Source organism: Vibrio sp. Vb1755 (genome assembly GCF_033338635.1).
GTDB classification, from domain to species: Bacteria; Pseudomonadota; Gammaproteobacteria; order Enterobacterales; family Vibrionaceae; genus Vibrio; species Vibrio alginolyticus.
Map to the genome: position 1 here is coordinate 57672 of NZ_JAWOTA010000001.1, position 57671 is coordinate 115342.

General features: G+C 45.5%; 52 protein-coding genes and 1 tRNA gene (2 of these 53 cut by a window edge). 27 read left to right on the top strand and 26 right to left on the bottom strand.

Annotated elements, in window-relative coordinates; genetic code table 11:
• Positions 1-554: the 3' portion of an NADH:ubiquinone reductase (Na(+)-transporting) subunit B gene (locus tag R7E00_RS00260; RefSeq protein ID WP_047102825.1), read on the top strand. It extends 691 nt beyond the left edge of the window; only the last 554 of its 1245 coding nucleotides appear in the window; its start codon lies off the left edge, out of view; its stop codon occupies positions 552-554.
• A gap of 298 nt (positions 555-852) precedes the next feature.
• The gene (locus tag R7E00_RS00265) at positions 853-2253 is read left to right on the top strand and encodes a tryptophanase (RefSeq protein ID WP_053307136.1); all 1401 of its coding nucleotides are present in this window, start codon (positions 853-855) and stop codon (positions 2251-2253) included.
• Positions 2254-2331: 78 nt separating this feature from the next.
• On the opposite strand, the gene R7E00_RS00270 is transcribed toward R7E00_RS00265, so the two are convergent.
• The gene (locus R7E00_RS00270; RefSeq protein ID WP_005374167.1) at positions 2332-2943 is read right to left on the bottom strand and encodes a DUF2913 family protein; all 612 of its coding nucleotides are present in this window, start codon (positions 2941-2943) and stop codon (positions 2332-2334) included.
• A 32-nt stretch (positions 2944-2975) separates the two neighbouring features.
• Positions 2976-3059: transfer RNA gene (locus tag R7E00_RS00275), tRNA-Leu, on the bottom strand.
• 561 nt (positions 3060-3620) lie between these two features.
• Between R7E00_RS00275 and R7E00_RS00280 the strand changes: the two genes are divergently transcribed.
• Positions 3621-4829 (top strand): NupC/NupG family nucleoside CNT transporter, encoded by a 1209-nt coding sequence (locus R7E00_RS00280; RefSeq protein ID WP_017635515.1) that lies wholly within the window; start codon positions 3621-3623, stop codon positions 4827-4829.
• Between the two features lie 54 nt (positions 4830-4883).
• On the opposite strand, the gene R7E00_RS00285 is transcribed toward R7E00_RS00280, so the two are convergent.
• Together R7E00_RS00285 and R7E00_RS00290 are read right to left on the bottom strand one after the other, a co-directional pair.
• Positions 4884-5972: a DUF3541 domain-containing protein gene (locus R7E00_RS00285; protein ID WP_170890229.1), complete on the bottom strand. Its 1089-nt coding sequence runs from the start codon at positions 5970-5972 to the stop codon at positions 4884-4886.
• Positions 5973-6041: 69 nt separating this feature from the next.
• A complete protein-coding gene (locus R7E00_RS00290) occupies positions 6042-6647 on the bottom strand; it encodes an alpha-ketoglutarate-dependent dioxygenase AlkB family protein (protein ID WP_005374161.1) in 606 nt (201 codons plus the stop codon).
• Between the two features lie 132 nt (positions 6648-6779).
• On the opposite strand from R7E00_RS00290, the gene R7E00_RS00295 reads away from it, so the two are divergent.
• On the top strand, positions 6780-8135 hold the full coding sequence (locus R7E00_RS00295; RefSeq protein ID WP_262606177.1) for a sensor domain-containing diguanylate cyclase: 1356 nt from the start codon (positions 6780-6782) through the stop codon (positions 8133-8135).
• A gap of 386 nt (positions 8136-8521) precedes the next feature.
• Here R7E00_RS00295 and R7E00_RS00300 read toward each other — a convergent pair whose 3' ends face one another.
• On the bottom strand, positions 8522-10078 hold the full coding sequence (locus tag R7E00_RS00300; protein WP_005384164.1) for a DUF3612 domain-containing protein: 1557 nt from the start codon (positions 10076-10078) through the stop codon (positions 8522-8524).
• 174 nt (positions 10079-10252) lie between these two features.
• Between R7E00_RS00300 and R7E00_RS00305 the strand changes: the two genes are divergently transcribed.
• Positions 10253-10831 (top strand): malate synthase, encoded by a 579-nt coding sequence (locus tag R7E00_RS00305; RefSeq protein WP_005374156.1) that lies wholly within the window; start codon positions 10253-10255, stop codon positions 10829-10831.
• A gap of 90 nt (positions 10832-10921) precedes the next feature.
• Here the strand turns inward: R7E00_RS00305 and R7E00_RS00310 are convergent, their stop codons facing one another.
• Positions 10922-11935: a GGDEF domain-containing protein gene (locus tag R7E00_RS00310; protein WP_005374150.1), complete on the bottom strand. Its 1014-nt coding sequence runs from the start codon at positions 11933-11935 to the stop codon at positions 10922-10924.
• Between the two features lie 347 nt (positions 11936-12282).
• Between R7E00_RS00310 and R7E00_RS00315 the strand changes: the two genes are divergently transcribed.
• The 3 genes from R7E00_RS00315 to R7E00_RS00325 are packed head-to-tail and all read left to right on the top strand — an operon-like array spanning position 12283 to position 15886.
• The gene (locus R7E00_RS00315) at positions 12283-13635 is read left to right on the top strand and encodes a DASH family cryptochrome (protein ID WP_262595770.1); all 1353 of its coding nucleotides are present in this window, start codon (positions 12283-12285) and stop codon (positions 13633-13635) included.
• On the top strand, positions 13635-15179 hold the full coding sequence (locus R7E00_RS00320) for a cryptochrome/photolyase family protein (protein WP_262606176.1): 1545 nt from the start codon (positions 13635-13637) through the stop codon (positions 15177-15179). The genes R7E00_RS00315 and R7E00_RS00320 overlap by 1 nt, the downstream gene beginning before the upstream one ends.
• Complete coding sequence (locus R7E00_RS00325) at positions 15179-15886, top strand: SDR family oxidoreductase (RefSeq protein ID WP_017819732.1); 708 nt, start codon at positions 15179-15181, stop codon at positions 15884-15886. Before R7E00_RS00320 ends, R7E00_RS00325 begins: the two co-directional genes overlap by 1 nt.
• A 61-nt stretch (positions 15887-15947) precedes the next feature.
• Here the strand turns inward: R7E00_RS00325 and R7E00_RS00330 are convergent, their stop codons facing one another.
• Both R7E00_RS00330 and msrB read right to left on the bottom strand, forming a co-directional pair.
• Positions 15948-16094: a DUF2256 domain-containing protein gene (locus R7E00_RS00330; protein ID WP_005374142.1), complete on the bottom strand. Its 147-nt coding sequence runs from the start codon at positions 16092-16094 to the stop codon at positions 15948-15950.
• A gap of 33 nt (positions 16095-16127) precedes the next feature.
• The gene (msrB, locus tag R7E00_RS00335; protein ID WP_167415760.1) at positions 16128-17270 is read right to left on the bottom strand and encodes a peptide-methionine (R)-S-oxide reductase MsrB; all 1143 of its coding nucleotides are present in this window, start codon (positions 17268-17270) and stop codon (positions 16128-16130) included.
• 202 nt (positions 17271-17472) lie between these two features.
• Between msrB and R7E00_RS00340 the strand changes: the two genes are divergently transcribed.
• From R7E00_RS00340 to R7E00_RS00360, 5 genes are all read left to right on the top strand, one after another.
• Positions 17473-17871: an OsmC family protein gene (locus R7E00_RS00340; RefSeq protein ID WP_172563698.1), complete on the top strand. Its 399-nt coding sequence runs from the start codon at positions 17473-17475 to the stop codon at positions 17869-17871.
• A 129-nt stretch (positions 17872-18000) separates the two neighbouring features.
• Positions 18001-18555, top strand: a complete 555-nt coding sequence (locus R7E00_RS00345) for a sugar O-acetyltransferase (RefSeq protein WP_031780875.1) — start codon at positions 18001-18003, stop codon at positions 18553-18555.
• A gap of 87 nt (positions 18556-18642) precedes the next feature.
• On the top strand, positions 18643-18873 hold the full coding sequence (locus R7E00_RS00350; protein ID WP_085569221.1) for a hypothetical protein: 231 nt from the start codon (positions 18643-18645) through the stop codon (positions 18871-18873).
• Between the two features lie 1035 nt (positions 18874-19908).
• Positions 19909-20778, top strand: coding sequence for a hypothetical protein (locus tag R7E00_RS00355; RefSeq protein ID WP_005384146.1), 870 nt, complete (start codon positions 19909-19911; stop codon positions 20776-20778).
• Positions 20779-20809: 31 nt separating this feature from the next.
• Positions 20810-24928, top strand: a complete 4119-nt coding sequence (locus tag R7E00_RS00360) for a M66 family metalloprotease (RefSeq protein WP_262606175.1) — start codon at positions 20810-20812, stop codon at positions 24926-24928.
• A 70-nt stretch (positions 24929-24998) separates the two neighbouring features.
• Here the strand turns inward: R7E00_RS00360 and R7E00_RS00365 are convergent, their stop codons facing one another.
• The 4 genes from R7E00_RS00365 to R7E00_RS00380 form a co-directional block, all read right to left on the bottom strand.
• Positions 24999-25181, bottom strand: a complete 183-nt coding sequence (locus R7E00_RS00365) for a hypothetical protein (protein ID WP_042523437.1) — start codon at positions 25179-25181, stop codon at positions 24999-25001.
• Between the two features lie 164 nt (positions 25182-25345).
• On the bottom strand, positions 25346-26032 hold the full coding sequence (locus R7E00_RS00370; RefSeq protein WP_191115954.1) for a helix-turn-helix transcriptional regulator: 687 nt from the start codon (positions 26030-26032) through the stop codon (positions 25346-25348).
• A 47-nt stretch (positions 26033-26079) separates the two neighbouring features.
• The gene (locus R7E00_RS00375) at positions 26080-26394 is read right to left on the bottom strand and encodes a hypothetical protein (RefSeq protein ID WP_167415756.1); all 315 of its coding nucleotides are present in this window, start codon (positions 26392-26394) and stop codon (positions 26080-26082) included.
• Positions 26395-26509: 115 nt separating this feature from the next.
• Entirely contained in the window at positions 26510-27433 is a 924-nt protein-coding gene (locus tag R7E00_RS00380) for a LysR family transcriptional regulator (RefSeq protein ID WP_053307145.1), read from the bottom strand.
• Between the two features lie 138 nt (positions 27434-27571).
• Between R7E00_RS00380 and yjjG the strand changes: the two genes are divergently transcribed.
• The gene (gene yjjG, locus R7E00_RS00385; protein ID WP_005374109.1) at positions 27572-28246 is read left to right on the top strand and encodes a pyrimidine 5'-nucleotidase; all 675 of its coding nucleotides are present in this window, start codon (positions 27572-27574) and stop codon (positions 28244-28246) included.
• Positions 28247-28297: 51 nt separating this feature from the next.
• On the top strand, positions 28298-28837 hold the full coding sequence (locus R7E00_RS00390; RefSeq protein WP_005374107.1) for an NUDIX domain-containing protein: 540 nt from the start codon (positions 28298-28300) through the stop codon (positions 28835-28837).
• Between the two features lie 79 nt (positions 28838-28916).
• On the opposite strand, the gene R7E00_RS00395 is transcribed toward R7E00_RS00390, so the two are convergent.
• The 4 genes from R7E00_RS00395 to R7E00_RS00410 all read right to left on the bottom strand — a co-directional run bounded on the left by R7E00_RS00395 (position 28917) and on the right by R7E00_RS00410 (position 32144).
• The gene (locus R7E00_RS00395; RefSeq protein WP_005480927.1) at positions 28917-29351 is read right to left on the bottom strand and encodes a hypothetical protein; all 435 of its coding nucleotides are present in this window, start codon (positions 29349-29351) and stop codon (positions 28917-28919) included.
• Between the two features lie 20 nt (positions 29352-29371).
• A complete protein-coding gene (locus R7E00_RS00400; protein ID WP_154204166.1) occupies positions 29372-29923 on the bottom strand; it encodes a YtfJ family protein in 552 nt (183 codons plus the stop codon).
• Positions 29924-30002: 79 nt separating this feature from the next.
• Positions 30003-30722 carry a carbonic anhydrase gene (locus tag R7E00_RS00405; RefSeq protein ID WP_053349369.1) on the bottom strand — a complete coding sequence of 240 codons (720 nt, stop codon included), beginning with the start codon at positions 30720-30722 and terminating at the stop codon, positions 30003-30005.
• A 78-nt stretch (positions 30723-30800) separates the two neighbouring features.
• The gene (locus R7E00_RS00410; RefSeq protein WP_213916598.1) at positions 30801-32144 is read right to left on the bottom strand and encodes an OmpP1/FadL family transporter; all 1344 of its coding nucleotides are present in this window, start codon (positions 32142-32144) and stop codon (positions 30801-30803) included.
• 769 nt (positions 32145-32913) lie between these two features.
• Here R7E00_RS00410 and R7E00_RS00415 point away from each other — a divergent pair.
• Genes R7E00_RS00415 through R7E00_RS00425 form a run of 3 tightly spaced genes read left to right on the top strand, consistent with a single transcriptional unit; the run spans position 32914 to position 37446 of the window.
• A complete protein-coding gene (locus R7E00_RS00415) occupies positions 32914-34089 on the top strand; it encodes an efflux RND transporter periplasmic adaptor subunit (RefSeq protein ID WP_132936967.1) in 1176 nt (391 codons plus the stop codon).
• Between the two features lies 1 nt (position 34090).
• Entirely contained in the window at positions 34091-36055 is a 1965-nt protein-coding gene (locus R7E00_RS00420; RefSeq protein WP_104976301.1) for a MacB family efflux pump subunit, read from the top strand.
• A gap of 14 nt (positions 36056-36069) precedes the next feature.
• On the top strand, positions 36070-37446 hold the full coding sequence (locus R7E00_RS00425; protein WP_169644383.1) for an efflux transporter outer membrane subunit: 1377 nt from the start codon (positions 36070-36072) through the stop codon (positions 37444-37446).
• 96 nt (positions 37447-37542) lie between these two features.
• Here the strand turns inward: R7E00_RS00425 and R7E00_RS00430 are convergent, their stop codons facing one another.
• On the bottom strand, positions 37543-38085 hold the full coding sequence (locus tag R7E00_RS00430) for a carboxymuconolactone decarboxylase family protein (RefSeq protein WP_262606174.1): 543 nt from the start codon (positions 38083-38085) through the stop codon (positions 37543-37545).
• Between the two features lie 111 nt (positions 38086-38196).
• Here R7E00_RS00430 and R7E00_RS00435 point away from each other — a divergent pair, with 111 nt between their 5' ends.
• Entirely contained in the window at positions 38197-38796 is a 600-nt protein-coding gene (locus R7E00_RS00435) for a TetR/AcrR family transcriptional regulator (RefSeq protein ID WP_213968640.1), read from the top strand.
• A 154-nt stretch (positions 38797-38950) separates the two neighbouring features.
• Here R7E00_RS00435 and R7E00_RS00440 read toward each other — a convergent pair whose 3' ends face one another.
• The gene (locus R7E00_RS00440) at positions 38951-40207 is read right to left on the bottom strand and encodes a type 2 secretion system lipase (protein WP_017819748.1); all 1257 of its coding nucleotides are present in this window, start codon (positions 40205-40207) and stop codon (positions 38951-38953) included.
• 466 nt (positions 40208-40673) lie between these two features.
• On the opposite strand from R7E00_RS00440, the gene R7E00_RS00445 reads away from it, so the two are divergent.
• Positions 40674-42704, top strand: coding sequence for a S8 family serine peptidase (locus R7E00_RS00445; protein WP_005374094.1), 2031 nt, complete (start codon positions 40674-40676; stop codon positions 42702-42704).
• A gap of 9 nt (positions 42705-42713) precedes the next feature.
• Positions 42714-43076, top strand: a complete 363-nt coding sequence (locus R7E00_RS00450; protein WP_213987145.1) for an ATPase — start codon at positions 42714-42716, stop codon at positions 43074-43076.
• A 191-nt stretch (positions 43077-43267) separates the two neighbouring features.
• Here the strand turns inward: R7E00_RS00450 and R7E00_RS00455 are convergent, their stop codons facing one another.
• The 3 genes from R7E00_RS00455 to R7E00_RS00465 are packed head-to-tail and all read right to left on the bottom strand — an operon-like array spanning position 43268 to position 45323.
• Complete coding sequence (locus R7E00_RS00455; RefSeq protein ID WP_005384349.1) at positions 43268-44524, bottom strand: PTS ascorbate transporter subunit IIC; 1257 nt, start codon at positions 44522-44524, stop codon at positions 43268-43270.
• A 9-nt stretch (positions 44525-44533) separates the two neighbouring features.
• Positions 44534-44821: a PTS sugar transporter subunit IIB gene (locus tag R7E00_RS00460; protein ID WP_258481930.1), complete on the bottom strand. Its 288-nt coding sequence runs from the start codon at positions 44819-44821 to the stop codon at positions 44534-44536.
• Between the two features lie 58 nt (positions 44822-44879).
• Positions 44880-45323, bottom strand: coding sequence for a PTS sugar transporter subunit IIA (locus R7E00_RS00465; RefSeq protein WP_025768034.1), 444 nt, complete (start codon positions 45321-45323; stop codon positions 44880-44882).
• Positions 45324-45571: 248 nt separating this feature from the next.
• On the opposite strand from R7E00_RS00465, the gene R7E00_RS00470 reads away from it, so the two are divergent.
• Positions 45572-46600 carry a LacI family DNA-binding transcriptional regulator gene (locus tag R7E00_RS00470; protein ID WP_005442357.1) on the top strand — a complete coding sequence of 343 codons (1029 nt, stop codon included), beginning with the start codon at positions 45572-45574 and terminating at the stop codon, positions 46598-46600.
• Between the two features lie 85 nt (positions 46601-46685).
• Here the strand turns inward: R7E00_RS00470 and phnX are convergent, their stop codons facing one another.
• From phnX to phnW, 3 genes are all read right to left on the bottom strand, one after another.
• Positions 46686-47501, bottom strand: coding sequence for a phosphonoacetaldehyde hydrolase (gene phnX / locus R7E00_RS00475; RefSeq protein WP_042523361.1), 816 nt, complete (start codon positions 47499-47501; stop codon positions 46686-46688).
• A 90-nt stretch (positions 47502-47591) separates the two neighbouring features.
• Positions 47592-48971: an aspartate aminotransferase family protein gene (locus R7E00_RS00480; protein WP_042523359.1), complete on the bottom strand. Its 1380-nt coding sequence runs from the start codon at positions 48969-48971 to the stop codon at positions 47592-47594.
• A gap of 26 nt (positions 48972-48997) precedes the next feature.
• Positions 48998-50101: a 2-aminoethylphosphonate--pyruvate transaminase gene (gene phnW / locus R7E00_RS00485; protein ID WP_005432490.1), complete on the bottom strand. Its 1104-nt coding sequence runs from the start codon at positions 50099-50101 to the stop codon at positions 48998-49000.
• Between the two features lie 266 nt (positions 50102-50367).
• Here phnW and R7E00_RS00490 point away from each other — a divergent pair, with 266 nt between their 5' ends.
• The 5 genes from R7E00_RS00490 to R7E00_RS00510 all read left to right on the top strand — a co-directional run bounded on the left by R7E00_RS00490 (position 50368) and on the right by R7E00_RS00510 (position 56229).
• Entirely contained in the window at positions 50368-51378 is a 1011-nt protein-coding gene (locus tag R7E00_RS00490; protein ID WP_005384363.1) for a putative 2-aminoethylphosphonate ABC transporter substrate-binding protein, read from the top strand.
• Between the two features lie 325 nt (positions 51379-51703).
• Positions 51704-52810 (top strand): putative 2-aminoethylphosphonate ABC transporter ATP-binding protein, encoded by a 1107-nt coding sequence (locus R7E00_RS00495; protein WP_009705055.1) that lies wholly within the window; start codon positions 51704-51706, stop codon positions 52808-52810.
• A gap of 8 nt (positions 52811-52818) precedes the next feature.
• A complete protein-coding gene (locus R7E00_RS00500; protein WP_042523354.1) occupies positions 52819-54543 on the top strand; it encodes a putative 2-aminoethylphosphonate ABC transporter permease subunit in 1725 nt (574 codons plus the stop codon).
• A 9-nt stretch (positions 54544-54552) separates the two neighbouring features.
• Entirely contained in the window at positions 54553-55257 is a 705-nt protein-coding gene (gene phnR / locus R7E00_RS00505; RefSeq protein ID WP_262606173.1) for a phosphonate utilization transcriptional regulator PhnR, read from the top strand.
• A 66-nt stretch (positions 55258-55323) separates the two neighbouring features.
• The gene (locus R7E00_RS00510) at positions 55324-56229 is read left to right on the top strand and encodes an EamA family transporter (RefSeq protein WP_047102800.1); all 906 of its coding nucleotides are present in this window, start codon (positions 55324-55326) and stop codon (positions 56227-56229) included.
• A 68-nt stretch (positions 56230-56297) separates the two neighbouring features.
• Here R7E00_RS00510 and R7E00_RS00515 read toward each other — a convergent pair whose 3' ends face one another.
• Positions 56298-56849, bottom strand: coding sequence for a porin family protein (locus R7E00_RS00515; protein ID WP_262606172.1), 552 nt, complete (start codon positions 56847-56849; stop codon positions 56298-56300).
• Positions 56850-56861: 12 nt separating this feature from the next.
• Positions 56862-57671, bottom strand: the 3' portion of a protein-coding gene (locus R7E00_RS00520; RefSeq protein WP_262606171.1) for a VirK/YbjX family protein. Its footprint extends 117 nt past the window's final position; 810 of the gene's 927 nt are visible here — the last part of the coding sequence; its start codon lies beyond the right edge, outside the window — the gene reads right to left on this strand; its stop codon occupies positions 56862-56864.

The window sequence follows — 57671 nt, forward strand, 5'->3', positions numbered from 1 at the left end:
ACTCTGGCGCTACTCCACTCAGCCAATGGTATGAAGGAGGGCAAAGTGCTTTGATAAATAATATGACGGGAGAGCCAATTTCATGGGGAGATGCTTTTGTTGGTAATTTACCAGGCTCGATGGGTGAAGTCTCCACGTTGTTGATCGCACTAACAGGCTTGGTTCTCATCTTTATGAAGATTGCATCGTGGAGAATTGTTGCGGGCGTGTTGGTCGGTTTAATCGGAGCTTCATTACTATTGAATGCGATCGGTTCAGACTCTAACCCCATGTTCTCCATGCCGTTCTACTGGCACTTCGTGATTGGTGGGGTTGCGTTTGGTACCTTCTTCATGGCGACAGACCCTGTCTCGGCAGCTTTTACCAATAACGGGAAATGGGCATACGGACTATTAATCGGCGTGATGACGATTTTTATCCGAGTGCTGAACCCGGCTTATCCAGAAGGCATCATGTTAGCTATTCTATTTGCTAACTTATTCGCGCCACTTTTCGATTACCTAGTCAAAGAAAGTAATATCAAACGCAGAATGAAAAGGGCGAGACCTTCTTAAAATGAGGGTGACCTCACTGAAAATTGATTGAAAACTGCACTATATTGAAAAGGTCAGAGACATGGGGTTTCTGACTTTTTATTTTTATCAGGAGGACGAAGACGATGAGAATAAAGGATATTCTCGATAGCCGTTTGGTGCTGTCGTTCTGGTATAACCTAGACTACTGCTTGTCTCTTCTTAGTAAAATCTCTTCTCGTTGATTTCCTCAATGCAATCGCATTGAAAAGCATTCTATCTATTTGTTTTTTAGTCTTACGTGAAACTGCGTAGGGCAATGCGTATAAGGAAATTAACAATGAAACGTATTCCAGAACCTTTCCGTATCAAAATGGTTGAGCCAATCAAAATGACGACTTTGGCAGACCGTGAAGTCGCGTTAAAAGAAGCGGGCTATAATCCATTTCTTCTTCGTAGTGATGATGTTTATATCGATTTGCTGACTGACTCTGGCACTGGTGCCATGAGTGATAATCAGTGGGCTGGCATCATGATGGGGGATGAATCCTATGCGGGGAGTCGAAATTACTACAACCTGTGTGATGCAGTGGAGCACTTCTTCGGTTATAAGCTCACCGTGCCTGCACACCAAGGGCGTGGTGCCGAGCAAATTTTGTTCCCAGCTTTGATTGAGCGTATGCGTCAGGTGCGTGGTGGCGAAACGCCAGTATTTATCTCGAACTACCATTTTGATACCACAGCGGGTCACATTGAACTCAATGGCGGTAAAGCGATTAACGTGGTAACGGAAGAAGCATTCGACACCACTACGCCTTATGATTGGAAGGGCAATTTTGATATCGATAAGCTGGTGGCAACAATTGAAGCGCACGGTTCGCATAACATTTGTGCAATTATCACCACGATTACTTGTAATAGCTCCGGTGGTCAGCCTGTGTCGATGGAAAACATGCGCAGTGTGTACGAGATTGCAACCAAGTACGATATTCCAGTGGTGATTGACTCGGCTCGTTACTGTGAGAACGCCTACTTTATCAAGCAGCGTGAAGCGGGTTACGAGAATAAATCGATTCTGGAAATCATCCGTGAGATGTACCAGTACGGTGATATGCTCACCATGTCAGCTAAGAAAGACCCGATGGTAAACATTGGTGGCATGTGTTGTATTCGTGATCATAAGGAGTTGTTCCAGGCGGTGCAGACGCGCTGCGTACCCATGGAAGGATTTGTAACATACGGCGGCATGGCTGGGCGTGATATGGAAGCGCTCGCTCGCGGTTTGTATGAAGCCGCGGATGAGGATTTTCTTCACTATAGAATTAGCCAAGTTCAATACTTAGGTGAGCGCTTACGTGAAGGCGGTATTCCGATTCAATACCCAACGGGTGGTCATGCGGTGTTTGTGGATGCCGCTAAGATTTTGCCACATATTCCAGCGGATCAGTTTCCTGCGCAGGTATTGTGTAATGCTTTGTACTTGGAAGCGGGTATTCGAGCAGTAGAGATAGGATCGTTGCTGCTTGGTCGAGATCCGGAAACGGGTAAACAAAAAGTGTCAGAGCTTGAGTTGATGCGTTTGACCATTCCACGTCGTGTCTACACAAACGATCATATGGATTACATTGCGGATGCGATTATCGAACTGAAAAATCGTGCACATGAGTTAAAAGGGCTCACTTTCGAGTACGAGCCACCAGTGCTGCGCCACTTTACTGCTCGATTTAAAGAGATCGATTAACTCAAGTTTAAATCTAGATAAGCAAAAGGCCGCGAGTTTCGCGGCCTTTTTCGATTCGTTTATTTCTTAGCGTTACACTTACGCCAACTCTAATGTGATGCGAACGAACTGGTCGTCTTGATACTGCACTTCATAATTGAAGGTACCACTGGCGTAAATGCTGCCAAGAAAAAGTGAACGTTGACTCATTGGTCCGCGGAACAGCATCGAAATAGGAGCGATTAGGGCGTTATTATCATCGAAGTGCTGATTTAAGTTCTCAGAAAGCACACACAGCAAACAGCCGTGTTGGTCGTGAGATAAGTCGACGTCTTCCGGTCGAGATAATAACACGGTAGTCCCCAGTTTCTTCTCAATCTCGTTGATCAGCAGCAAGTAGCTATCTAGATCGGGTTGAGGGTTGCTGGGTTTGTCTGCACCGACGCAGCGCTCGAGTAATGCTTCCAGATTTCCGTTCTCACCTTTTGCCTGCTGAGTCAAAGATTTTAACGGCTTTTTAATCAGCTTATAGCGATTACTCTTCAGTTTTGGTTTCAGCCATTTCTGAAGTAAGTCATTACGTTCTTTAAGGGAGAGGCCATGCGAGGACGCGTGAATTTTAAAGTGCAGGTGTAATAAAGCGTGAACCGCAAGCTCACTCAGAAGTTGATTAGCATCTGTAGACTGTCTTGCCTGCTTAGAACTTTGCATTACACTCGAACAAAATTAGGGAAGAAGGATAATGGTGCCGAGAGAGGGACTCGAACCCTCACACCAAAGGCACTAGCACCTCATGCTAGCGTGTCTACCAATTTCACCATCTCGGCATCATGATGCTCTGAATACTCAGAGGCCTCGAAAGAAGCAACGCGAATTGTATAACCAAAATCCACCTGTTGGCGAGAGCAAAATGACGAATTTTGGCTCTTTCGAGTTTGATTGCATATTTATTGGTCACTTTTATGTTTTTTACCATCAACGCCTATCCTTATGCCCTTACTTTTATTAATAGTATGACGACAAAAGAGTACTTTTGCCTAAATTTTGAACGCTTGAACGTTTGCGTAAATAAATGTGATGAATATCTCTTTTTGTTGGCTATACTTGCGTCCCGTTTAAGCGGGAATTAGGGTTTAGTTGTTCAGGACCCTTACCCATACAAGCCGTCACATGGAGCAGGCCAAGCAACATGCTCGCCAGCAGTGAATGACCCCACGGACCGGACCAGCTACGTTCAATTGCTTGTATAAGGTAAAAATAAGATGTCGAACTATTCGTTCTGTCTACATTCTGGATCTAAAAGTGAGTTATCACTCGCTGCGTTGTCCCTTTCTTCTGCCAATTCCTTTGGCTCTTTTTTCTTTTTCAACGTTTAGTAGGTCCAGCTCATGAGTGTTCTATTTAGTCTATTTGGTATTGTTGCACTGCTAGGTTGTGCTTTCCTACTTTCTGAGGGTCGTTCTTCCATTAATTGGAAAACTGTATCTCGCGCCTTGATGCTACAAATGGGGTTTGCTGCTTTGGTGCTCTATTTCCCGTTGGGTCAAGCAGCGCTGGCGAGTTTAAGTAATGGTGTCGCGGGGCTACTCAGCTTTGCTGATGAAGGGATTAAATTCCTCTTTGGTGACCTCGCTTCTTCTGGCTTTATCTTCGCTATCCGTGTCCTTCCTATCATCATCTTCTTCAGTGCTCTTATCTCCGCCCTTTACTATTTGGGCATTATGCAAAAAGTGATTCAATTTATTGGCGGCGCTATCCAGAAGTTCTTAGGTACGAGTAAAGCAGAGTCTTTGGTTGCAACAGGGAACATTTTCTTATCTCAAGGCGAGTCACCACTTCTTATTCGTCCATTTCTTTCTAACATGACTCGCTCAGAACTGTTTGCCGTGATGGCTGGTGGTATGGCTTCAGTGGCGGGCAGTGTGCTTGGTGGTTATGCTGGTTTGGGTGTCGACCTCAAATACTTGATCGCGGCAAGCTTTATGGCAGCGCCAGGTAGTTTGATGATGGCAAAAATTATCGTTCCTGAGCGTCAAACGCCAAGCGATTACAACAATATTGAGCTAGATAAATCAGAAGAAAGCAACGTAATTGATGCGCTAGCAAGCGGTGCTATGGGCGGTATGAAAGTTGCTGTTGCTGTTGGTACCATGCTTATCGCTTTCGTGAGTGTTATCGCGATGGTGAACACGGGGCTAGAAAACTTGGGTGAGATACTTGGTTTCTCTGGCGTAACGCTACAAGCGATTTTTGGTTATTTGTTTGCACCTCTCGCATGGTTGATTGGTGTGCCAAGCCACGAAATCCTAGCTGCGGGTTCATACATTGGTCAGAAAGTGGTGATGAATGAGTTTGTTGCGTTTATCGATTTTGTGCAGCACAAAGCGACACTGTCTGAGCATACTCAAATTATTATCACTTTTGCGTTGTGTGGTTTTGCGAACATTGGCTCAATTGCGATTCAGTTGGGTTCTATCGGCGTGATGGCACCTGAGCGCCGCAAAGATGTTGCAAGTCTAGGCCTAAAAGCGGTTGCTGCTGGTACACTCGCTAACCTGATGAGTGCGTGCTTAGCGGGCATTTTTATCTCTCTCTAATTTAGATTGAAGATACACACTAAAAACCCGCCTAAATGGCGGGTTTTGTTATTTCTAAGGCTTGGGCATTAAGCCGTAAGGTATCGATTTAAAAGCCTCTGGGTGCTCTTGATAAGTTGGCGCTTTATGTACCCCTTTCCAATCGAGCAGCATGATGGCTAGCACGTTACGGTGTTCGCCGTACTTGAGATCAAAGTTACCGTCGACCGACGGAATCATCCCTTTTTCTGCGTTGATTGCGTGACGAATGGCTTGGCGGGTTTTCTTTACGACCGGATCATGGTCCAAGCCTGCTAACAAAAACGAAATGCCGACTTCCGCAATCACGTCTTCTTTGGCGCGCAGTAGGATAGTGTCGATATTGTTGCGAAAGTAATCATAAATCCACTGGTGTTTCTTCTCGCTTACTCGCTCCTGATAATACTGTGAATCGGCAAAGATGATGTGCGTCATCCCATAGAGTTTGTTCCAATACTGCTGAGCTGAAAGCATCTTATCTTTATCGTCGGGGTAGGTGTCACGGAAGGTTTGAGTGAATTCCTCGACCACATCTTGCTCTCCTAACTGACGAAGCCAGTAGACTTGGTTTGCAAGCTGAGCTGCCCATGCTTCTATCATCTCTTTGTCCGTAACGTAACGCGAGAAATCGTAGCGCCTAATAATTTTTCTCAGCGTTTTGTCTTGTTTATGCTTTAGGCCGTATTCGTTTGCTCTTGCCATTGCGCCAAGCAAATCCACACCAAGATAAAGGTACTCAGGATGGTGTTTAGTCACGGTATAGCGTCGCTGCCCTCGTTCGGTTTCTTTCTCTTGATACGTGGTCAGCCTTTGAGATGAATAGAGAATGATGTCTTCTGGTTCAACAACTTCATTAGCAAATTGGTTTAACCGGCTGGCTACTTGTGCCATGTCGGTCCAAATGGCAGCGTGATATTTCTCATCTAATGTTTGGCGGTACATGCGTAAGCCAAAATGGCCCTCTTTAAACGCCGGGAAAGTGAACAGTTCTTGTTCGTAGGTACTACGAATCAACTGCGCTGATTGAGTATTATCGAGAAGCGGTACGTCTTCCTGTGATGCCTGAGCAGCAAAGGTAAGTGAGTAAAAGAGTAAGACCGCTAAGCTAAGAGGTTTAATACGCATAAATCCATTCCCTATGAAGTCCTGAACCTAAACCTACCATCAATATTAATTGAGAATGTAAAAGCTGAGTCAATAGTTGAAAATTTGCCTAAAAGTCAGGTTGATACGTTCATCTTTGGTTTTCGCGGTTTTTGGTACGCAGTGCTTCCAGTGATGCTGGAGCTCGCCAGCCATAATCAGTAAGGAGCCGTGAGAAAGCTCATATTCAATCTCAGTTTTACAATGTAAATTTCTAAGCAAAAATCGACGTGTTTCACCTAAGTTCAAAGATGCGATAACAGGGTTTCTACCTAACTCTGGTTCATTATCTTGGTGCCAGCCCATTGAGTCTTGCCCGTGTCGATATAAGTTAGCGAGAACAGAATTAAAAGTGACATCAGCAACTGATTCACAACGCACTTTGAGCTGAGTTAACTCAGGAGTCCAAGGGTGAGGCTGCATGGTTAAGCCTGAGTAAGTATATGCTGCATCACCGTGCCACGCTTGTAAGCGAGGTTGAAGTACTGACTTGCCGAACATAGTAATGTGTTCTTGGTGCCATGGCAGTGTCTTTCGAAGTTGGTCAAAGTAATTATCCGCCTCAAGATGGCTAAGAAAATGAGGATCATAATAAAGTTTTCCTCTTTCTACTTCTTGCCATAGATCGCCGCCAAATAAATCGCCTTGTTGATGCATCATCTCACACCTAAAACATAAAAGTTGTCAATCACTGTTACCTTTCTGATTATGATTGGTTATTCTTGTGATAATAAGAATTTTAACAATAAATAAAAAATCTCGTAGTTGTATACGAGTTGTGGGGAGAAAATGCGTTATTTACCCAGAAAGCGATGCTATTTTGCATTGTTCTTCCTCACCTTTTTCGCTTTGTGTATTGGGGTTATTGAGCTGTTAAATCGAAACCAGCAAGAGCTTCACAAAGAGCGAGTTCAAGTTGAGGCCAAAGAACAACTTTCCATTCTCCGTTCCAATTTGGAAGCGGTACTTATGGCGGATATCTACAAAGCCAGTACTTTAGCGACACTCATTACTTTACTTCCTAAAAACCAAGAAGAAGAATTGAGTATCGCCGCTCACCGAATCCTAAATAAAAGTAAACATATTACAATCATCGGTATCGCGAAAAATGATGTAATTAGTCATGTATTTCCACGCCAAGGTAATGAGCGCCTAATCGGCCTTGATTACCGCGCAGTGCCACAGCAGTGGGTACAGGTGCAAAAAGCCAAGGATGTACAAGAAATTTTCATCGCAGGGCCAGTGACTTTGATTCAAGGTGGCCGAGGTTTGATCGTGCGTGTGCCTGTTTTTCTTGATCCTCCAATGAATCAGGACTACTGGGGAGTGATCAGTGCGGTGATTGATTTCGATGCTCTGATGAGAGAAACCGGCGTAATTGATTTCTCGTATCGTTACCCTTTAATGATCCGTGGTTACGATAGCGGTGGCTCATTTGGTGATGCTTTCTTTGGCGCGCAAAGTTTAAATAGCATGGCATATGCAAAAGAGATGGTTCATTTTCCTTATGGTGGGTGGAGTATGGTGGTTTTCTCTGGAGGCAAAGCTGATCGCCAAATCTCTTGGCATCAGTTGCATTTAGCTAGAGTAATCGGCTATCCCATTATATTCGCACTTAGCCTCGCGCTGTTCGCCATTTATCGACTGTATACCATTGCAGATGACAGAGCTTTACACGATGAACTCACGCATTTACCAAACCGTCGCTATTTTATGAAGTTTTACAAGCAGCAGTTCGAAATAGCGAAACGTTATAAAAAGCGTTATAGCTTCGCCTTAATTAATATTGACCTAGATAGGTTTAAACACATTAACGATACCTATGGTCACGACGCAGGTGACAAAGTTTTAATCGCTACGGCTGAAAGGGTAAAAAGCTCTCTGCGTAAATCAGACATCGTGGCCAGAATGGGCGGTGATGAGTTTTTAGTTGTAGTCCATCACCCTGGAACGGAAGAAAATGTTCAGTCCCTTCTACAAAAACTTCGATTAGCGCTATGCTCGACGCCCGTCATTTACGATGAAACGCTTATCTATTTGAAAGCCAGTATTGGGTACGCGATATTTGACCCGCAAATGTCATCTCCTGAGCAAATGATGAAAATAGCCGATGAGAGAATGTATCAACAAAAGCATGGCGGATGAGCCTGAACCCAGTTTCAATAAGGGGTAGAGGAATGGTAAAGTTGGGAGCCCGAAATCTCATCATCATTGAGGTGCAAGAATATGTGACTTCATATGTTCACAGACACTTTGCTGAGAGAGTCGTTATTAGCAGTGCATTTAGTGGCATATTTGCATAATGTTGCATTTTGCAAATGCAGTTTGCGAAATTAATGGTTAATAAAGCAACGATATGCATCTGGATCTACTAAAAAACGGCTTTTTTAAAGTTGGCACGCATCGTGCTTTACTTAGAGTGACCCTTATTAAGCCGAGGGTCACCTAGCCAACTGACGTTGTTAGTGAATACAAATTGTTCACAAGTATATACCGCCAATCACGTTTATTGTGATTGGCGTTTTTTCTTTCTAAAGTCCGATGATATTCACATCGTTGCCCGTCTCATCAGCTTCTCCGCACTTGCTGTAACAACTAGGTTGTCTTGGACAAACCGCCCCTCTGGAGCAGATCAACCTTGCTTGGGTTTGAATCCCGCGCTCTATCCAATTGATGTTTAATATCTTAGCGATAGTCGTTAAGTCTTTTTTGATGTGGGGAGGAATAACACTACTTCCGCCGGAAGCAACACAAAGGGACTTAAGTTCTTCCGCTATGGAAACCGCATCGCCACCTTGTGCAGAAATGGCAGGGTTAAGATCAATACCGGCACATAGCACGCGATTATTCCCTGCAGGGTCAAATACGTTGACCGATTCGCAGCAGTAGATACGTGGCTCGTCGCCAACATTTAAAATCGAAATTTGCGCTGAACTGGTATCCAAAGGCTGGGAAAGGCGTCGGAATACCGCCCAGTGCTGGCAAGGGTCGTTTACTTTGCGCATGTTGCCCCAAGGCAATGGAATACCATTTCCTCGATACACTGCTTTTAACTTGCCGGGGCCATAGGCATCAAAATAGTGCCAATGAGGGTAAGGCGAGACCACCGTCATGCGACGCATTGCAACGGAAGGAGAAACGCCGGCCTTTTTGTGAACATCAATTTCGTAACCGGAGCGGTCAAGCAACTGACGAAATGGTACTTTGGGGCAAAGCAAGGCACCAGCAAAAAAGCTAGACTCAAAATCACGCCAAGCTTGCAGGATATCTTGCGAATTGAGTTCAGAGTTCGACACAGGGCTGTCCATTTGCTCCCAATTGTTTTGATGCCCGATAGATAAAACGTTATTCATTGCATCGCTGCTATGGAGCACTCGATGGCCGATATATACCGCCAAGTCATACTTCAATCGGGTTGGATAGTCACGCATTCGTTTATTGAGATAAATAGTCCCAGGTGGCTCCATGAAAGACGTAATCAACTGTTTGGCGCTGACGCCCAGTTCATCAATCACATCTTGTGGCGCTCGATCAACCCAGCGGATATCCAATCCCATACTCTTTGCAATGTCTACGAGATCCTCTACAGATAGATTCAACCGCTTCAAGCCGACCTCTTCGGCGGCGCGCTCTAAATCAGGAAAATGGTTTTGATGGTTTTCTTGGTGTGCTCGAATCAAGAGATGAGCAAACTGACGCCCCGTGATACCTGTTTGGGAGAGCATTTCTGGTATCGCGATTTGAAGAATATCATTGGAGAACAGGAAGCTCGGCTCCAACGCCATGCCACTAATCCCGCCACGATTTCCTTTGTTGGGTGTGATGGCTTCTAATTCGGGTTCATCATCTAAAAACCACGCCGGATCTTTTTGAAAAACTTCCGCGATCACTTCGAGCATATCGATACTCGGTACGCGTTTTCCGCGCTCAATCATCGAAAGGTAAGAAACCGACGGAGCGTATTCAGGATTAATTCTTACACAACGGGCAGATAAATCTTCCATCGTTAAATGGTTGTTTTTTCTTAGGTTACGAATTTTCGTACCAAGAAAATGAGACTGACGAATAAGGCTTTTTGACACAGACATTTTGTAAAATTCACATTGTAAAATTTTTGTTGTGAAATTGTAGTCAATATTTCGCTAGTCTACATAATGAGCAGGCAAGGAAATTAACCATCCACTTCACAGAATTGCCTGAAACTTAAATAAAGGATTTAAGTTTTTACTCTAGGACGAGTTTTTAAGTGCGAGGATATGACGATGAATATGCTGAACTTCGATAAAAAAGAGATGCAACAACAACAACGCCCATTTATCGCTGAAGCCGTATTTGCCGTCGAAGCGGTAAGTGCTGAGCAGCAGAGTGAGAAACAAGTAAAAGCGAAGCAACTGCTTGACCGCATGTTCCCATTGGAGAACGGGTCGCACCAAGATGTATCAAGTTACGTGATTGATTACCGCCATGTTTTGGCTTATTTCAAAGACGGTACACACAGCGGCCTGAAAAGCCCAAAACACTTCGTGGCGTACACTGGTGAAAAGGAAGATCCAAAGTCGATTTTGTTTAAAGATGATTCGGGCAATCATGTCGAAGTGCTGTTTGGCTGTCACAAAGGCACTGGTTGCGTGGAATTAGTGGACATTGACGATATTCAATTGGAAACTCGCACGACGTTTCATCCTGAACTAACTGGCAATGCACCAACTGCGATGCGCCATTGGATAAGCCTAATCAAAGGCGACAAAAAAGGTAAGCCGATGGCATGCAGTGAAGATAAAGAATATACCGCAAAAAATGGTGACGACTACATTCTAAGTTACTGCTACAGCGTCGATTAAGATACTCATGATTGGATATAAAAACCCCGCACTTTACGTCGCGGGGTTTTCTTTTTCATCGTAAAAGTCGTTTTCGCTTAGTCAGTTTATTTAAATTGGCATCACGCGGTTACGACCGAGTTGTTTTGCTTCATAAAGCTGTTTATCGGCTTTATTGATTAAGGCTTCAGGCGTATCACCCGGCTCAAATTCTGCTACCCCAAAAGAAGCTGTAATGCTGTGAACTTGTGTGCCTGAGCGCTTATCTCTGATACGCAGTTTTTCTATCATCCGGCGTAGTGTGTCTGCATATTGGCGAGCAATTCGCAGAGATTTGTTAGGTACAATTAACGCGAATTCTTCACCACCAAAACGGTACGCACATATCCCATCTCGACAGCTTTGTTGTAGCCGGCGGGCAATGGCTTTTAATACTGTATCGCCAAAAAGGTGCCCGTAATTGTCGTTAAATGATTTGAAATGATCGATATCAAGCATGATCAAGGTCATTGCCTGATTTGATGCAATAAGTGAAGAGAGATCTTTGTCAAATGCTCGGCGGTTGTATAGGTTTGACAAACCATCGAACAACGCATCTTGCTGTACTTCAGCCAGTTGGTTTTTGAGGCGAGAAATTTCTTCACTCGCGTTAGTCAATTGGCTATTCAAAAACTTTGTTGAGTGACGAATTTCATGTGACTCTGCGACAAGTTGACGAATCACCACCATCACTTCTTCAATGCTTAGGCTATTGTCCTCAACTTTTTCCAGTTTATTAAAGCTTTTGTCTACCATCTCAGAAAAGGAGGAAGTATCTGAAATCGTATCGCTCATTGAACTGGATACTTCATGTAGCAGAACTTCTACATTGGTTCTAAGATCTTCAAGGCTGGTTTCTGCTTTGCTGGCCACATAGTTGTTGTAAAGCTGTTTATTGGTTGCTGGCGGGCAAATACCGTAGTTTTCTAACACCGTGTCTAACTCAAAGTTGAGTTCTGGAATGGTCTTGTCAACGTAGGTATACCAAAGCGCGTAGTTGGCTGGCGTGGCAGCAACATGGTTTTTGATCATCAGTGGGACCGCTTTTTTTAAATTAGCGGTTGATTTCTTAAACTCGTCGGTCATTTCTGCGATGGTACTAGCAAAATGGGATTGGGCTTAGATTAACGGATATTAACTAATGTCGCTTTAATTTTTATCACTTTTGCATGGTTTATATAGAAAATGAGTGATTAAGATCGTGATCAATACCGTTGGATTCAAATTTTATAAAATATCAGTATGAAACATGTACAGGAATTTGGTGGTATTGCGTGTTTTGAGATATCCAGCAAATGGATTCCGTGTAAACGTTAGTAACCTAATGATCGTCAAACTCTCGTTTTCGTATAAAAGCAAAAAATTAAAAGGCTTAACGTCAGGGTCTCCGTGAAAGAACTCGTAGACGAAGAATTAACATCTGAGGGTGCGAATTGAAAAAGAAAATAGGACTTTATTGGTTCACGAACGACTTGCGATTGCACGACAACCCACTGTTGAAAAGCGCCAGTGTAGAAATGGACGAGTTAATTTGCTTGTATTGCTACCCTTCAATGACGCCTTACTTGCATCACTTTGCGCAGGAAGCCTCTTTCGGGCGTGCGAAATTGCAGTTTCTCGATTCATCGCTTAGTGAACTCAATCAATCTTTGAATCACCTTGGTCAGCGATTATGGGCAGTTGAACTGACGCCCGATCAAGCAATCAAGTATGCTGTTAATCGCTTCGGCGTCACACATATATATGCTGACGCTTTTCCCGGTTCGGATGAGCAACAAGCGTTAGGTCGCGTAGCTGAAGGCGCTTCTCATGTAAAAATAAAACAGCAAGCAATCCGGACCCTGTTAAGGGAAGAACAACTGCCATTTGGCTTGAGCAAACTGCCTACCACTTTCACGCAGTTTAGAAAGCAAGTTGAAAGTTTAGACATCTCTCGGCCCCACGAGAGTATCCGTTCGTTACCTCCAATTCCTTTAGGTGTGAATCTTCCTTCCGTTACTGCATATTACTTTGACGCAAAAGCTGCGTTTCATGGTGGAGAAAGCCGCGGGCTTGAACATTGTCGCCAGTATTTTGCTTCCACACTAGCCAGTGAATACAAACAAACACGCAACGGTTTAGATGGCATGGATTACTCCACCAAGTTCTCTCCTTGGTTAGCTCATGGGTGCGTTTCTCCGAAAACTATTTATGCCATGTTGAAACGTTATGAAGCGGAGAATGGTGCAAATGATTCAACCTACTGGATTTACTTCGAACTGCTTTGGCGTGAATACTTTTATTGGTATGCCCGTCGACACAAGCGACAGCTCTTCCGATTCGGTGGCATCCAAAATCGAGCACCACTCACCAGCTTTTACGCGCACCGTTTTCAACAATGGAAGAAAGGTGAAACGCCATTTCCTATCGTCAATGCGTGTATGCACCAACTTAATGAAACGGGTTATATGTCGAATCGTGGCAGACAGTTAGTTGCCAGTTGTTTGGTGCATGAACTTGGCCTCGATTGGCGTTATGGCGCGGCGTACTTTGAGTCACAACTGGTTGATTACGATGTGGCATCAAACTGGGGAAATTGGCAATACCTAGCGGGCGTTGGTGCTGATCCGCGTGGTTCACGACAATTCAACCTCGAAAAGCAAACCGAAATGTACGATCCGCACATGGAGTTCATCGATAGGTGGCAAGGTCGTTGTCCTGGCGCGCATTTGGATAGTGTAGACATGGTCGATTGGCCGATTGTGATGGGCAGCAGTGACAAAGCTTCGTCATCGGAGAAACCGTAATGCAATTTGAAACCGTACGATTGATCTTGGGCGATCAACTTAACAGTGAGCACTCTTGGTTTCAGCAACCTGATGAGCAAGTGCTTTACCTGATTGCGGAGCTCAAGCAAGAGAATACTTACGTCACGCATCATATTCAGAAAGTGTGTGCGTTCTTTTCTGCAATGGAACAGTTTGCAAAAGAGCGTCAGAGTGAAGGTCACCAAGTTCTGCACCTCACATTGGATGACACACAATCCTTCGACGATCTTGAGCAAGTCTTGCAACACTACGCGAGTGAAGTTGGTGCAAGTAAGTTTGAATATCAACGCCCGGATGAATACCGTCTGCTAGAGCAGTTAGCCAAATTAAAGCTTGATGGGGTCGTGACGCGTTGTGTCGATTCGGAACACTTTTTGTTACCGTTTGAGGAAATAGAATCGCAGTTTCCTCAAGGCAAACACATCATGATGGAGCACTTTTACCGCCGTATGCGCAAGCGCTTCGACATCTTGATGCAAGACGGAAAACCCGTCGGCGGAAAATGGAATTACGATGCCAATAACCGTAATAAGCTCAAAGCCCAAGACATTGAACAACTGCCACAACCTTTGATGTTCAGTACCGACGTACGTGGCATCGTTGAGCGGTTGGCAAAACATGACATCGAAACCATCGGAAATCTTGAAGGAGACTTGTTGTGGCCGATCAATCGCGCGCAGAGCTTGTCTTTACTCGCGCATTTCTGCCAAGTCTGTCTGCCGTTATTTGGACGTTTTCAAGATGCCATGACAGGCCAGCACGATGCTAAGTGGAGCTTGTATCACAGCCGAATTTCATTCTCGCTTAACAGCAAATTACTGCACCCGAGAGAAGTCATTGATGCTTCACTCAAGGCATTTCATTCCAACGCGGACATCGACATTTCTCAAGTTGAAGGGTTTATTCGCCAAATCTTAGGATGGCGAGAGTACATTCGAGGGGTCTATTGGGCGAACATGCCTCATTACCCGAAAAACAACGAATTGGTCGCAGAAAGAAAGCTGCCAGATTTCTTCTGGAATGGTGAAACTAAAATGGCTTGTATGCGCAATGCGATTGAGCAGTCCCTCGATTATGCCTACGCACACCACATCCAACGATTGATGGTCACTGGTAACTTTTGCTTGCTAACCGAGATCGACCCAGATCAAGTGGATGAGTGGTATCTCGGTATCTATGTTGATGCGATTGAATGGGTCGAAATGCCGAACACACGTGGCATGGCATTGTTTGCGGATGGCGGCATTGTTGGCACCAAACCTTACGCGGCGAGTGGTTCTTACATCAACAAAATGAGCGACTACTGTAAGGGTTGCTATTACGACAATAAGGCGAGGAGTGGGGAAGGATCGTGTCCGTTTAACAGCCTTTATTGGCGCTTTATGAACAAACACGACAAGCGCCTCGCAGCCAATCCACGAATCGGGATGATTTTCCGCTCTTGGGACAACATGGAAGAACAACAACGCCAAGCGATTCTTGATACCGCAGAGCACTACATAGAAAACGTGGAGAACTTGTGATGGAAATACTCATCGTCGGTGGCAATGGTGGAATTGGTTTGGCGATGGTGAGAGAAGCCGCAGCTCGGTTTCCTCAAGCTCGCGTGCATGCCACTTATCGTAAGCAGCAACCAGATTGGCAACACCCAAATGTCGTTTGGCATCAAGTGGATGTATCGCAAGACGAGCAGGTAAAAGCGTTCAGTGAGCAGATTGAACACGTCGATTGGTTGGTGAACTGTGTTGGTATGTTGCACACCCAAGAGAAAGGTCCTGAGAAGAATCTTAGCTCGCTCGACGCAGACTTCTTTCAGCAAACCATCACGGTTAATACTTTGCCAAGTTTGCTGTTGGCGAAATACTTCACGCCCAAGCTAAAGCGCAGTACTGCACCCAAGTTTGCGACCATTTCGGCCAAAGTTGGCAGCATTAGCGATAATCAGTTAGGTGGTTGGTACAGCTATCGAGCATCGAAAGCCGCATTAAACATGTTCCTAAAAACCATGTCGATCGAATGGCAAAGAGTGGTCAAACATGGCACGGTGCTTTCACTTCACCCTGGCACCACAGATACCGCTTTGTCGGCACCTTTTCAAACCAATGTCCCAGAGGGAAAGTTGTTCACGCCAGAGCGAGTTGCTAAGGATTTATTAGGCTTGATAGAAAAAGCAACCCCGCAAGATAGCGGGGCGTTTTGGGCTTATGATGGGACGTTATTACCTTGGTAAGAGAACGCGTACAAACGTTAATACAAATGAAATAACATACTCCAGAGAGGGTCGGAGTGACCTACGTTTTCGTTGATTTATTTCTTCGGCAACGCTCAGAACAATAAACGATTTCCTCCCAATTTCGCGCCCACTTCTTTCTCCAAGAAAATGGGCGCTGACAGACCGGACAGACTTTCATGGGAAGGTTGGATTTAAAACCTTTCATCGCGCTGAATGTTCACTCCTAATTTGGTTAAAACTACTTATCAAATAGGTACAGGTAATCGCCGTAGCCTAAACTCGCCATCTTGTTCACAGGTACAAATTTCATCGCAGCAGAGTTCATGCAATAGCGTAATCCCGTCGGCTTCGGACCATCTTTAAACACATGACCTAGGTGTGAATCACCAAACTTACTGCGGATCTCCGTTCTAGGGTAGAGTAGTTTATAATCGGTTTTCTCCACGATGTAACCCGGGTTAATTGGTCGAGTAAAGCTTGGCCAACCTGTGCCAGATTTGTATTTATCAGTAGAAGAAAATAGCGGTTCACCGGTCACAATATCAACATAAATTCCCGCTTCTTTGTTGTCCCAGTATTCATTATCAAACGGACGCTCCGTGCCTTCTTCTTGCGTCACGTAATACTGTAGCTCTGTTAAGTTTGATTTGATTTCAGACTGAGCAGGCTTACTGTACACTTTCACTTTCGAAAGCAGCTTTTTTTCTTCAATCAACTGTCGAAGTGTTTTAGGGCTTTCTTTTCGATCTTCACCAAATACTTCGTCGAGATATTTATCGCGACCTGATGCGTAGCGGTAGTATTTGTACTTCAGGCTACTCTTCTTGTAGTAATCCTGATGATACGACTCCGCAGGGTAAAACTTTTCAAACTCGATCAGCTCTGTTTTCAACGGTTTTGGATAGATCATCGCCTTGTCGATTTCCATCATAAACTGCTTAGCAATCTGCTTTTGCTCCGCATTATGATAGAAGATCGCCGGACGGTATTGAGGACCACGGTCAACAAATGAACCTTTATCGTCGGTAGGGTCGATATGACGGAAGAAGTAATCCAGCACTTGTTCGTAGTTCACAACAGCAGGATCGTACTTCACCTCAATCACTTCAATATGACCAGATTTACCAGAAGAGACTTGGCGGTAAGTCGGGTTTTCAATATGACCACCTGAATAACCTGATACAACATCGATTACGCCGGGCAGTTGCTCTAAATCCGATTCTGTACACCAGAAACAACCGCCAGCTAGCGTTGCGATTCTTGTATTCTCTGAAGCCTTCAGCTTATCCATCGTATCGGCGGTACCTGTTTTACTCAATAGTAGAAACAAGACTGGAAGTGCGAAGGAGAAACCGGCCAATAACTTAGACATATTCTTCATAGCTACCTCATCGTTATTTTTGTAGAAAGTGTTACTTAAATAAAAAGTGTTACGTATAGAGAAAGGTAACCGAGCGAAAAAATTACAGTAATGTTGAAAATTCCGTTGCCCTTTTATGCGATAGGGCTAAAGTATCGACAAGAAACACACCGCTAGTAAGGGCAACGATGCCTTGAATAAGCGATGCTAAATGAGGTAAATCATGCAAGCTGAAGTTAAATGGATAGAAGATTTTAAATTCCTTGGGCAATCTCAGTCGGGCCACTCCGTAGTGATGGATGGCAATGGTGGTGCAACCGCACCAAGCCCAATGGAAATGGTACTAATGGCTGCTGGTGGCTGTAGCTCTGTCGATGTTGTTGATGGTTTGAAAACAGCAGGCCAAAAGGTTTCGTCAGTTAATGCCAAGCTAACCACAGAGCGTCGTGAAACCGCACCGCGTATCTTTACGCAAGTGAATATCCACTTTGAAGTGTCAGGTGACGAGCTTGACCCAGCAGTCGTAGCAAAAGTGGCGGCTGACTCGCTAGAAAAATACTGCTCGGTTTGCTTAATGCTAGGTGAAGGTGTTGAGATGACCCACAGCTGGGAAATTGTGTAAGCCGACAGACTCCACAAAATATAAAAACAGGAAAGAGAAAAGTCCGGGCTTTTCTCTTTTTTTATTTCGCAATTCACGTACCTTGTGAAGAATCTGAAAGCAGTAATTGCAGGTTGTAGGAGTCTTCCAGTGACAGAACTAGAAAAAATGATGTCTGGCCAGGTCTTTGATGGCATGGACAAAGAAATTGACGCCATTAGAAGCCATGCTCTTCAAGCACTTAGAGCACTTAATAATAACACCGACGAAAGTCAGCGCGACGAATTGCAAAAGCAGCTATTTGGCAAGGTAGGCCGTTGTATTGTCCAGTCCCCTTTTCATTGTGAATTTGGTAAGACCATCGAAATAGGTGAAGAAACCTTTATCAACATGAACGTGGTCATGCTCGATGGTGCCAAAATTACCATCGGGAACCACGTGCTCATTGGACCGAGCGTGCAATTTTATACCGCTTCTCATTCTGTTGATTACCGAAGTCGTCGACGTTGGGAAACGTTTTGTAAACCTATCACGATTGAAGATGATGTGTGGATTGGCGGAAATTCCGTCATCAACCAAGGTGTAACAGTTGGCGCTCGCTCGGTGATTGCGGCGAACTCGGTCGTTAACCATGATGTGCCGCCAGATTGTCTATACGGAGGCACGCCAGCTAAGTTGATTCGTCGTCTCAACGAAGAAGAGTAAGAATCGATAGTGATGGCATGATGACTCGCTTTACAGGCGTAAGAGAATCATGCCAGCAGAAAGGGATAATTCATCAAGGAGTCTAAGATGTCGAACAAGACAGAAGTCCTCATGTGCCCTACATGTGGGGTAGAAACGCATCATGTCGTGGTGTTAGTTAGAAAAAAAAGTGGTTTTGAAGGTGATAAAAATCGCAAAAAGAAAGAGTTCATCGCTGGCTTTCTCAAAAGTGTAGTATTCGGCGCCTTCCTTGCCTCTATGGATGAATTTGAACGTCATTTGATCTGCGAAAACTGTGGTCATAAAACCATTCAATAGTAACTGATAGTCCTTCTTTCTCTGCATAAGTTCATAAGTGCGGTTTGAAGCACTGGTTATTCAAGTCGCATCATCCTCTTTTAGTGCTTTTGCTCTTCTTGTGTTCCTCTCTCAAATATGAGTCACATCAGTACGCATTTTAACCGCTTGGATACAGATAACTCACTGCTATATATAATAAATTTTGGTGAGAAATACGTGTTTCAGCTCGATGTTTAAACTCTGTTCTATCGACACGTTTTGGGTCAGTAAACACTTAAATTTCGTTTGCTTTATGTTGTATGTAGCGCAATTGTGTGAAATTGGTCACATTAACGTTTAATTTATAAAAAAATAATTAATGAATAGTAATTCACAAATATGCTGACCGTATGTGCTATTTAGTTTTGATTTATCTTTTGTGTATTCACTTGGTGAATGTTCTTTTGTTTTTAGATTGACTAAAGGTTTGATTTTCTATTCAAACTTGTGAAAGGTTGAATGGATATATTAGAAAACATGAATTTGATCTTGTTTCTATCTTTTGTTTTAAATGCGAAATTCATTATTAACAACGGATGGTTTTGATGATTTCTCTTATGTGTATCCCACCAATTTTAGAAATTGAAAATTAAACTCTCTCAATACAATAACGACTAAAATTAAACGGAATGATGTTCTTGTATTTTTATTGTATTTTAACTTATACATTTTTACTCATTCATTTTAACTGTTTTTGTTGATTTTAAGTTGTTGATAATAATTGTCTTTTAACTTTTGTTTTAATGACGTTGCTTTGCTGCTTCTTTAATGTTGTGGTGTGTGGCTTTATTTATAAAAAGTCATTTTAAAGTACGTTTTTAAGCAAAGTAGAACGCAACAATACTCAGATAAATAGTATTAAAAAGTTAAATAAGGATTTAACCATAAGAGTAATTTTATGGTTGATAGGTTTATTGGGGTTGATTATCTGAATTTTTATGGAATTTCATCCCAATAATCTGTTTGTCTTTAAGTTTATTCAAATGAACTTAATTCTCATGGAAGTTTCAAAACATGCAGCACACAACAAAGTGGATGATGACGCCGCTTGCAATGTTGTTGGGTACGCTGTTTTCAGCGCCATCATTCGCGGTGGAAACGAGTGTAATTGATAGCACTAGCACGCCTGAATCTACACAAAATGAAGGAGATACGTCCTGTATTGTTTGTAAGTTTAGTGGGGCCGTTTACCTATCTTACGATACAAACATTTACGATAAAGACGACTACCGTTCTGTCCGCAATTTCTCGTGGGGAGGCGATCTCGTTTATTCCTTTTCGAGCGACACAAAAGCCTATTTTTCTACGGGGGGCTATCGTGCCCTAGAAGATGAAGTCGGCACCTACGCGACAGATTCGGTGTTGGGCTTGCAATACACGAACCTATATCGCTTTGGAGATACAGGGAAAATCGGCGTTGCGGGTCAGCTCACCATTCCAACTTCAGAAACATCTCGTAAAGATGAACTGCACACCGCGGTTCGTTTAGATGTGCCGATCTCTTTTTCAGCTTGGAGCGTCGATTTTTCGGTTTCGCCAAGACTGAGAAAAAATTTCCACGAATACAAAACCATGGGTGGACGCTCGCTGACTGAGTGGACTTACTCGTTGTTTGCTGTTGCGGAAAAGTCGTGGGAATCGTTCGCAGTGGGGATTACGGCGTTAGGTGGTAACAGCATCAGTTATCAAGGTACGCGCAGAAGCAGTTGGCAGTATGAGGGGGCGTTGTACGGCACATACGAGTTTGATGAAAGCTGGTCATTGCTACTCGCGGCATCATCAACGGGTTTCTATCAAGATGCAGAGCGAGGCACCTTGGGCAACATCGATTTGTTGGACCAAGAGAAAGCGTCTTACATCGTGACAGTGACTTACTCCTTCTAGGAAAACTACAACAATTAAGGATATCCAAATAATGTTTAAAAAATTGACTCTGGTGTCAGCAATAACGGCCGCACTTGCAGGCTGTGGCGCAGATGATCAGGCGTATGACTATGTCGAAAGAGATGCAAAAGAAGTCGCAGTAAAAGATCTTAAAGACGGTCGTTGGTTTTACGTTCCGACGACTGGTGCCGCTCCACGCTTTGCTCTTAACCAATTCCCATTCTTACAAGGTTCACCTCGTTACGTTGAGCTTTGTTTTACCAAAGAAGGTCTGGAAGTTCGCAGTTACGATAAAAACTACCCAGACGCGCATCTAAGCAAAGATGCTAATAACTACTGCGGTGAAGAGAAATTTGTCGCAGACGACGACGGCGTTAACTTCGCGCAAGTGCTGACGATTCCGGGTGACTTTGCGGCGTATCGCTGTCAAGAAGACGCGCATGGTGATTGCACCAACAAAGAAGAAACCAACGAAGACGCAAGCCTAAACTACAAGAAGAAAACCCACTTCACTCCTCGCCCTGAAGATCTCGAAATTGCAGAATTCAATATGGAAGATCTGTATGGCATTACCGAGGGCATTGATGAAATTGGCGCACCACGATTGATCTCGTGGGACTTTGACCCTAAAAACGGTCTTCTCAATTTCGAACTAGAGCGCACGTTCCGTATCGATTTAGATAATATTTCTGACTACATCAACTTTGCAACGAAAGCGAGCTTGGATGAAGCGCTTGTGGATGGCGCGTTTAAATCTCGTTTCTACTACTCGTTAGTGCACGAAAGTGAAGTGGCAACCGAAGGTTACCAACCGATCTTGTACCCAGTGGGTGATGAGAACGACATTGGTTTCTTCACCACATCGACGAAAAAGCTTAACCCAGTCACGAATAAATACGACCGTGATGTGGTTTACCTCAATCGTTTCAACCCAGATCAAGGCTCTATCAAATATTACTTGAGCGACAATTTCTTTGAAGAGAAGAACAAGTTGTTCTTGGATGCAACGCTGCAATCGATCGACAAGATGAACCAAGCGCTGAATGTATTTGGGGCGGATGCAGGCAAGCCTGAAATCGAGATTGTGAACAAAACCAAAGCGGCTGGTATTCACCCAGGAGATCTGCGTTACAACGTGATTAACCTGATTGACGAGCCTTTAGCTAACGGTCTGCTTGGCTATGGCCCGTCGGTTTCTAACCCGATGACGGGGGAAATCATCAAAGGCCACGTGAACCAATACGCAGGCGTTGCAAGAACGGGTGTGCCTTTCTATTGGGATAACTTGGCGCGTTTCTATAATCGTAATCAACTGGACTTAGATGGCTTAGATCCATTGCCAACCAGCAGCGAATCTGTGAAAACAGAAGTTGCGGATAGAATTGAAGCGCTTTCTACAATGGCGGCGATGGCGAGCCTGAAATCGGATGAAAACATTCATGCGCCGCTCGTTTCAAAAGAAGACATCGTTTCTGGAAAAGCAGCGACGAAGAGCCCAACTCAGCTAATGAAAAACTTCAATGATGACATGGAGTTTGAAAAGGTGGTTGAAGCTGAAGAGAACCGTTTGTCTTTCTGGGCAGAGAACAACGTCTATCCAATCGAAGCGTCGTGGGTTTCTTCAACCAACAAGGCCATGTTGGACAACTTGAAGTTGGATGACGAGCGTTACTTTGAGATCAAACTTGATGACGCAGGTAACGAAGTATCGCGTCAGCTTAAGCGTTGGAAATACCTGCCAAAAGAGTTGCAAGTGAAAGCCGCAGATGCGATTACGGTTGCGACTTACAGCAATACGCTTGTTCACGAGCTTGGTCATAACATGGGTCTGCGCCATAACTTTAAAGGCTCAAATGACAAAGCGAACTACTACACGCTAGAGCAAGCGCATCAACTCGGCTTGAACAACATTCCTGCTTACAGTTCGACAATGGACTACGCACCAAGCATGTTGGATGAAACGCCAACTTGGGGTCTGTACGACATTGCGGCGTTTAAGTTCGGCTACGGCCGTAAAGTCGAGACGATTCAAGATTCTTCAGGTTCAGCTCCTGCACCTGTTGCGAAACCGGCAGACAGTGCGAGCGATGAAGACAAAGCGGCATATGCTCGTTACCTCGCTGATCAGCAAGCCTACCAACAAAGCTTTGCATACAAGTTTGGCAACAATCCAGACAACACATCGCTGATGGTGTGTTCTGAAGTGAAGGCGCTAACGGGGAACGAGAAAGGCAAATCACTCTACAACTGTGACTTCAGCCGATTCGATACCGCCGCGTTGTCTGATGATCCAGAACTGAATGCGAAAACTCGTTATGGCGCACTTTACTACCTAGATAAAGTGAATGAAATTGAGCGTAAGTCTTACGATTTCTGTACCGATGGGAACGTTTCTCTAAACAGCGACTGTAACCGTTTTGACGAAGGTACAAACCTAGAAGAAATTGTTTCTTACGAGTGGCAGAACTATCTCGATAGCTATGATCGACGCAACTTGGAGTTATATGGGACGACGGGATTATTCTCGTCCGATTATCCTGGTTACTTAGTGCGTCGTTATATGGAAATGAGCGCTATCCGTGACAAGATGGAAGATCTTGAGCGCATCGATAACCTGTACACCAATCTGGGTTACACTTCGTCAACGGATAAGCCGGGTGATTTCTTATTGCGCATTGCTTCAAACCCTCAATACTGTAGCGAAGGCAAAGCCGATAACTCATGGTTCTGTGATTACGCGAATGGGGCGAAAAAATCCGCGGCGTTCTTCCTTGATATCTTGCGCACACCAGAGCATCAATGTGTGATAGAAAATGCGGCAGGCAACCAAAAAGTGATTTCTTTTGGTCAACTGTTAGACAACAACTCACACCAAATTCCGGCTGATTACGATCTTTCAACAGCCAGCTGTTTTGATGATTTGGCAGCACGCTTTATCGAAGATTCAGATGAGGGCTATATAGCTGTTGCGGAAACTGCGAATGGACGCTTCCTAAACTCAATTGGTAGCTTTGACCCGGATTACCCTTGGTCAAATGCGGTGTCTGTGTTGGGTAACTGGCCAGACAAAGCGCTTGCGAGCCACTTCTTAGCACGTCGATTCTCGAACCGTTTTACCGATGAGGTGAGCTTTGCATCGCTGCTTGATATCCCTGGGGTGCAAGCTGAATACGAAGACATCATGGGCAACGTCGTGGCAAATGATGCGTTAAATACGCCAGTTAAATTGGTGGGTAAAGACGGTAAGGAATACACCAATCTAAAAGGTGTTACCGTGAACCTACACATCACTGAGCAAATGGAGTCCCTACCACCAATGCCTCGTGGTATTGCAAGATTCCTTGATATTGGTGCAGAAGGCCGCGGACGTGTTGGCGATGTCATCTTGAGAATGGGTGTGCGCCAAATGAAGTCTTACGACTACACAGTGAAGACTCGTGGTCAATCTCAGTTTGATACGTTTACGAAGCAACAAGACCGCTACGGTATTATCGCGGGTGACAAGGTTGAGTTTGTTATCGACGGCGAGAAGTTTGTGGCAACAAAAGCAAACAAGCTGGCTTACGACTACGCAAATCAACTGGTGACGTCCAAAGGTTACGATCTAAAAACTTACCTAGATAGCTATGAGCCTGCAACACTAAACAAGGTCGCAGAGAGCATCGATAGTGCTTGGGGGCCATTCCGAACAGCGATTGTCCCAGCGTTCCACGATCCTGTATTGCTGCTGGATGCGCCAATGGTCAACGCAATGAAGCGAACCATTGATGCGGATATTGCGGCAGGTGTGCTGTCGTTTAGCCAGTCTTTCATCAACTTTACGACAGCGAATGTGACTTCGGGTGATTTGGTCATCGATGCAACTTCAGGCACATTGAGCTATAAAGGTGGTAAAGCGCACGATGAGCTGAAAGCGTTCGAAGCTTACACAGATGCGATGCTTTTGATTTACAACGATCACGCCGAAGACATGATGTTCGCGGTCGACAATGTGTACGCAGGGTACATGGCGTCTTCAGATGCTGACAAAGAACTTTGGCTGAAAGATCTCAATATGATTCAAGCGTATTTGCGTGGTGATATCGGCGCTGTGGCTGGTGATTACTACAAGATGCTTGATCGCCTACCAACTGCAGTGAGTTTCCAGTAAATAACTCTTAATTCACTCATACAAAGGCCTGCAGCAATGCAGGCCTTTTTCGTCATAGGATTGATGGAATTTAGGAGTGAAAGATGATCTGTCTGTCTTCTGTCATCACAAGTGTCGCTTTGCTTTGTTCGATAAGTTGGGCAGCATAAGAAGGGGTAACGGCCTGCATATCACCTTTAGATCGAAGAGTTAAAGACTCCCACGCTTGATCTCGATATTTCCCTGCTTGGGTGTATTGAATCAGTACTTTCATAGCTTCACGCTCCGGTGTGGTTGACGTGCTACTTAAGTTAACGATCTTAGGTTGGTTGCGCATCTGTTAAAAATGAAACATTAGTTTAACCAAATGTGCCTTTCCAAATATCGAGCATTGAGCAGAGCAATTTAGAATCCTTTTGATGGAAGGATGAAGAACACTCAATCTTTCGATTCATACTGCGCAATATAATGTTTGAGAGATTTGGTTTCCACACTCTCAAACTCTTCATCGTGCATACGAAGTGCTTGGATACGGTCGAGGCGGAACTGGCGGTAGTCATCGCGCAATTCGCACCAGGCGACCAGCGTCCAGACTTTGCCCCAAAAGAACTGGCCTAACGGTTGGATTTTTCTCTCGGTCACCTGTCCGCTTTCATCTTGGTAATCCAAACTGACCTTAAACTGATGATCAATCGCGTGGCGCAGAAGCTGCCCTCGTTTGGCAGTCTCGGATTGGGTGTGATAATCGGGCACAATCAGCGGACAATCTTCCACTTGTTGTTTGAGCTTATCGGGCAATACCGAAAGTATTTTGGTGGACGCAGAGTGAGACGCTTCGGCGAGTTCAACATCCGACCAGGCTCGAACCATCCGCATACCCAGTTCAAGCGCCATCATCTCTTTTTCTGAGAACATCAAAGGCGGCAGATGAGAGCCAGCTTGCAACAGGTAGCCAACACCTGCTTCACCTTGAATCGGAACACCAGAACTGAGCAACGACTGAATATCGCGATAAATCGTACGTTCGCTAACTTCCATTCTTTCTGCGAGCTCTTTCGCTGTCACGGCGTAACGCTTTGCGCGCAGAAGCGTCAGTAGCTCAAACAGTCGTTCTGATTTGCTCATGATGTTCCTTATCTAGACCTACTGGTTGTTAGTGGTAGTGTGGCTGATTACTTCTCTAGCTCACTGCACATTTTTAAGTTGTGGTGTTTAAGCTCGAAGCTTTTGCAGTCAATCATTGATAACAAAGGCTGAAATTCAGCGGCTTGCTTAATCTGTTTTCCCGCCTGTTTTGCATCGTCCATTGAACGCCAGTAAATGATGTCTGTCCACAGATCGTCCGTCGCTTCGTGACTGAGCGACCGGTACAAAAAGCCCGGCAGATTCTTCGCAAACGTTTGTGACTGTTTGGCAGCGGCGATCACGTCTTGCTCTGTTGTGCCTGCGGTTAGACGAAATTGCACAGTTTCGATAACGGTTTCCATATTGTGATTCCTTATTGGTTTTGGCGGATTGCCTGTTGAGTTCCAAATAAGGTTACGCGGATGGAATGTCAGAACATGTCAGTAGTGAAATCTCACTCACTTATCATCAATATGGTTATTTTTCTGGGCTGTTGTAACGATCCCAGTAAGGTAAATCTGTGCCGAGTTTTTCGCTGATAAAATCGATAAAGGCTCTTACTTTCAATGGCATGTGCTTGCGCTCAGGAAAAACCGCATAAATGGCGTGTTCTGGTAGAGAATACTCTTCCATCACCGGTTTTAGATTTCCTGCTGCAAAGTCTCTTCCTGCAATAAATGTTGGCAGTTGCGCAATGCCTGAGCCTCTTAACAGCAACTGGCGAATGGCTTCGCTGTTATTGACGATAAAGTTTCCTTTTGGAAGTACCTTGTATTCGCTGCCGTTGTTGATGAACATCCATTCGACGCCGCCACGGAAATAGGAGTAGCGCAGGCAGTTGTGACCGACTAAGTCACTTGGTTTTTGTGGTGTTCCAAACTCCGCTAAGTAATCTGGCGAGGCACAAAGCACACTTTTACAAGGGGCGAGACGTTTTGCGATTAGATTGGAAGAGGTGAGTTCACCAATACGGATCCCCAAATCAAAACCGTCTTTAACCAAATCGACCATTTTGTCTTCGAGGTTTAAATCCACTTCAATTTTCGGATAACGAGCGAGAAACTCGCTGATCAAAGGCGCGATATGCAGCACACCGAAAGACATCGGCACGGTAATTTTGAGCCGACCTTGTGGCGAGCCTTGCAGTTCCGATACCGCGTCCACGCCTTGCTGGGCCAGATTGAGCGCTTGAGAAGCGTACTCAAAATAGCGTTCTCCCGCTTCGGTCAGGCTCAGCTTACGCGTGGTTCGGTTAAGGAGACGAATACCCAAATCGTCTTCTAGTTGGTTGATGCGTTTGCTGATCGCCGATTTCGTCAGATTCAGCTGTTTGGCCGCAAGGGAAAAGCTGCCGCATTCGACAACAGCAACAAAAACGGGCAGGGAGGCAATCGCGTTCACATCAATCTCCTATTATCGTGAAGCATTTATTGTTGAGCACAAGGATACAATTAATTTCCAATTATAGAGATTATCTTCAAGAAGAAAACAATCTAGACTATGCACCAGTATTACGACCTTGATTTTGGGAAGAAGAAAATGAAGTACGATTGGATCCTGTTTGACGCTGACGAAACCTTATTCCACTTTGATGCTTTCAAAGGTTTGCAGCTTATGTTTTCTCGCAAAGGCGTAGATTTTACTGAACAAGATTTTGCTCATTACCAAACCGTAAACAAACCGCTTTGGGTGGATTACCAAGACGGCAAAGTAACGGCAGATGAGCTAAAACATAAGCGTTTTACCGAGTGGGCTGAGAAGCTGAATACCACAACAGCAGATCTCAATAGCGCATTTTTAGAAGCAATGGCCGATATTTGCAGCTTGTTGCCAGGTGCAAAAGAGCTGATGGAAGCGCTGCAAGGCAAAGCCAAAATGGGCATCATCACCAACGGTTTTACAGAGTTGCAAGCAATTCGCCTTGAGCGCACAGGGATGACTGAATACTTCGATAAAGTGGTGATCTCTGAACAAGTGGGCGTAGCAAAACCGGACTTAGGTATTTTTGAATACGCGATGCAGCAAATGGGCAACCCATGCAAAACGCGCGTACTGATGGTGGGTGACAACCTGCATTCCGATATTCTGGGTGGTAATAATTTTGGTATTGAAACTTGCTGGTTAAATACCACAGGCGCAAGCGTCGATGAGCGTATCGCACCAAATTACACCGTTGAGTCTTTGAGTGAACTAAAGAACATTTTGGTGGCGTAACCGAATCGGGTATTATTCCGTAGTAACCCTCAGAAAAATCAAGGAATAATCATGTCAGATATCAAACAGCTAGACAGCAAAGTCGTTTACCAGAATAAGTGGATGACGGTGCGTGAGGACAAAATTTTACGTCCGAGCGGCGCAGAGGGCATCTATGGTGTGGTCGACAAACCTGATTGTGCTGCGATTCTGGCTATCGATAACGGGATGATTCACTTGGTTCAGCAGTACCGTTACACCGTAGGTCAACGTTGTTGGGAGATCCCACAAGGGGCGTGGGAATCAAACCCAGATGCGGATCATCTTGAGCTTGCCAAAGGCGAACTGCGTGAAGAAACGGGTATGCAGGCGAGCACTATGGCGTATGTCGGCGCGCAGTTTATCGCATACGGCTTTTTGAATCAGACATGTCACGTCTACTTCGCCAGTGATTTAACGGACGTGGGCAATCAACTCGACAGTGAAGAAGAGGATTTGATCACTCGCGCTTTTTCTGTTGAGGAGTTCGAACAGATGATGATCGACGGCACGATCAAAGATTGTGTCACCATCGCTGCTTATGGTTTGGCGAAGCTGAAGAAATTCATTTAGTTATTCATGACGATTTTTTAATGAAAACAGTGGCCTAGTGCCGCTGTTTTTAGTTTGGGTGAGTTCGTTGAGCCATCGCTTACTCGTCGATTTTCTTACCTAAGATTTCCACTTGCGCTTTTTTGGTCACCCCCGCGACTTGCAGCGCAGTGCTGCCAACCGATTCATAGTTCAACTCGATTTTGTCTAACTTCGCGTTATCTTTTGTTGGTAGGCTTAAGCTTCTTGATGACATGCCTTTAGTCAGAACCCCTAAACTGTCGAACGTCTTTTCCTGACCATCTTTCATGATTACTTTAACGCTTTTCAGATCGACCGTACCTTGCGTACATTTGATTTTTATGTGGCTGAAACGAGCGTTAGCAAATGGTGACAGTGGATTGACTGTGTCGGTTTCCGATTTAAAACTGACGGTCTTATCTGCAATCTTATCCCAATCGTTGTCTCCTGCAACCGATTGGAAAGAGGCTACAGCCGCTAAAAGACAGAGTGCGATGGTGTTGAACAGTTTCATAACTTTTCCTTACCTTAGGTTTAGATATTCTGTTTAATCAGTTCGATGACGTGTGTGACTTCGTCTTGAGTTAAAGCCCCTTCTTTCACGAATAAAATTTCACCTTGTTTATTTTGTACGATAATCGCAGAACTTTCTTGCTGCAGATCCCAAGTTGTTGCTAATACGCCATTTTTGTCTAACACCATGGAAGACCAAGAGAATGTCTTTTTGCTGTCCTCTGCCGACGATTTTACAAATGTACCGGTTCCCCATATGGCGTCTTCTTGGTTGATCACGGTTGTGGTCTGATACTGATCTTCAGGAAAGTGAGCGGCAGTGATTGCTGACATCAGCGGCGCGTTCATCTCTTTGGCTTTACTACGACCTGCAATGGCTTGTATCACATGGACTTTGCCTAACATCTGCTGAGTTGCCCAAGGTTGATAAGCCACATCGTTTCCTTGCAGCGTCATTTCGCCATAGGTATCAATGCTGACGGAAGGGGTGGTTTGACCGACAGAAAGGTTATGAGAGAAGGCGAATGTCGGGGCGAGTGCGAGTAAGAGTGACAGAACAGATGGAGTTTTCATCGGGGGTTCCTGTAACGAAGTGAGGTTAGAGCGAATCAAAATAAGGGGCAAATACGATGCCCCTTATCGGATATGGCGATTAGTTAGAAAGTACAACGCGCGCATTTAGCGGTTGCAGCGGACGATTGTTTTGTCCCATGACTTCCATCAGTTTCGCGGCTTGATCTTTGGATAAGGTTTGAGTGTCTTTAAGCACAAACCAGCGCACACCTTCTGAACATGGCGGTGTGGTTAAAGAGCCGTTAAATCGATAGTAGTTTGCAGTTTTTGGCAGTAAGTCGTTAATCTCAAAAGTATCTTTAAAGAAGGTGGTTTGATTCTCTTGTGGGATTGCGTTGATCAGTTTAGACAGCGCTGCGTTTTGATCGCCAGCATCAAAGATCACCGAAATTACCGCCAACTCGCCGTCTGCGTTGGCGTGTACAAAGTGCGCTTCAAGTGGATACTGGCGGCCTTTGATTTGGTTTTCTGAAGGTGTGTGGAAATGGAACTGTTGCAGCTCGAACGTCTCGCCATCAATGGTGAAGCTATTACGTCCGTTCACTTGCGCTTGCAGCGTATGACCATTGTTGGTTAAACCAATGACCTGACCAGTGTACGAAAGGTTCAGTGCTTCCAGTTTTGCATCGGCTGGGTTGTCGATGTTGATTGGGCTTTGGTTTTTCGTGGTTGCGCAGTCTTTGGCGATTTTTCCCCAGTGCTCTGGCCCGTGTTTGTCATTGCCATAGCCCCATTCCGAAGCCTGAGCTGCGCTTAGAGTGAGAAGTGAGAGTGAAAAAGCAAGTAGTGTTTTGTTCATAATAATGTCTCTGTTCGGTCGCTTCGATAAGCGTTGTTACAAGGCAATGACCTAGAGGTTTGATCACTGCCTGACAAATTAGAAACGGTGGCTGAGCTGGGCACCAATTAGGAACGCATTTGAATGGGTCACGCCCGTTACCATCGGTGCAGGAACATCTTCATACGCGTACTCTTCTACGTTGACATCTTCACCAATCAAGTACGTCATGCCGATGTCAACCGTGGTATCTGATGACCATTGGTAAGAGGCCCCCGCAGATAACCAGTGACGGTTCGAATCTGGAATAGAAAGCGAGGTCAGCTCATCGACAGGTGTTTTGTCGAACATGTAACCCGTGCGAAGTGTCCAACGTTCATTGGCGTACCAAGTCGCACCGATGGAGTAGTGCGCGGAGTCTTGCCACTGAAAATCTTTTAGCAACTGATCATCAGCTTTCAAGCTGTCAAATGCTGACCAACCAATCCACTGCACAGAATAGTGCAGGGCAAATTTAGGTAAGACGCGGTGATAACCGGAAAACTCCGCAATATCCGGTAGCGGCATAGCAAGTGAGTCGTACGATTCGCCAGCAAAGTGGATGTCACCCTTGGCATCGATGTTAGGGCTGTGCTTGTAGCTTAAACCTAAGCGATGACGTTCGTTAAACTCGTACATCATGCCAATGTTCGCGCCAAGCCCAATGCCGCCAGCTTCCACATCAAGTGCGTTGCCTTTTACGGATCCACAGCGTTGTTCTAGTTCGTTTCCAAGTATGTTCCCACCAACGCAAACACCCACGTCCATATCGCGGTACAGCTCACCAGAGCCGTAAATCACATCAATACCACCACCGATACTAAAACGGTCGTTCACCTTGTATGCCAAGCTTGCGCCAAGGTTGACACTCGCTACGCTGGTGACACCGCCAAAAACAGGTGCGCCATAGTTTGGTTTAAACTCCATGTCGGTTCCGAAGTTGGAATATGCCGATAAGCCTAGATACCAGTCGTCGTTGATAGGGTGAATAAAGTAAAAATTGGGTACAACGGCTGGTTGACCAACGCCATCGACGTCATCAATGTCGGTCACGGTTTGAGAGAAGGACGGGGTAATGTCAACTTGAGGGGACGGAGGAAAACCACCCATACCAACATTGACATCCGCATTAATGTTAGCTCGATGATATTGCGCATTTTTAACGGTAACGTCAGGTTTGACGTAAGTGACACCGAACGATAAGGCATTTTGTTTAAACAGCGTCATCGCTGCGGCGTTGCGGCTGATTACAGACGCATTATCACCAATGACGGCATCACCAGCAAAAGCACGACCAAGACCCGTCGCAGAATGTTCGTTAATTTGAAAACCACCGGCATACGCCGTCGAGGAGGCTAACCCGATTAATAAATAAATCGGTGAAAGAGTTAATTGTCGCTGCATGTTTTTCTCATGAATTAATTAGAAGTTGTATTGCAACTAAAATTAGTAAAATAAACAAATCTGACCAGTGTATTTAAGAGTAAAACTAACAGTGTGCTGACAATAAGTAAATTTAACTTAATAAATATTTATTGTTGAATTTATTAATGCTTCATGGCGTGAATATAGTAGTTATTTAAGTGTAAATTAAACCCTGAACCTCTATTTTTATTTTTGCGGTATTACTTCTCTATTTTTATTGTGCTGACTTTTCCCTAACAAATAGAGGGAAATCCAGCGATAAAGTGTCCGTGATGGAAACTCTGAGTCATTTGTATTTCCATTGCATCCCAACGTTGGTAGTTCGAATTAGCAAGAGAACTATCGTTTTAAACCCACATGACACACCCCTCTCGGTCTTACCTGTGTTATGTGGGTATTTTTTATTTAACTTGTCACTTAACTCCTCTTTAAATTCAATCATCAAAATGGCCATCATGAAATTTAAATTAATGGAATGTTGAATAATTTTGGATTTTACTGGTTTGTTAGTATTTAAAAGTTTTGTTTATAATACTTATAACTTGAATTTCTATATTAAAGATGGTCTTTGTTATATGTATTGAATGATAAAGTTTTGAAGTGACTATAATATCTCTGATTTTTCACGTTAGTGAAGTTATTCATTCAGTTTCTTGACGTTAATTTACCTATCTTTACGTCTCGTACCCTGTACGGCTAAGAAAAATAGCAGTATAAAATCAAAACGATTATTTACTTCACTCCTGCTATGAAACTCAATAAAAAATGGCTCGTTTTGTGTGGCCTACTTACTATTGGTGCTGGTGGTTATCATTATCTGCAACGTCCAGAACCCATTTCTCCTTACGCGACAGAAGTCGTTCGCAAAGGCAATATCGAAAAGGCGGTATTAGCCAACGGCATGTTGCAAGCGTCCAAATTGGTGAATGTAGGTGCGCAAGTATCTGGGCAAATTCAACGCCTCGCTGTGAACTTAGGGGATGAGATCAAACAGGGAGATTTGATTGCACAGATTGACAGCCTGACTCAGCAAAACAGCCTCAAAGAAGCCCAAGCGTCTCTTAATAGTCTCAACGCTCAGTACCAGGCTAAGCAAGCGCAGATTAAACAAGCAAACTATGAATACGTGCGCCAAAAAGGCATGTTGGCAGCGAAAGCGAGCTCACGAGCTGATTACGAGAATGCCGAAGCGACGCTCGCCATCTACAAAGCCGAGTTAGCGCAACTGGATGCCGAAATCGAGAAAGCCAAAATCAACGTCGACAATGCGCAGTTAGATCTCGGTTACACCACCATCAACGCACCGATGGATGGCACGGTGGTCTACACCGCGGTGGAAGAAGGACAAACCGTAAACGCCAATCAAACCACGCCAACTATTATCGAGTTAGCTAAGTTAGATACGATGACAGTGAAAGCCGAAATTTCGGAAGCAGATGTGATTTTTGTTCACCCCGGCCAAACGGCGCTGTTCACCATTTTAGGCAAACCGAATCAGCAGTTTAAAGGCACATTGCGCGCCATTGAGCCGGGGCCAACCATCATGGATGGCGATGACAGCGATTTGAGCATTTCAGATAGCGACGCCATTTACTACAACGCTGTATTTGATGTGAAGAACCCGCAAGGTATTTTGCGCATCGGCATGACTGCGCAAGTTTCGATTGTCCTTGAGCAATCGGAAAATACCTTGATTGTCCCTTCACAAGTGCTGCAAAAATCTGGCGGCAAAGGCAACTATACCGTGCCAGTGCTTGAACAGGGCCAAGTGGTGCAAAAGCCCGTGACAGTGGGTATTAACAACAAAGTGAACGCAGAAATTCTCTCAGGTTTGAAGGAGGGCGACCAAGTTGTTCTTGGCAATGCTATGGATGGAGAATCATCAAGCCGAGGTGATCGTCGTCGACCTCCAATGAGGTTCTAAGATGAGTGACGTGCTTTTAAAAGTTGAGGATTTAACTCGACGATTTGTCTCTGGCGACGAGTCGCTTACCGTGTTGAACCACATTAATTTAGAGATAAAACGCGGTGAAATGGTCGCGATCGTGGGTGCATCGGGCTCAGGGAAATCGACGCTGATGAATGTGCTCGGCTGCTTGGATAAACCGTCCAGCGGTCGATACTTCATTAATGGGCAAGATGTCTCGACGTTGGAATCTGATCAACTGGCGGAACTGCGCCGCGAGTATTTTGGCTTTATATTCCAGCGTTACCATCTGCTGGGGGATTTAACCGCGGTGGCAAATGTGGAAGTGCCTGCGGTTTACGCGGGAGTTCCTCATCGTCAAAGAACGGAGCGAGCGCAGTCGTTATTGGCTCGCTTAGGGCTGGAAGATCGTTTGACTCACAAGCCCAGCCAACTAAGTGGTGGCCAGCAACAGCGCGTGAGTGTTGCTCGTGCACTGATGAACGGTGGTGAGGTGATTCTCGCTGATGAGCCCACTGGCGCATTAGACAGTCACAGTGGGCAAGAGATGATGGCACTGCTTAAAGAGTTGCATCAACTTGGGCATACTATCATCTTAGTGACTCATGATATGAACGTGGCGAACTTTTCGGATCGCATCATTGAAATCAAAGATGGTGAAATCATTGCAGATACGCCAAATGCACAAGTTGTAATCAATGAGCAAGCAGCAAAGACACCGAGCGCGTCTTTTCATCGCCCAGCGCAAGCCGCCAGTAAGTGGTGGAAGTGGGACAGTTTTATTGACGCGCTAAAAATGGCGCTGCTGGCGATGTCTAGCCACAGAATGCGCACGTTTTTGACCATGCTCGGCATCATTATTGGTATAGCCTCGGTGGTTTCCGTGGTGGCCCTAGGTAATGGTTCACAACAGCAAATTTTGTCGAATATTTCATCCATGGGAACAAACACCATTGATGTCAGGCCGGGCAAAGGGTTTGGTGACCGCCGCTCCGGACGAGTGAAAACGCTAACCGCCGACGATGCTAAATCGTTGGAGAGTCTGCCTTTTGTCGACAGTGTCACGCCGTCTTTATCCAACAGTTTAACCGTGCGGTACGCCAATCAGGATGCAACCGCGTCTGTGGAAGGGGTTGGGGAAGATTATTTCCGTGTGCGCGGTTATGAGATCGCCAAAGGTCAGTTTTGGGATGAAGAGAGCGTGAACTCACTCGCGCAAGAAGCAGTGATTGATGACAACACTAGAAAGGAAATGTTTGCGGATAGAAATCCGATTGGTGAAGTGATTTTTCTAGGTTCATTGCCAGTGCGTATTGTGGGTGTCACGCAGAAAAAAGAAGACGCGTTTGGCAACAGCGACGCGCTGAAAATTTGGGTGCCATACACCACCATGTCGGGACGAATGATGGGACAACGCTACCTCAATGGCATTACTGTGCGGATTGATGAGAACGCCCCAAGCGCAGCGGTAGAACAGAGCATCATCAACTTGTTAAAAATGCGCCACGGTACAGAAGATTTCTTCACGATTAACACTGACACCATTCGTAAGAGCATCGAGAAAACCACCGCCACCATGACGTTACTGATCTCAGCGATTGCGGTGATCTCCCTAATTGTCGGAGGAATTGGCGTAATGAACATCATGTTGGTGTCGGTGACAGAGCGCACGAAAGAGATCGGTGTGCGAATGGCAGTGGGGGCGCGGCAAGCGGATATTTTGCGTCAGTTTTTGATTGAAGCGGTACTAGTGTGTTTGTGTGGTGGTATTGCTGGTATTGGCTTGGCGTTTTTGATTGGTTTTGCATTCAGTACATCTGGCAGCAGCTTCCAAATGATTTACTCAATGAACTCGATCATCTGGGCGTTTATTTGCTCAACGTTGATTGGCATCGCTTTCGGCTTTTTACCCGCTCGCAATGCCGCCAAACTCGATCCGATAGAAGCGCTAGCGAGAGACTAAAAATGAGTAACACAATGAAATTCAAAACTCGATTGGTCGCGGCTGCCTTAAGCGCAGTGTGGTTGTCAGGTTGTGGTTCGCTTATGCGTAGCGACTATCAAGCTCCTGAGGTGCAAGTGCCTGCAAATTGGCAACAGATGCATGTTGCGGGTGATGTCAGTATGGATCCTTGGTGGTTGGCGTTTAACGACCCAACTCTTAATCAATACATTACTCAGGTGTTGGCTCAAAATAACGATTTGACGCTGGCAACGCTAACGCTAAAGAAAGCGCGTTTACAGCTGGGTTTAGCGCAAGATGACCTTTTCCCTACGTTGAGTTCTTCCACATCAGGACAAGCTCAAAAATCTCTTGATAGCGGGGAATCGGCAGATAGTTACAGCACTAACTTATCCGTCAATTACGAGTTGGATTTATGGGGAAAAATCTCGGCAGACGTTGACCAAGCCAAGTGGTCGGCGATGGCAAGTCAACAAGATCGCGAGGCGACCGCACAAAGTTTGGTAGCAACGACGGCATCGCTATATTGGCAAATCGGCTATCTGCAACAGCGCTTAAACCTCAGCCAGCGTAATGTGGTAGACGCAGCTCAAACGCTACAATTGATTGAAAAACAGTACCAACTTGGCGCTGTGGATCAGTTAGATGTGCTTGAAGCCAAACGTACGTTGGCAAGCTTACAAGCGCAGCAAAGTGAGTTTGAACAGAGTTTACTTGAGGCAAACAACGCCTTTGCGATTTTGTTCAATCAACCGCCGAAGAGCATCAGTGCAAACATCCAAATGCTGCCTGAAGGCGATATGCCATCGTTGAGTGTTGGTGCTCCGTCTGATTTATTGATCCGCAGACCCGACATTAAAGCCGCGATTTATGACGTCAAAGCCGCGCTAGCAAATAAAGACGCAGCAGATTTGGACTACTTGCCTAAGCTGACGCTCACTGGGGCTTTGGGGGGATCGTCACAAGCGCTCAAAGACCTGCTTTCCAACCCGATCGGCAGTTTAGGTGCGGATATGACGCTACCGTTTTTGCAGTGGAATGAGATGAAAAACAGCCAAGCCATTGCCGATTTAGACTATCAATCGGCCATTGTGAGCTATCGCCAAGTGTTGTACGCCGCATTCCAAGATGTCGAAAATGCCTTGTCAGCACGCGAAAAATTGAAGTATCAGGCGGCGCGTTTACAAGAGCAATATGATGCCGCAAGTGCCGCTGAGTCCATTTATGCTGCGCGGTATCAGTATGGCTCGACGTCGATCATGGACTATTTGAATGCACAAGAAGACACCAGAAACGCGCAAGCTTCTTTGTTGGAGAACCGTTACAACCAGTTTCTCACTCAGGTTACGCTTTACCAGTCTTTAGGAGGAACCGACGTTGCGCCGTTGTAATTAGGGGTCAGCTCACACTAGCGAAGCGCCATGCAACAAAGCCTTTTTTGAAGGTATTACTGGTCCCATCAATGGGACCAGTAATAAAAGCTTAAGTTACTTGGCGAACTTCTTGAAAGGTGCATCAACCGGGGTGTCAGCTAGGTGATTGGTGTAGTTACTCATCACTTTTTGCGCTAGACCAAGTACAATTTCAAGCAGTTGCTGCTGTCCGTAACCCGCCGCAAAGAATTTCTCTATCTGAGACTCTTCCACTACACCACGTTGACGCACCATTTGAAGCGTTGTTTCTCGTAGTGTTTCAAGTTTTTCGTCTGCCAATGGTGTTTGGTTGACGAGAGCATCAACAATCTCCTGATCCACTTTCATTGACGCCGCGATCGCACTATGAGCAGGAACGCAGTAGTGACAACCATGTTCAACGTTGATGGTTTGCCATACGACGGTCAATTCTTCTGCGTTAAATGATGTTTGTTGAAATAGCTCATGCACAACTTGATAACCCTCAAGCAAGGTTGGCGCTTCAGCCATAACAGCATGAAGATTTGGTAGCATGCCAAACGCTTTGACTGAATTTTCAATCAGGTGCTTTAATCCTTCGGGTGCGTTTTCTGCGGTATACAGTTTAAATTCTGCCATGTTTAAATCTCCTGTAATTGGATATGAGCGGATTAGGCAAGAACAGGATAGTTGATTTTGAGCGGTCGCTCAATATAAAATTGAGCACATGTTCAAAATTGATAATTGCTCATGGCGAATACAAAGAAATTCCAACGTGATGAAGTGGTGAAAGCCGCCTCGGATCTATTCTGGAAGAAAGGTTTTCATGCAACATCTACACGTGATTTACAAGATAGCGTTAATCTGCGTCCTGGAAGTATTTATGCGACGTTTGGGTCAAAAGAGGGGCTATATTGTGAAGCGCTAAAAATGTACGTTGCGAACTTACAAGCCCTGTTTGAGTTGCATTTAGCTCAGAACACAACGGTTCTAGATGCAATAGAAGCTTTCGCGATTGATGTGGTTATCAATCAGCGAGACTCCAATCCCAGTGAAGTGTGCATGTTAGTCAAATCAGCAAGTGAATTTGCTGAGGATTTTAATGCGCTGCGCAATCAAACAAACAGCTTAGCAAACCAATTTGAATCTTTTCTTGCAAAGCTGTTTGAGCGAGCAATCGAGAATGGCGAAATTGAAGCTCAGGATACATTGCTTCTTGCTCAGTTGTTCCAGGTTCAGTTTACGGGTATACGAGCCTACTCATACCGTAGTGATGATGTAACCTTAAAGACGTTGATCTCTATTATGGTGGACAGCTTCCGCGGTAACGTATCAAAAACAGAACGCTGAATGAGACTGCTCAAAGTCAACGTCTCTAAATCAATGGCTTGAAGTAAGCGAGCTCAAAAAAACCGTTATCGGGGGGCGATATCGATAAAAAATGACCACGAAGCATCGTGGTCATTTTTATGCAGATTAACTTGCAATGAACAACAACGGCTTATTAAAAGCGAAACTCTTCTAAGTTATTGCTGCTTTCTAACATTTTTTCAGCCACATAACGATGCGTTGCTGTGGTTGGGTGAGTCACATCCCAGAACACGAACTTATCTGCGCCAGATGCTGCACATTCAGAACGTAATGAGTGAGTGTACATGTAGTCAACAGAGGATGAACGGTTGATGTCTAAGCAAGGGTCGCTTGCATTTACGAAACCGTGTTCTTCTGGTGCCGAGGTTAACTTCTCAAACAGTGCGTGTGTATCAAACAATGCGATGTTGTAGCCTTGGGCTTTGTAGTACATCGCTTGTGCTTTGATGAACTCGTTCATTTTCAATACTTTCGCACGAATCGTTTCAATTTCTTCCTGTGTTGAGTATTTGAACTGTGGTGCTTTGGTTGCATCTGGCAGTGTCATCAACATGAAGTTCTTCGCGCCAGCGTCTGTTAAACGAATCAGAGCTTCAGCGTAATCCGCTTTTACTTCCGGCACGCTACGGTTGTAGTTCATGAAATCATTTAAACCAAACTCTAACGTAAACAATGTGTTAGCGGGGTTGTAGTTCTTCGCCAGCTTTGTGTAGGTTAAGTAAGAAGAAACTTGTTCGCCGACACCAGTTAGCGCGATGTATTGGTTTTCACCTGCTGCGCCACCAACTGCCCAGTTGTATAGCGGTAAGTTTTTGGCTTTAGCAACGTATTCCGTCCAAACAAAACCGTTTGAGAAGTGACCCAAGAACCAGCTATTCGGGTTAGGGAAGCGCCATTGGGACGCGTTAAAGATGTTGCCTGTATCAGACAAGCTATCGCCTAAAGCCACTACCTTGTTGATTTGATCTGGTTGCATTGCAGCATCATTGCTCCAGATCGTGTGGTTATAAGAATAACGATTGTCGGCAGCAAAAAAGGTAATGTCTGCGTTCTCGTTCGCTAGATCTAGTGTTTCCTCACAACGCTGGCGAATTACGTTTTGTGAGGTATTGGTGTAGAACATGTTTTTAAATGAAACAGAGCTCCACCAATAACCATCGATAGTGAAGTCACTACCATCTTGGTTTTTTGCCCATTTCCAATCGGTAGCCGCATCGTCCTTAGAGTGGCTCGTACGATACCAGCATCGAACGTACGTATAAGTTTGATTTTCTTGCGCGCTAACCACTTCAGCCGCAGAAACCATTGCTGGTGATAAAGTTGGCTCCTCTGCAATGGCGGAGGCAAGCGGAAGTAATGCAGTTAATAGTGTGATTGTTTTTTTCATCATTCACTCTTCTTGTAATGGTTATTGTTCCGAATGCGTGAATACGCTCGGCTATAACAGTATTTAGATGAGAATTTTTCTCACTAAACCTTCTAATTCTGAGTAAATGCTCAAGACAGTCAACAACTAAATATTCAATATTTCAGTTTTGGCACCACGGTCAAAAAATCCATTCAGCATAGCAATCGATTAAATGGGTGATATTTAGAATAATTACTCACTAACATTAATTTAACATTCACTTTTTGTTAATTAAGTAATTGCTTTATAAGGTTTTGTTTATGATTTTCAATGTTAACTTAAAGTGTTTATTGAATGATCTTTTGTACAAATTTGTATATTCATGAAACAAATTGTTTGGCATTTTTGCTCTGTAAACTATAGCTGAAGCTCTCATGCAAACATCATGATGATGACTTTTCATGAGAATATAGTGAATAAAAATTAGCTCAAATAAGGAATAGGGCAAATGCACTACACAACAAGTAAAAAACAAGGCTTATTTTCGTTGTCTGCCGTAGCAATAGCACTGACCACTTCGATGTCAGCGTTTGCGGCTCCACCAATGGGATTTGATGAATCTAAGTTACCGACGAAGTACATCGTCAAATTCAAAGAAGATGCAGTCAGCCGTTCTTCAATGGGGGGTAACTCATTCTGGGGGCCACGAATCGCGCAGGAGTCTGTTCTAGAACAGGTGAAGGCACGTAAGGTGGAAAAACTGGGTAATCGCGCCATTTACAGCGTTGAATTGGATGGCGATGACTTAGAGCCGCTTCGCAACCGTAGTGATGTGGAATACGTGGAAGTCGATCCACCTCGCTATTTGCTCAGCGAAACGACCCCATGGGGATATGAAGCGGTTAATGCTCAACTGCTAGCTGACTTCAATGCGGGTAATCGCACTGTATGTATTATCGATTCAGGGTACGACATTTCGCACAACGACCTAAGCGGTAACCGCGTTGCTGGTACTAACGATAGTGGTACGGGATCATGGAGTGATCCGGGTAACAACAATGCCCACGGTACTCACGTCGCGGGTACGATTGCTGCGATTGCCAACACCGAAGGTGTAAAGGGTGTGATGCCAAACCAGAATGTGAATTTGCACATCGTGAAAGTATTTAACGAATCGGGTTGGGGTTACTCATCTGGGCTTGTTAAAGCAATCCAGACCTGTGCCGATAATGGTGCTAACGTTGTGAACATGAGCCTTGGTGGTAGTCAATCAAGCCGAACTGAGCAAAATGCACTGCAAAATATTTACGATCAAGGCGTTCTATTGATCGCCGCAGCGGGTAATGATGGCAATACAGCGCACAGCTATCCAGCTTCTTATGACTCAGTGATGTCTGTTGCGGCTGTTGATAATCAAAATGATCATGCAGCGTTCTCACAATCTACTAATCAAGTTGAGATCTCAGGCCCGGGTGTGGCGATCTTATCAACGGTTACGGTAGGTGAAGGTAAACTTTCTGATATTACCTTGAATGGTGTCAGTCAGTTTGATCGTGGGATTGTTCCTCACAATCGTTTGATCAATAACGGTTCTTCGTATGTTCCGGATCCAATCGCGGGTTCAGTAACGGCAACGCTAGATAGCTGTGATGTCTCTGGCGGTAACTTTAACTGTGGTGATATGTCGGGCAAAATTTGTTTGACTGAGCGTATCGGCAACCAGTCTTCAGGAAACTACCCTGAAGTAGATGCGGTTCAGGCTTGTTACAATGCGGGTGCGCGAGCTGCAATCGTATACAGCAACTCTGAACTACCTGGTTTACAAAACCCTTTCTTGGTAGACACAAACAACGCTTATCGTATGGTTTCGGTAACGGTTGATCGTGCATTTGGTCAAGAGCTATTGGGGTATGTTGGCCAGGAAATTACTGTTGCAACAACCTCTGGTGAAGATTACGAGTACTACAATGGTACATCAATGGCGACACCGCACGTAACGGGCGTAGCTGGCTTGGTGTGGAGTTACCACCCAACCTGTACAGCAGCGCAAGTACGTAATGCCCTAGTGAAAACTGCAACAGATATTGATGTTGCTGGTCGAGACAACCGTACTGGTCACGGCCTAGTTAATGCTGAAGCGGCGAAGCTGTTCTTGGACGCTGGCTGTAATGGACCTGATGGTGGTAGCTCTTCGGACTCTAGCTTCTCAAATACCAGCCCTGTTGCGATTCCAGATAATAAATCTTCTGGCGCAATCAGTGCAGTAGAAGTCGATCGCTCTGGTGATTCAGGCACAGTAAGTATTGACGTTGATATTAGCCACACTTACATCGGTGATCTACGAGTGACTTTAACGTCACCGACTGGTGGAGAAGTTGTACTTCACAATAATACTGGCGGCAGCGCTAACGATATAAAAAACACGTTCCAAGCGGATTTTTCTGGTTTTGAATCGCAAGGTACATGGGAACTAAAAGCGGTAGACAATGCCAGAAGAGACACAGGCACCATCAACAGTTGGACTCTGACCTTTCAATAAGGAGTGACTATGAAGAAGTTGACCTTACTTTCTTTGTCTGTGGTAGGCGCTACCGCACTATTGGCAATCGGACTGAGCTCAAGCAGCTTGGCAAACAATCAAGGATTTCCTCTCGTGGATGAACGCCAAGATCAAGCCGAGCAGCAACCTGCGCGTTACTTTGTTAAGTATCATGAAGGAAAAGAGAGCGAAGTGAGAGCGCTTCTTCGTCAGCACAACATTGAAGTGGTCGACGCTCTGGTGAAACAACACGTGTTGGTTGTGGTGGGTGAACAGGCGGAAGTCGATAAGCTCGCCGCTCACGATGCGGTCGAATACACTGAGCAAGAGCCGACAAGAAAGCTGCTATCTAACGGAACTACGCTTCAATAAGCCAAACTTTCTAAGATAGTGCCAAAAAGAAAAACGCCCCTCACGTGAGGGGCGTTTGTTTTCTTTCTACGATTGCTTTCTTCTAAAGGTCGTCGTTTGCTATGACGAGATATTCTTGAAGATTGATGCCGATGAGCCTATGCGCGCATCAATCAAGTCAGTTATCAGCTAGTCATATTCAGACTAACTACTTAGCGAACAATCAGACCCAGTAGGATACCAACAGCGCCGAAGTCTGCGTCACTAAAGGTCGTGTTAGCAAAGCCTAGGTCACCAAGTACTGGCATTAGGAATACTGGTAGGAAGGTAATCAGTAGACCTTGTGCAAAAGCACCCAAGATTGCACCGCGACGACCACCTGTAGCGTTACCAAATACACCTGCTGCAGCACCTACGAAGAAGTGTGGAACGACACCAGGGATAATCACAGTAAGACCCATCACGTAAAGTAGGAACATGCCCAAAAGACCTGCTGCAAAGCTCGATAGGAAGCCAACCAATACCGCATTTGGTGCGTATGGGAATACAACCGGACAATCAAGCGCAGGTTTTGCGTTTGGTACTAGTTTGTCTGAGATGCCTTTAAACGCTGGAACGATTTCTGCGATAACCATACGTACACCTTGAAGGATAACGTACACACCACCGGCGAATGTGATGGATTGCATCAATGCGAACATGAACCAGTGCTTACCACCACTGACTTCGCGTACAAAGTCACCGCCAGCGAAGATACACGTCACCATAAAGATGATGCCCATGGTGAACGAGATTGCCACTGGCGTATCACGTAGGAACAACAAGCTCTTAGGTACGTTCATCTCTTCAGTAGAGTGTTCTTTGTTACCGAACTTGCTGCCAATAAAGCCCGCTAGCACGTAAGAAAGGGTAGAGAAGTGACCAATCGCAACGTCATCAGAACCTGTTACTTGCTTCATGTACTTGTGAGCAATCGCAGGGAAGAACACCATCACAGAGCCCACAACCAGAGAGCCAAGCGCGATCAGTGGAACACCTTTCATGCCGCTAGAAGCAAGGATCGCCGCTACCATCATCGACATAAATAGAGTGTGGTGACCTGTTAGGAAGATGAATTTCCATGGCGTGAAGCGAGCGATCAAGATGTTCACTAACATACCGAAGAACATGATCATCGCCATCTCTTTACCAAACGCTTCTTGCGCGATAGAGACGATAGCTTCGTTGTTTGGAACCACGCCAGTGATGCCGAACGCGTGTTGGAAAATCGTCGCAAAGTCACCCAGAGAAGTTACAACCAGACCCGCACCCGCACCAAGCACGATGAAACCAAGAATGGTTTTTACCGTGCCTTTAATGCACTCGGTGACCGGTTTTTTCTGGGCAATTAAGCCGATTAGGGCGATAAGACCTACCAGAACCGCCGGCTCTGATAGGACATCGTTCATTAAGAAACTGAAGAATTCCATAACGCCACCTTATAGAGCGCCAAGCTCTTGAAGTGCCACAGATAGACGCTCTTTCATTGCCACTTTGTCGACCATGTTATCAAGCGCAACGATGCGAGGTTCAACGCCAAGTGCGTTCAACTGTTCAACGATGTCGTTAGTACCGATGAAGATGTCACAATCCGTACCTTTTGTAGAACCTAGATCGATATGATCCACTTCTGCGTTTACATTCAATTCTTTCACGATGCCTTTGATGCTCATTTCCATCATTAGGCTAGTACCAAGACCGTGACCGCAAACAACCATAATTTTCATAATTCAGACCTTTTCTTTTTATAGGGGTGTATGCCCATTTTGAAGGGCACATCAGGAGTTAGTATTTTTCGATGATCGCGAGAACATCTTGTGTGTTTTGAGCGGAGCAGATGGCTTCTACATGCTCTTCATTCATAAACAACTCAGCCAGTTTAGAAATCGCATCCACGTGCGAGTTACTGTCTGTCGCGGCTAGCGTAACCAGCATTTTTACTGGATCGTTACCTTCAGAATCGAAGTTCACGCCGTTTTGAATCACCGTGATAGCAAGAGACAAACGGTTAACGCCATCTTCAGGGCGAGCGTGTGGCATTGCCATACCAGGACCTACCACGTAGTAAGGACCAAGCTCTTCGTGGGAGCGGTAAATAGCGTCCACGTAGCTTGGCTCAATCGCGCCATTTTCAATCAGTGCTTCACAGGATTTGCTCACCGCATCTTTCCAGTCAGTGGCATCAGAATGGATGCGAATCACATCAGAGGTAATCAGTTCACGTAGCATTGGATCTTTCCGGTTTGTTGTTTTGTTGATGGGTACTTTATCGATCAATTTGTCAGAAAAACCTGAGAATGATCACAAATGGTAGCGCTATCTGATAGCGCTACCATAAATTGTGATAGCGCTACCATTTTTATCAGTCATCCGAGTTTCATATGCTTGTGATCGACTTCTAATGCGCTAATATCAAAACCACTAAAACGCTGTGGTAAGATGTCGCGGCAGAAAATAGAGAACACTAAATAAGAACAATGAGCGAACCTCGCAAACGAAGAAGTACTGGCAATGTCACCTTGGCGGACGTCGCTAAAAAAGCCGGCGTAGGCACCATGACGGTGTCGCGAGCATTACGAACGCCCGAGCTAGTATCTGACAAGCTGAGAGAAAAAATTCAACAAGTGGTTGATGAGCTCGGCTATATCCCGAATAAAGCAGCAGGGGCTTTGGCGTCTGCTGAAAGTTACTCCATCGCTCTTATCATTCCTTCCCTGTTTGAAAAAGCGTGCGCGCTTTTCTTACCGAGCTTTCAACAAGCGTTGAACAAAGCGGGTTATCAGTTGCTGCTTGGCTACAGCGACTACTCGGTAGAGCAAGAAGAGAAACTGCTTTCGACATTCCTTGAGAGCCGCCCAGCCGGAGTGGTGCTGTTTGGTAATGAACACAGCCAACGTACTAATCAGCTTTTGGAAGCCTCGAACACGCCAGTATTGGAAATTGCTGAGTTAAGTTCGAAAGCCAGTTACCTCAATATCGGTGTTGACCATTTTGAGGTGGGTAAAGCCTGTACCAAGCATGTGATTGAGCAAGGCTTCAAAAACGTGGGCTTCATTGGGGCACGTGGCGATCACTCCACCTTGCAACGTAAGCTACACGGTTGGCAGAGCGCGATGATTGAGAACTACCTTGCACCGGATCATTTCTTAACCACCCACGAAGCGCCATCTTCACAATTAGGTGCGGAAGGATTGGCAAAGCTATTGCTGCGCGATTCAAGTTTGAATGCTCTGGTATGTAGCCATGAAGAGATTGCGATTGGCGCGTTGTTTGAGTGTCATCGCCGAGTGCTGAAAGTCCCGACTGACATTGCGATTATCTGTTTGGAAGGCTCTTCTATGGGTGAGCACGCCTACCCAAGTTTGACCTGTGCGGAATTCGATTACGAACGTATGGGGACGAAAGCCGCAGACAAGTTACTGCAAGCCATTAAAGGTGAGCCTGTAGAACATGCAACGGACATGGGCTTTAAGCTAAAACGCCGAGCGAGTACTGCGATCAACTAACCTCATTTGGTTAGAAACTAATACGTGATACAAAAAACCTCTCGATGCTGAGAGGTTTTTTATGCGTGAGAATAATGATTCTCTACTAAGGACGCTCACCTGCTGCTAGGCGACGTTCGATATCTGCAACCACTTCTGGGAAGTCAGCGATCGTATCGATAAGGTAGTGCGGCGAGCTCTTGAGCAGTTTTGCACGCGCTTTTTCACGAGCGGCATCAAGCGTTGCTTCGTCCGCGGCTTGGTATTCTTCAAACGTTAGACCTGCTTCGTTACCAGAAAGCAGCAAACCAACGGTCCACATACCCGCGTTGTGACCTTCATCGATGCCCGGTGCGGCGTCATCCACTTTGATACACGCATTAACATCGGTAACATTCAGCTCAATCACGTTTTTCAGTGCCATAAATGGTGCTGGGCGACCACCTTGCGGCAGGTCATCCGTTGCTACTACGTAATCCGGTTTGTAGCCGTAATCCGCAGCCACAGGAATCAGCACATCCATCACTTCGCGAGGGTAACCAGAACAAGAACCGATCTTGATGCCTTTGTCTTTCAGACCGTTCACAACTTCAATCGCATTAAGGATTGGCTCTGCGTGGTCAGCCACTTTTGCTTTTTGCAGCGGCATGAATGCTGCGTAGATAGCGTCGATGTCTTCGCTGGTCATTGAGCGACCAAACTTCTCATTCCAACGCTTATCAACCGCAGGAATGCGACCCACAGCTTGGATGTGGTCCCATTTACCAAGCCCCATTGGTTCACGCGCTTCTTCAAGATCGATTTCGAAATCAAATCCTTGCTTGAACGCTTCCACAAAGATACTGGTTGGTGCAAAAGAGCCGAAATCGACGATAGTGCCAGCCCAGTCAAAGATCACTGCTTGAATTGGTGAGTTGCTCATGTTCAATCCTTTTTCTTGCTTGCCAGAGCGCTTGCTTACACGTTGAAACGGCGCTCTGAATAAATTGGTTTTTGTTGAGGTCTATTGACCCTAAAAGTAGTTAAAGTCTTTACACACTTTGGCGATGGCTTCTTCGAAGAGCGCCAACGCTTCTGTTAGTTGTTCGCGGGTGATGATCAGCGGTGGGCTGAGTTGAATCACGTTACCTTGCGATACCTTGAAACTCACTCCGTTGTTGAGGCATTGGTACAACACAGCTTCCGCTTCGTCATACGCGCGTGCTTTGCTTTCGTGGTCGGTGACCAGTTCAATGCCCCACAACATGCCGATGCCACGTACATCACCAATCACTGGGTACTTGACTTTCATCTCTAGCAGTTTTTCACGCATGAACTGGCTGTCGGCTTTGGCTTTATCTAGCAAGCCGTCTTGCTCAATGGCTTCCATGGTTGCCAGTGCCGCAGCACAACCGATAGGGCTTTTCTCATGAGTGTAGTGACCCATGGAAATTTGCTCGGCAGTGTTGTATTTGTCTTTGGTTACCATGGCTGCGATAGGCACTAAGCCTCCGCCCAAACCTTTACCGATGCAGAGCATATCTGGCTCGATGTCGTAGGCTTGGTAGGTAAACCATTCACCGCTGCGACCCATGCCGTTAGGGATGTCGTCGATGATCAACATGACATTGTGTTTGTCACAGATTTCACGGATGCGTTTCCAGTAGGTTTTACTTGGCACTTGAACATCTGTGTTGCGAACCGCTTCTGCGATAAATGCGCCCACGCCGCCTTCTTTCTCAATCACGTATTCAAGGTAGTCGGCGTAATGCACGTCACTGCCGTCCGCGACTGGAAAAGCGCCACGGTAAGACACCGCTGGTGGAATGCGCTCAACACCTGCCATTAATGGTCCCATGCCTTGACGGAAACACGCTTCGCCACCCACTGAGATGGCATCTAGCGATGCGCCGTGGAAGGAATCCCACAGAGACACCACCTTGTAGTTGCCCGTGATGTGGCGTGCTAATTTAAGAGCCATGCCAACCGCAGACGTGCCACCCGGAGCAAAAAGCACGCGGTTCAATTCGCCGCCACAGATTTGGGTGAGCTTTTCGGCACATTCAATCGCGGTTTCATTGGTAAAACGACGTGGAGAAAACGGCAGTTTGGCAATTTGCTCTTGCACACGTTTAATCACATGCGGATGACCGTAGCCCAGCTGATGGACGTTATTGCCATGGAAGTCCATGTACTTTTTGCCTGTAGCATCTTGGATGTAGATGCCTTCCGCTGCTTCCAAGGTATCTAAGCAAGGCGTCGACATGGCTTGATGAAGAAAGACCTCGGAATCGCGCTTCAATAATGCTTGCGTGCGTTCGTCGTCCATCGACGCATTCCAAGCTTGGCGCGCTGGCGTCGTGTTAACATCGCCTTCGCTACGGAAATGAGTCGGTTTGATATTCTGAGTCATAACGCTCTCTCAATCAGAAGGCTGCTTTACGCAACTTGCCAGTACATTGCTTTTTCAATTGCACCGATTAAGCGCTCGATATCTGCTGGGTAAACTTCGCCAATGTTGCCGATACGGAAGCAATCTGCATTTGATACCTTACCCGGATAAATCACGAAGCCTTGCTCTTTCAAACGTGTGTAGAACGCTTTGAACTGGTAATCACTGTGCGTCGGAGAGTAGAAAGAAGTGATGATTGGCGAGTGAAGGTCATCACTCAGTAGTGGCTCAAACCCCAAAGAGCGCATACCTGCAACCAGTGTTTTCTGGTTAGTTTGGTAACGGTTATGACGAGCCTCAATGCCGCCTTCTTGTTCCAGCTCTAACAAGGCTTGGTAGAAAGCGCGAACCGTGTGCGTTGGAGACGTAAAACGCCATTTGCCGTGGTTCACTTCCATACAGTGCCACTGGTCGTAAAGATCAAGGCTCAAAGAACGTGCCTGACCTTGGCACTTTTCGAGTTCAGTTTGTTTTGCAATCACAAAGCCAAAGCCTGGTACGCCTTGGATACACTTGTTAGCAGAGCTGATCATAAAATCGATGCCTAGCTCAGCGATATCGATAGGAATGCCGCCAAAGCTCGACATGGCATCGAGAATCACTACTTTACCGTGTGCTTTTGCCGCAGAAGCAAATGCCTCAATTGGGTTGAGCATGCCAGTGGTTGTCTCACAGTGAACAATTGCCACGTGTGTGATAGCAGGATCCGATGCCAATGCAGTTTCCACCTCGTTCAAGTGTGGCTGTGATGTTTCGCCTGGAGAAACTACATGGCATGGAATATTTAGGTAATCAGCGATCTGAGCGATACGCGCACCGTAAGCACCGTTGTCGACAACCAGCAATTTTCCATCTTTGCCAATGGCGCTGCCAATCGTCGCTTCTACTGATGCGGTGCCACTACCTTGCATTAGTACGCTGGTGTAGCCGTCTTGCTCCGTCGCCAGTTTTACAAGCTTAGTGCGGATCACTTCTACAATGTCTTTGTTGTATTCATCATCCCAAGTACACCAGTCTTTTAGCATGGCTTCACGTACTGTTTCAGAAGTAGATAGAGGACCTGGAGTCAGTAGTAGGTATTCGTTTTTCATCTCGATTTCCATCAGAATAGGCTAATTGGTCTACACCAAATTTCAAGTTCACTCTAGCGAGGAAGAAAAGGGCAGTAAATAGGCGAATCTCCAATTTCATAAAACTTTAATATCCAGAAAATGGCGGATCAATTGAACGATTATTCATCGATAATTTTCGTAAAACTGCCATTTAATGGTCATGAATTCGTCACAAAGGCTCAGTAGGGTGTATATCGTCAACTGGTACAGACCAAATGAAAACTTAGCCAAATTAACTGGAGAAAATGATGAAAAACCGTTTGATGAAAGGATCGCTGGCTGCACTTGTCTCTCTGCTAGCTACGAATGCAATGGCAGCACAGGAAGTCACGGTTTACACCGCTTTCGAAACTGACATTCTTGCGAAATACAAGTCTGCGTTTGAGAAAGATAACCCAGATATCAAGATTAAGTGGGTTCGCGATTCCACCGGTATCATGACGGCGAAATTGCTGGCAGAAAAGAACAACCCTCAAGCGGAAGTGGTTTGGGGTCTGGCTGGCTCGTCAATGGCACTGCTTAAAGATGAAGGTCTTCTTAAGCCTTACACTCCAAAAGGTTTGGAAGAGCTGCACGCGAACCTAAACGATCCTCAATCAAACCAAGCTTGGTTCGGTAACGATGCGTTCTTTAACGCAGTTTGTTTTAACGAAGCTGTAGCGAAACAACTTAACCTACCGAAACCAACGTCTTGGGAAGACCTAACAAAGCCGGTTTACAAAGGTCACATTGCAATGCCGAACCCAGCGTCTTCAGGCACTGGCTACATGCAGGTTTCTGCTTGGCTACAAAACATGGGTGAAGATCAGGCATGGAATTACATGCGTGACTTAGACAAGAACATTGCACACTACACGCACTCGGGTTCTAAGCCATGTGTTCAAGCGGGCATGGGTGAAGTGGCTATTGGTATTTCGATGGCGAGCCGCGGCGCGAAGCTAAAAACACAAGGCGCACCACTAGCGGTTATCACACCAAAAGGCATCGGCTGGGAATCAGAAGCCGTTGGTCTAGTAAAAGAGTCTGATGCAGCGAAGCGCGTGGTCGATTGGTCAATCTCTAAAGCAGCAAATGAGCTTTACGTAGAAATGTACCCAGTGGTTGCACATAAAGAAGTGAAAGCGACCGTATCTAACTTCCCGAACGTTCAAGAGAACATGGCGAAGATGGACTTCGCGCAAATGGGCAGCAAGCGTGCAGAGATTCTAGCGGCTTGGTCTGAGAAGTTCGATGCGAAATCAGAACCAAAGTCTTAATTGAATTTGCTTTGAGTTGAATGCTGAAATCCACCTCGATTGAGGTGGATTTTTTGTTTTCTCTGTTATTTCAGAGTTTGCTGCAAGTAGATTCCTAGTCTCACCTAGGTTCGCTGGAATGACGGACTTAAGGAAGTTGGGAGCTTCTATCCGCACTTACCACGTCATTCTCTAGAGCGACGAAGGAGTGAGTCGGGAATCTCTAATTGCCACTTAAACAAACCTCATCGCCCTTCATCTATTTGTCATCTTCTGGCTATAAATTTGTCATTGGAACGTAACACTCCAAAACTAAAGTTGGTATATACCATTTGGAGCGTGTGTTATGTCAACTAACCAACATTACCTAAATATCGAAAATGTAGTGAAGCAATTCGGACAGTTCACTGCATTAAAGAAAATCTCGCTAGCGATTGAAAAGGGCGAGTTTGTTTGTTTTCTTGGCCCTTCTGGCTGCGGTAAAACCACTCTGCTACGTGCTATTGCAGGTTTAGACCTACCAACGTCTGGTGCGATTTTTCAAAACGGTCAAGAGACCACATTCCTACCACCAGAGAAGCGCGATTTCGGCATCGTATTCCAATCTTACGCGCTGTTTCCGAACCTAACTGTGCAAGAGAACATTGCGGTGGGTTTGAAGAACCAAGGTATGTCGACCAAAGAAGCGTTAGAGAAAGTAGATTACTGGCTAGAAACCATTGGTCTTCCAACCTCTGGCGAGAAATTCCCTAACCAACTTTCTGGTGGTCAGCAGCAGCGTGTTGCTTTGGCTCGTGCATTGGCGCTATCTCCGGGTCTACTGCTACTTGATGAGCCGCTGTCAGCGCTGGATGCAAAAGTACGTGTTCACTTACGTGATGAGATTTGCAAGCTGCAACGTAAGCTGGGCATCACCACCATCATGGTTACGCACGATCAGGACGAAGCATTGTCGATGGCGGATCGCATTGTGGTGATGAACCATGGCGTGATTGAGCAAGTCGGTACACCTCAAGAGATCTACCAACAACCAGCAACGCGCTTTGTTGCTGAGTTTGTCGGCAGCATGAACTTTATTGAAACCTCAGCCGCAACAGACTCCCAAGTACGGATTGCCGAAACCCTGATGCCAGCGCCAAGCTTGACCAATCGTAAGATCCAACGTGGTGACCGCTTCGACCTTGCGGTGCGTCCTGAAAGTATCAAGTTCGTTGAAAACTACACCAACTCTTTACCTGTGCGAGTTACCGCAACCGAGTTTTTGGGGGCGTTTTTCCGCATTGATTGCGTATTGCAAAACGACAGCTCAACGAAAACCATCGTCGTGGATGTGCCTGTGGAAACGGTTCAAAAACTCAATATCAAAGCGGGCGATGTACGTTACATCCAGTTTGCTGAAGAAGGGTTGCATGGTTACGCCGTGCCCTCGGTTGATAAAGCACTAGCGGCGTAGGTGTAAACATGGATGCGAAGACAATGACGATGAATAGCCTGACCACACAAGACAAAGCAAAATCCCTACTCGGACGTGTCAGCCGCGACAACCTTGTGTTGTTCGGTTTGCTCGCAGGCTTGTCGACCATGATGGTGCTGTTCATCTTAATGCCGCTTTGGGCAATGTTGACCAAGAGTGTGCAAAATGCCAATGGCGAATTTGTCGGTCTGGCAAACTTTGCGACGTACTTTTCTTCTTCAAGCTTGTGGGTGTCGGTGGGAAACACCTTCACTTTGGGCGTGATTGTGACCTCGGTAGTGGGTGTGCTTGCGTTCGGTTATGCCTACGCGCTGACTCGTTCATGTATGCCGCTTAAAGGTTTGTTCCAAATCCTAGGTACTGCGCCAATTCTTGCGCCTTCGCTGTTACCAGCGATCAGTTTGATCTTCCTTTTCGGTAATCAAGGCATTGCCAAAGAGATGCTGTTAGGAAACTCGATTTACGGCGTGATTGGTATCTCGATGGGTTTGATTTTCTGGACCTTCCCTCATGCATTGATGATTTTGACTACTTCGCTGCGCACTTCAGATGCCCGTTTGTATGAAGCTGCCCGCGCATTGAAAACATCGCCCATCAAAACCTTCTTTATGGTGACGCTACCTGCGGCGAAATACGGTTTGATCAGTACGCTTATCGTCGTCTTTACACTGGTTATCACAGACTTTGGTGTGCCGAAAGTGATTGGTGGCAGCTACAACGTTCTGGCGACTGACATCTTCAAGCAAGTCGTGGGGCAACAAAACTTTGCCATGGGGGCGGTGACCAGCATTATGTTGTTATTCCCTGCGGTAATGGCGTTCGGCGCAGACCGTTGGGTACAGAAAAAACAAAAGAGCTTATTCGACACTCGCTCGGTGCCTTATCAGCCAGAGCCTAACAAAGCGCGCGACAGCATTTGTTTGGTTTACTGCAGCATCATTTCTATCGCAGTGCTGGCGGTGCTTGGTATGGCGGTGTATGGCTCGTTAGTTACGTTCTGGCCTTGGAACAAAGCGCTGACGCTAAACAACTACAACTTTGCCGAAATGAGCACTTACGGTTGGAGCCCATTCTTCAACTCGCTAACGCTGGCAGGCTGGACGGCAGTGATCGGTACAGCCATTATCTTTGTCGGTGCTTACTGCATTGAGAAAGGGCGTGCGTTTGGTCCAATTCGTCAGGTGATGCAAATGCTTAGCGTGGTGCCAATGGCGGTTCCTGGTATGGTGCTTGGCTTGGGTTACATCTTTTACTTCAATGATGCGAACAATCCTCTGAACGTGCTTTATGGCACCATGGCATTCTTGGTGATTAACACGGTAGTGCATTATTACACGGTGGGTCACATGACCGCCCTGACAGCGCTAAAGCAGTTGCCATCGGAGATTGAAGCCACGGCGGCATCGGTGAAGCTTCCTCAATACAAGTTGTTCTTTAAAGTGACATTACCTGTGTGCTTACCTGCGATTTTGGACATTGCGACTTACTTGTTTGTTAATGCATTGACCACCACTTCTGCGGTAGTATTCCTTTACTCAACCGATACGATTCCGGCTTCGGTCTCGATTCTGAATATGGACGATGCAGGTCAAACTGGCGCTGCAGCAGCGATGGCGGTGATGATCATGATGGCTGCCGCAATTGCGAAGATTGTTCAGATGACTTTGGGTAAATTGTTAGAGAATCGCACACAAGCTTGGCGCAAAAGATAAGGACACTTCGTGCAATACGTAAAAATTAAAGATTCGATTGTTGAACAGATTGAAGCGGGCATGCTATCGCCGCGTCAAAAATTGCCAGCAGAGCGTAAGTTGGCGGAGTCGTTCGATACTACACGTGTCACTCTGCGTGAAGCTTTATCACTGCTAGAAGCGGAAGGTCGAATCTATCGCGAAGATCGCCGAGGTTGGTTTATCTCACCTGAGCCATTGTGTTACGACCCTACCCAAACGCTAAACTTCCCGAACATGGCGAAAGCGCAAAATCGTGTGCCAAAAACGGAGTTGGTTGCAGCAAAAGGGACGTTGGCAAACAAACAAGCCGCGCGCTTACTGGACTTGCAACCTTTCTCGGACGTGTATCGAGTCGACCGTGTGCGATACCTTGAAGACAGACCTGTGGTATTCGTAACAAACTACATTCGCCCAGAGCTGTTTCCGAACCTGTTGGATTACGATTTATCAAATTCACTGACGGACATTTACCGCGATCATTATGGCGTGACGTATCAAAAGATTCGCTACCGCATTTCAACGAGCACTTTGTTGGGTGAAATGGCTCAGGCACTGCGTGCGACAGCCGGTACGCCCGCGATGGTAGTGGAGCGCATCAACTACAACCAGCACGGTGAGTTGATTGATTGCGATATCGAGTATTGGCGACACGATGCCATCAGCATTGAATCTCTGGCGGAACTCCATCGTTAAGTGGATTTTCTCATTATCTAAGGCTCCATCTCGGGGCCTTTATTTTATTCAGACAGGAACATTGAAATGGATTTGTTGGCGATTGGTCTCGTCGTTTTCTCTGCTGTTCTTCATGCGGGCTGGAATATCCTTGGCAAAAGCAACTCTGGGTCAGGGCTCGCGTTTACTATGGCGGCCAGCTTCTCTGCATGTTTCATTCTTACCCCTTATTTGATTTGGTATTTGGCAACCATTGGCTGGACATCATTACCGAGTGAGTTTTGGGGGTTGCTGTTCATTAGCGGCATTTCGCAAATGGTTTATCTGGTTGGTTTGATTGTCGCTTATAAGCACGCTGATGTGGGGGTGGTTTATCCGATTGCTCGGGCACTGCCTGTGATGATGGTCGGCGCAATCAGTGTTGCATTGGGACATGAATTATCTAGTCAGCAGTGGCTTGGATTCTTACTAATTACTCTTGGTTGTATGCTGGTACCACTGACGAATTTTCGTCAGATGACATTGGGCTCTTATTTGAACGTTGGTGTGTTCTGGGCATTGATTGCCGCAATAGGCACAACGGGTTACTCGGTAGTCGATAAAGAAGCGCTGAGTTTACTCACCGGACAAGCATCAGAGATCTTGAATGATCAGTACAGTGCAATCTTCTACTTGGGCGTGCAGTTTTGGGCAATTGGTATTCCTGCCCTTGTGTGGTGCTTAGTTACGGACAAGCCAGATGAGATTAAGACAGCGTGGCAGATCCGCAAAACAGCCAGCATGGCAGGGGTAATGATGGCATCCACCTACGGCTTGGTGCTGTTTGCGATGACCATGACCGACAACGTGAGTTTGGTCGTAGCACTAAGGCAAATCAGCATTGTGTTTGGATTGTTTATGGGGATTTGGTTTCTGTCTGAGAAATGGTATCTCACCCGAGGGCTTGGCGTTACTTCTATCGTGGCGGGGATCATTCTCGCGCTTGCGTATTGACCTATATTCACGAAAAAAGGCAGCGAATGAGCCTCTCGCTGCCTTTTGTATTAACTTGTAAGCCTTGTTTAAAAACGCAGTTGCGCACCAAACATCACGCCGCTAGAGTCAAAATCGCTGTTTTTTGAGTACACATATTCTGCATTCAAACCAAAGTGTTTATAGCTCCAGCCGATACCGCCAGCCGCTTCACCTCCGACACTTGAGTGTTCGATGTTCTTGCTCTGACCGTTCACTTTATAAGTGTATTCGAGAGTGTAGAGAGTGACACCTGCCTTGCCGTACAGTTCGAAACCAGCACCAAGAGGATAACTCGCATAGCCACTTAAACGTGGGCCAGAAAAACTCGTGTCGGTAACCTCTGAAATTGGGCTTAACAGCGTTGAGCCAATACCATCAAACGCCCCTTTATAACCTGCTTCAATACCAAAGTTATGTGTTGGCATGTAGCGGTAATATATTTCACCTAAGAACATGTCGCCTGATTCTTTGCTTGTCGGAGCATCGTAGTTCACATCGCCATAGCCAATGTTTGTACCTATGATGTGCTCACTGGTTTCTGCATTGGCTGACAAAGAAAAAGCCGACAACACTAAAGCAGTAATGAATGAATAACGCATGAACGCTTCTCCTTAGCTTTTAGCTTGCTCGCCTTTTAATATTTGTTCGAAAGTGATCTTGGTGTTGTCTAGCCATTCATAACGGCGACGATACATCGAACGCTTAGAGCGCGACATGCCTTCGATATCTCGACGGGGTGCATTTACATCAATTGAGTAAAAATGACGATTGTATTCGGTGCCGCCCAATTCTTGCCAGAGTGCATCGTAATCCGTTTTGATTCGCCCTTTGCTGTAGCGCTTAGCTGCGTAAGTATGGGACTGCGTTTTCACTGCTAGAATCGTGTTCACTTCCCAAATTTGTGCGAGCAAAGTGAGCAAGCTCACCATCAAGCTTTTTGGTCTCTGTCCGTAAAGCTTACGAGTTAGCTTTTTAATTTTCGCGTTGTTTTCTTCACTGCTTCGCGGTCCTTGTAAGCCGCCAATCATAATGCTGCGTCCAGGTTCGATGTGACCGAGCGTAAAAGAGAGCGTGTAGAAGTTGCCATCTTCAGCGCTGTGCAGCACTAGGCTCATGTCGCCTTCTTTTTGATAACGTGCTTCGTATACTAATCTCACCGAGTACAGTATTTCGTCAATTTCAAAAGAGGCTAATGTTAGGCCTTTCGAGTCTGTGTAGATTTCTTCGATTGTTTGTTTAGAAAACAGTTCTGAAATAGTTTTATAGTGATCAACTACCAAGTTAGAACGATCGAACGCTGAGTTGTTTTTGATGATATACGGACGAAATGGTTTCTCTAAAAACCGATGCGTACGTGTACAAAGCAACTCTAACAATGACGATTCAATATTGTCTGAAAGGTGCTTAAATGCACGTTTGTA

Excerpts from the sequence above, each read along its gene's own strand:
- R7E00_RS00265 (WP_053307136.1), top strand. The coding sequence starts at position 853 with ATGAAACGTATTCCAGAACCTTTCCGTATCAAAATGGTTGAGCCAATC.
- R7E00_RS00270 (WP_005374167.1), bottom strand. The coding sequence starts at position 2,943 with ATGCAAAGTTCTAAGCAGGCAAGACAGTCTACAGATGCTAATCAACTT.
- R7E00_RS00280 (WP_017635515.1), top strand. The coding sequence starts at position 3,621 with ATGAGTGTTCTATTTAGTCTATTTGGTATTGTTGCACTGCTAGGTTGT.
- R7E00_RS00285 (WP_170890229.1), bottom strand. The coding sequence starts at position 5,972 with ATGCGTATTAAACCTCTTAGCTTAGCGGTCTTACTCTTTTACTCACTT.
- R7E00_RS00290 (WP_005374161.1), bottom strand. The coding sequence starts at position 6,647 with ATGCATCAACAAGGCGATTTATTTGGCGGCGATCTATGGCAAGAAGTA.
- R7E00_RS00295 (WP_262606177.1), top strand. The coding sequence starts at position 6,780 with ATGCGTTATTTACCCAGAAAGCGATGCTATTTTGCATTGTTCTTCCTC.
- R7E00_RS00300 (WP_005384164.1), bottom strand. The coding sequence starts at position 10,078 with ATGTCTGTGTCAAAAAGCCTTATTCGTCAGTCTCATTTTCTTGGTACG.
- R7E00_RS00305 (WP_005374156.1), top strand. The coding sequence starts at position 10,253 with ATGAATATGCTGAACTTCGATAAAAAAGAGATGCAACAACAACAACGC.
- R7E00_RS00310 (WP_005374150.1), bottom strand. The coding sequence starts at position 11,935 with ATGACCGACGAGTTTAAGAAATCAACCGCTAATTTAAAAAAAGCGGTC.
- R7E00_RS00320 (WP_262606176.1), top strand. The coding sequence starts at position 13,635 with ATGCAATTTGAAACCGTACGATTGATCTTGGGCGATCAACTTAACAGT.
- R7E00_RS00325 (WP_017819732.1), top strand. The coding sequence starts at position 15,179 with ATGGAAATACTCATCGTCGGTGGCAATGGTGGAATTGGTTTGGCGATG.
- R7E00_RS00330 (WP_005374142.1), bottom strand. The coding sequence starts at position 16,094 with ATGAAAGGTTTTAAATCCAACCTTCCCATGAAAGTCTGTCCGGTCTGT.
- msrB (WP_167415760.1), bottom strand. The coding sequence starts at position 17,270 with ATGAAGAATATGTCTAAGTTATTGGCCGGTTTCTCCTTCGCACTTCCA.
- R7E00_RS00340 (WP_172563698.1), top strand. The coding sequence starts at position 17,473 with ATGCAAGCTGAAGTTAAATGGATAGAAGATTTTAAATTCCTTGGGCAA.
- R7E00_RS00350 (WP_085569221.1), top strand. The coding sequence starts at position 18,643 with ATGTCGAACAAGACAGAAGTCCTCATGTGCCCTACATGTGGGGTAGAA.
- R7E00_RS00355 (WP_005384146.1), top strand. The coding sequence starts at position 19,909 with ATGCAGCACACAACAAAGTGGATGATGACGCCGCTTGCAATGTTGTTG.
- R7E00_RS00360 (WP_262606175.1), top strand. The coding sequence starts at position 20,810 with ATGTTTAAAAAATTGACTCTGGTGTCAGCAATAACGGCCGCACTTGCA.
- R7E00_RS00365 (WP_042523437.1), bottom strand. The coding sequence starts at position 25,181 with ATGAAAGTACTGATTCAATACACCCAAGCAGGGAAATATCGAGATCAA.
- R7E00_RS00370 (WP_191115954.1), bottom strand. The coding sequence starts at position 26,032 with ATGAGCAAATCAGAACGACTGTTTGAGCTACTGACGCTTCTGCGCGCA.
- R7E00_RS00375 (WP_167415756.1), bottom strand. The coding sequence starts at position 26,394 with ATGGAAACCGTTATCGAAACTGTGCAATTTCGTCTAACCGCAGGCACA.
- yjjG (WP_005374109.1), top strand. The coding sequence starts at position 27,572 with ATGAAGTACGATTGGATCCTGTTTGACGCTGACGAAACCTTATTCCAC.
- R7E00_RS00390 (WP_005374107.1), top strand. The coding sequence starts at position 28,298 with ATGTCAGATATCAAACAGCTAGACAGCAAAGTCGTTTACCAGAATAAG.
- R7E00_RS00395 (WP_005480927.1), bottom strand. The coding sequence starts at position 29,351 with ATGAAACTGTTCAACACCATCGCACTCTGTCTTTTAGCGGCTGTAGCC.
- R7E00_RS00400 (WP_154204166.1), bottom strand. The coding sequence starts at position 29,923 with ATGAAAACTCCATCTGTTCTGTCACTCTTACTCGCACTCGCCCCGACA.
- R7E00_RS00405 (WP_053349369.1), bottom strand. The coding sequence starts at position 30,722 with ATGAACAAAACACTACTTGCTTTTTCACTCTCACTTCTCACTCTAAGC.
- R7E00_RS00410 (WP_213916598.1), bottom strand. The coding sequence starts at position 32,144 with ATGCAGCGACAATTAACTCTTTCACCGATTTATTTATTAATCGGGTTA.
- R7E00_RS00415 (WP_132936967.1), top strand. The coding sequence starts at position 32,914 with ATGAAACTCAATAAAAAATGGCTCGTTTTGTGTGGCCTACTTACTATT.
- R7E00_RS00420 (WP_104976301.1), top strand. The coding sequence starts at position 34,091 with ATGAGTGACGTGCTTTTAAAAGTTGAGGATTTAACTCGACGATTTGTC.
- R7E00_RS00425 (WP_169644383.1), top strand. The coding sequence starts at position 36,070 with ATGAAATTCAAAACTCGATTGGTCGCGGCTGCCTTAAGCGCAGTGTGG.
- R7E00_RS00430 (WP_262606174.1), bottom strand. The coding sequence starts at position 38,085 with ATGGCAGAATTTAAACTGTATACCGCAGAAAACGCACCCGAAGGATTA.
- R7E00_RS00435 (WP_213968640.1), top strand. The coding sequence starts at position 38,197 with ATGGCGAATACAAAGAAATTCCAACGTGATGAAGTGGTGAAAGCCGCC.
- R7E00_RS00440 (WP_017819748.1), bottom strand. The coding sequence starts at position 40,207 with ATGATGAAAAAAACAATCACACTATTAACTGCATTACTTCCGCTTGCC.
- R7E00_RS00445 (WP_005374094.1), top strand. The coding sequence starts at position 40,674 with ATGCACTACACAACAAGTAAAAAACAAGGCTTATTTTCGTTGTCTGCC.
- R7E00_RS00450 (WP_213987145.1), top strand. The coding sequence starts at position 42,714 with ATGAAGAAGTTGACCTTACTTTCTTTGTCTGTGGTAGGCGCTACCGCA.
- R7E00_RS00455 (WP_005384349.1), bottom strand. The coding sequence starts at position 44,524 with ATGGAATTCTTCAGTTTCTTAATGAACGATGTCCTATCAGAGCCGGCG.
- R7E00_RS00460 (WP_258481930.1), bottom strand. The coding sequence starts at position 44,821 with ATGAAAATTATGGTTGTTTGCGGTCACGGTCTTGGTACTAGCCTAATG.
- R7E00_RS00465 (WP_025768034.1), bottom strand. The coding sequence starts at position 45,323 with ATGCTACGTGAACTGATTACCTCTGATGTGATTCGCATCCATTCTGAT.
- R7E00_RS00470 (WP_005442357.1), top strand. The coding sequence starts at position 45,572 with ATGAGCGAACCTCGCAAACGAAGAAGTACTGGCAATGTCACCTTGGCG.
- phnX (WP_042523361.1), bottom strand. The coding sequence starts at position 47,501 with ATGAGCAACTCACCAATTCAAGCAGTGATCTTTGACTGGGCTGGCACT.
- R7E00_RS00480 (WP_042523359.1), bottom strand. The coding sequence starts at position 48,971 with ATGACTCAGAATATCAAACCGACTCATTTCCGTAGCGAAGGCGATGTT.
- phnW (WP_005432490.1), bottom strand. The coding sequence starts at position 50,101 with ATGAAAAACGAATACCTACTACTGACTCCAGGTCCTCTATCTACTTCT.
- R7E00_RS00490 (WP_005384363.1), top strand. The coding sequence starts at position 50,368 with ATGATGAAAAACCGTTTGATGAAAGGATCGCTGGCTGCACTTGTCTCT.
- R7E00_RS00495 (WP_009705055.1), top strand. The coding sequence starts at position 51,704 with ATGTCAACTAACCAACATTACCTAAATATCGAAAATGTAGTGAAGCAA.
- R7E00_RS00500 (WP_042523354.1), top strand. The coding sequence starts at position 52,819 with ATGGATGCGAAGACAATGACGATGAATAGCCTGACCACACAAGACAAA.
- R7E00_RS00510 (WP_047102800.1), top strand. The coding sequence starts at position 55,324 with ATGGATTTGTTGGCGATTGGTCTCGTCGTTTTCTCTGCTGTTCTTCAT.
- R7E00_RS00515 (WP_262606172.1), bottom strand. The coding sequence starts at position 56,849 with ATGCGTTATTCATTCATTACTGCTTTAGTGTTGTCGGCTTTTTCTTTG.